Source organism: Kosakonia radicincitans DSM 16656, assembly GCF_000280495.2.
GTDB lineage: Bacteria > Pseudomonadota > Gammaproteobacteria > Enterobacterales > Enterobacteriaceae > Kosakonia > Kosakonia radicincitans.
This window is the reverse complement of the sequence record NZ_CP018016.1, coordinates 2869131-2926801: the sequence shown is the minus strand read 5'-3', so window position 1 is coordinate 2926801 and position 57671 is coordinate 2869131. Positions and strand designations below refer to the sequence as shown.

The 57671-nt window shown below is 56.9% G+C and carries 40 protein-coding genes and 1 pseudogene (1 of these 41 only partly in view); 14 read left to right on the top strand and 27 right to left on the bottom strand.

Annotated features, from left to right (window positions below):
• Window positions 1-147: 147 nt before the first annotated feature.
• The 5 genes from Y71_RS14015 to nifL all read right to left on the bottom strand — a co-directional run bounded on the left by Y71_RS14015 (window position 148) and on the right by nifL (window position 6724).
• Complete coding sequence (locus Y71_RS14015; RefSeq protein ID WP_007374955.1) at window positions 148-1386, bottom strand: EAL and HDOD domain-containing protein; 1239 nt, start codon at window positions 1384-1386, stop codon at window positions 148-150.
• A gap of 197 nt (window positions 1387-1583) precedes the next feature.
• A complete protein-coding gene (locus Y71_RS14010) occupies window positions 1584-2096 on the bottom strand; it encodes a nitrogen fixation protein NifQ (RefSeq protein ID WP_172825171.1) in 513 nt (170 codons plus the stop codon).
• Window positions 2093-3499, bottom strand: a complete 1407-nt coding sequence (gene nifB / locus Y71_RS14005) for a nitrogenase cofactor biosynthesis protein NifB (protein ID WP_007374957.1) — start codon at window positions 3497-3499, stop codon at window positions 2093-2095. Before nifB ends, Y71_RS14010 begins: the two co-directional genes overlap by 4 nt.
• A 166-nt stretch (window positions 3500-3665) precedes the next feature.
• Complete coding sequence (nifA, locus tag Y71_RS14000; protein WP_007374958.1) at window positions 3666-5240, bottom strand: nif-specific transcriptional activator NifA; 1575 nt, start codon at window positions 5238-5240, stop codon at window positions 3666-3668.
• Window positions 5237-6724 carry a nitrogen fixation negative regulator NifL gene (nifL, locus tag Y71_RS13995; RefSeq protein ID WP_007374959.1) on the bottom strand — a complete coding sequence of 496 codons (1488 nt, stop codon included), beginning with the start codon at window positions 6722-6724 and terminating at the stop codon, window positions 5237-5239. Before nifL ends, nifA begins: the two co-directional genes overlap by 4 nt.
• A gap of 356 nt (window positions 6725-7080) precedes the next feature.
• Between nifL and Y71_RS13990 the strand changes: the two genes are divergently transcribed.
• The gene (locus Y71_RS13990) at window positions 7081-7611 is read left to right on the top strand and encodes a flavodoxin (protein WP_007374960.1); all 531 of its coding nucleotides are present in this window, start codon (window positions 7081-7083) and stop codon (window positions 7609-7611) included.
• A gap of 142 nt (window positions 7612-7753) precedes the next feature.
• Here the strand turns inward: Y71_RS13990 and nifM are convergent, their stop codons facing one another.
• The 14 genes from nifM to nifH all read right to left on the bottom strand — a co-directional run bounded on the left by nifM (window position 7754) and on the right by nifH (window position 20944).
• Window positions 7754-8548, bottom strand: coding sequence for a nitrogen fixation protein NifM (nifM, locus tag Y71_RS13985; protein WP_007374961.1), 795 nt, complete (start codon window positions 8546-8548; stop codon window positions 7754-7756).
• Window positions 8545-8988: a nitrogen fixation protein NifZ gene (locus Y71_RS13980; protein WP_007374962.1), complete on the bottom strand. Its 444-nt coding sequence runs from the start codon at window positions 8986-8988 to the stop codon at window positions 8545-8547. The genes nifM and Y71_RS13980 overlap by 4 nt, the downstream gene beginning before the upstream one ends.
• Window positions 8985-9242 carry a nitrogenase-stabilizing/protective protein NifW gene (locus Y71_RS13975; protein WP_007374963.1) on the bottom strand — a complete coding sequence of 86 codons (258 nt, stop codon included), beginning with the start codon at window positions 9240-9242 and terminating at the stop codon, window positions 8985-8987. Before Y71_RS13975 ends, Y71_RS13980 begins: the two co-directional genes overlap by 4 nt.
• 2 nt (window positions 9243-9244) lie before the next feature.
• Complete coding sequence (gene nifV, locus Y71_RS13970) at window positions 9245-10384, bottom strand: homocitrate synthase (RefSeq protein ID WP_035943433.1); 1140 nt, start codon at window positions 10382-10384, stop codon at window positions 9245-9247.
• 10 nt (window positions 10385-10394) lie between these two features.
• Window positions 10395-11597 carry a cysteine desulfurase NifS gene (nifS, locus tag Y71_RS13965; protein WP_007374965.1) on the bottom strand — a complete coding sequence of 401 codons (1203 nt, stop codon included), beginning with the start codon at window positions 11595-11597 and terminating at the stop codon, window positions 10395-10397.
• 14 nt (window positions 11598-11611) lie between these two features.
• A complete protein-coding gene (nifU, locus tag Y71_RS13960; protein WP_007374966.1) occupies window positions 11612-12451 on the bottom strand; it encodes a Fe-S cluster assembly protein NifU in 840 nt (279 codons plus the stop codon).
• A gap of 207 nt (window positions 12452-12658) precedes the next feature.
• Window positions 12659-13123, bottom strand: a complete 465-nt coding sequence (locus Y71_RS13955) for a NifB/NifX family molybdenum-iron cluster-binding protein (protein WP_007374967.1) — start codon at window positions 13121-13123, stop codon at window positions 12659-12661.
• Window positions 13110-14495 (bottom strand): nitrogenase iron-molybdenum cofactor biosynthesis protein NifN, encoded by a 1386-nt coding sequence (gene nifN / locus Y71_RS13950; RefSeq protein WP_007374968.1) that lies wholly within the window; start codon window positions 14493-14495, stop codon window positions 13110-13112. The genes Y71_RS13955 and nifN overlap by 14 nt, the downstream gene beginning before the upstream one ends.
• Window positions 14496-14505: 10 nt before the next feature.
• Window positions 14506-15879 (bottom strand): nitrogenase iron-molybdenum cofactor biosynthesis protein NifE, encoded by a 1374-nt coding sequence (gene nifE / locus Y71_RS13945; protein ID WP_007374969.1) that lies wholly within the window; start codon window positions 15877-15879, stop codon window positions 14506-14508.
• Window positions 15880-16035: 156 nt separating this feature from the next.
• Window positions 16036-16698: a NifB/NifX family molybdenum-iron cluster-binding protein gene (locus Y71_RS13940; protein ID WP_007374970.1), complete on the bottom strand. Its 663-nt coding sequence runs from the start codon at window positions 16696-16698 to the stop codon at window positions 16036-16038.
• An 11-nt stretch (window positions 16699-16709) separates the two neighbouring features.
• Window positions 16710-16928, bottom strand: a complete 219-nt coding sequence (gene nifT / locus Y71_RS13935; protein ID WP_007374971.1) for a putative nitrogen fixation protein NifT — start codon at window positions 16926-16928, stop codon at window positions 16710-16712.
• Window positions 16929-16968: 40 nt separating this feature from the next.
• Window positions 16969-18531, bottom strand: coding sequence for a nitrogenase molybdenum-iron protein subunit beta (gene nifK / locus Y71_RS13930; protein WP_007374972.1), 1563 nt, complete (start codon window positions 18529-18531; stop codon window positions 16969-16971).
• A gap of 55 nt (window positions 18532-18586) precedes the next feature.
• Window positions 18587-20035: a nitrogenase molybdenum-iron protein alpha chain gene (gene nifD, locus Y71_RS13925; RefSeq protein WP_007374973.1), complete on the bottom strand. Its 1449-nt coding sequence runs from the start codon at window positions 20033-20035 to the stop codon at window positions 18587-18589.
• 27 nt (window positions 20036-20062) lie between these two features.
• Window positions 20063-20944, bottom strand: a complete 882-nt coding sequence (nifH, locus tag Y71_RS13920; protein ID WP_035885754.1) for a nitrogenase iron protein — start codon at window positions 20942-20944, stop codon at window positions 20063-20065.
• 386 nt (window positions 20945-21330) lie between these two features.
• On the opposite strand from nifH, the gene nifJ reads away from it, so the two are divergent.
• Together nifJ and Y71_RS13905 are read left to right on the top strand one after the other, a co-directional pair.
• Complete coding sequence (gene nifJ / locus Y71_RS13915; RefSeq protein WP_007374976.1) at window positions 21331-24843, top strand: pyruvate:ferredoxin (flavodoxin) oxidoreductase; 3513 nt, start codon at window positions 21331-21333, stop codon at window positions 24841-24843.
• A 301-nt stretch (window positions 24844-25144) separates the two neighbouring features.
• Window positions 25145-25987, top strand: a complete 843-nt coding sequence (locus Y71_RS13905; protein WP_007374978.1) for an HAD family hydrolase — start codon at window positions 25145-25147, stop codon at window positions 25985-25987.
• A gap of 131 nt (window positions 25988-26118) precedes the next feature.
• On the opposite strand, the gene Y71_RS13900 is transcribed toward Y71_RS13905, so the two are convergent.
• Entirely contained in the window at window positions 26119-27591 is a 1473-nt protein-coding gene (locus Y71_RS13900; protein ID WP_007374979.1) for an amidase, read from the bottom strand.
• A gap of 14 nt (window positions 27592-27605) precedes the next feature.
• Complete coding sequence (locus Y71_RS13895) at window positions 27606-28925, bottom strand: MFS transporter (RefSeq protein WP_007374980.1); 1320 nt, start codon at window positions 28923-28925, stop codon at window positions 27606-27608.
• 496 nt (window positions 28926-29421) lie between these two features.
• On the opposite strand from Y71_RS13895, the gene Y71_RS13890 reads away from it, so the two are divergent.
• The gene (locus Y71_RS13890; protein ID WP_007374981.1) at window positions 29422-30333 is read left to right on the top strand and encodes a LysR family transcriptional regulator; all 912 of its coding nucleotides are present in this window, start codon (window positions 29422-29424) and stop codon (window positions 30331-30333) included.
• 27 nt (window positions 30334-30360) lie between these two features.
• A complete protein-coding gene (locus Y71_RS13885) occupies window positions 30361-30858 on the top strand; it encodes a cupin domain-containing protein (RefSeq protein ID WP_007374982.1) in 498 nt (165 codons plus the stop codon).
• 58 nt (window positions 30859-30916) lie between these two features.
• Here Y71_RS13885 and Y71_RS13880 read toward each other — a convergent pair whose 3' ends face one another.
• On the bottom strand, window positions 30917-31957 hold the full coding sequence (locus tag Y71_RS13880; RefSeq protein ID WP_007374983.1) for a 3-oxoacyl-ACP synthase III family protein: 1041 nt from the start codon (window positions 31955-31957) through the stop codon (window positions 30917-30919).
• Between the two features lie 399 nt (window positions 31958-32356).
• Here Y71_RS13880 and Y71_RS13875 point away from each other — a divergent pair, with 399 nt between their 5' ends.
• The gene (locus Y71_RS13875; protein ID WP_007374984.1) at window positions 32357-33520 is read left to right on the top strand and encodes a DUF4365 domain-containing protein; all 1164 of its coding nucleotides are present in this window, start codon (window positions 32357-32359) and stop codon (window positions 33518-33520) included.
• 33 nt (window positions 33521-33553) lie between these two features.
• On the opposite strand, the gene Y71_RS13870 is transcribed toward Y71_RS13875, so the two are convergent.
• Complete coding sequence (locus tag Y71_RS13870) at window positions 33554-34282, bottom strand: metallophosphoesterase (protein ID WP_007374985.1); 729 nt, start codon at window positions 34280-34282, stop codon at window positions 33554-33556.
• A 275-nt stretch (window positions 34283-34557) separates the two neighbouring features.
• On the opposite strand from Y71_RS13870, the gene Y71_RS13865 reads away from it, so the two are divergent.
• Window positions 34558-35094, top strand: coding sequence for a hypothetical protein (locus Y71_RS13865; protein WP_007374986.1), 537 nt, complete (start codon window positions 34558-34560; stop codon window positions 35092-35094).
• A gap of 13 nt (window positions 35095-35107) precedes the next feature.
• Here the strand turns inward: Y71_RS13865 and Y71_RS13860 are convergent, their stop codons facing one another.
• Window positions 35108-35998, bottom strand: coding sequence for a LysR family transcriptional regulator (locus tag Y71_RS13860; RefSeq protein ID WP_007374987.1), 891 nt, complete (start codon window positions 35996-35998; stop codon window positions 35108-35110).
• Between the two features lie 97 nt (window positions 35999-36095).
• Here Y71_RS13860 and Y71_RS13855 point away from each other — a divergent pair, with 97 nt between their 5' ends.
• Entirely contained in the window at window positions 36096-36920 is an 825-nt protein-coding gene (locus tag Y71_RS13855) for an SDR family oxidoreductase (RefSeq protein WP_007374988.1), read from the top strand.
• Window position 36921: 1 nt separating this feature from the next.
• On the opposite strand, the gene Y71_RS13850 is transcribed toward Y71_RS13855, so the two are convergent.
• Window positions 36922-37866: a zinc-dependent alcohol dehydrogenase family protein gene (locus Y71_RS13850; RefSeq protein ID WP_007374989.1), complete on the bottom strand. Its 945-nt coding sequence runs from the start codon at window positions 37864-37866 to the stop codon at window positions 36922-36924.
• Window positions 37867-37910: 44 nt separating this feature from the next.
• On the opposite strand from Y71_RS13850, the gene bla reads away from it, so the two are divergent.
• The 5 genes and pseudogenes from bla (at window position 37911) to glgX (ending at window position 45408) form a co-directional block, all read left to right on the top strand.
• Entirely contained in the window at window positions 37911-38780 is an 870-nt protein-coding gene (gene bla, locus Y71_RS13845) for a class A beta-lactamase (protein ID WP_007374990.1), read from the top strand.
• 17 nt (window positions 38781-38797) lie between these two features.
• Window positions 38798-38881, top strand: a pseudogene (locus Y71_RS13840) (formate dehydrogenase cytochrome b556 subunit); the annotation flags it as partial.
• A 117-nt stretch (window positions 38882-38998) separates the two neighbouring features.
• Complete coding sequence (treZ, locus tag Y71_RS13835) at window positions 38999-40780, top strand: malto-oligosyltrehalose trehalohydrolase (RefSeq protein WP_007374991.1); 1782 nt, start codon at window positions 38999-39001, stop codon at window positions 40778-40780.
• On the top strand, window positions 40777-43287 hold the full coding sequence (treY, locus tag Y71_RS13830) for a malto-oligosyltrehalose synthase (RefSeq protein WP_007374992.1): 2511 nt from the start codon (window positions 40777-40779) through the stop codon (window positions 43285-43287). The genes treZ and treY overlap by 4 nt, the downstream gene beginning before the upstream one ends.
• 54 nt (window positions 43288-43341) lie before the next feature.
• Window positions 43342-45408: a glycogen debranching protein GlgX gene (glgX, locus tag Y71_RS13825; protein ID WP_007374993.1), complete on the top strand. Its 2067-nt coding sequence runs from the start codon at window positions 43342-43344 to the stop codon at window positions 45406-45408.
• Between the two features lie 42 nt (window positions 45409-45450).
• Here glgX and tehA read toward each other — a convergent pair whose 3' ends face one another.
• Window positions 45451-46404 (bottom strand): dicarboxylate transporter/tellurite-resistance protein TehA, encoded by a 954-nt coding sequence (gene tehA, locus Y71_RS13820; RefSeq protein WP_007374994.1) that lies wholly within the window; start codon window positions 46402-46404, stop codon window positions 45451-45453.
• 219 nt (window positions 46405-46623) lie between these two features.
• Between tehA and yahO the strand changes: the two genes are divergently transcribed.
• Window positions 46624-46899 (top strand): DUF1471 family periplasmic protein YahO, encoded by a 276-nt coding sequence (gene yahO / locus Y71_RS13815; RefSeq protein WP_007374995.1) that lies wholly within the window; start codon window positions 46624-46626, stop codon window positions 46897-46899.
• 126 nt (window positions 46900-47025) lie between these two features.
• On the opposite strand, the gene Y71_RS13810 is transcribed toward yahO, so the two are convergent.
• Window positions 47026-57671: the 3' portion of a LysM peptidoglycan-binding domain-containing protein gene (locus Y71_RS13810; RefSeq protein WP_007374996.1), read on the bottom strand. It continues 2359 nt past the right edge of the window; the window shows 10646 of its 13005 coding nt (coding positions 2360-13005); the start codon falls outside the window, past its right edge; its stop codon occupies window positions 47026-47028.

The window sequence follows — 57671 nt, the reverse complement described above, 5'->3', positions numbered from 1 at the left end:
ACATCGCAACGCGTAATTTAGGATAAAACCATTTTGGCTGTTAATAATGTAAATGATTTGTATTTGTGAGGATTGAAATAATGTTTTACATGCGCTAATTGTGCAGAAAGAGATTATTTTCCGCACACTGAAAAATGGGGGTAAAAATTAATGCGACAGGCTTAATGGCAGTTCATCTGCCCATTTTGTCGCCTGGTTCATTAACTCTGCGACGGCGGAATTGGGCAGGCCGATTTCGTGGCTGATATCGCTGGCTTCTTCCCATCTTCTCAGCTCGAAAAGACGCGCGAGCTGCACAAACGGATAGAGCCTACCGCTCTCATTTTCCAGCGCGGTTGCAACCTCCGGTGACACGGCGATTTGCCCCATTAACTCTTCGAGCGGCAGGCCGAGGATCACATCCAGCAATGAAAACAGACCGACCATAAAGGCATCATTGCTGAGACTGGCGGCGGAAGTCCGTTCTGCAACCAGTTCGCAGAATTTAGCGCGAATCAGACTCAGATAATAAATCTCCGTATTGGTCACGTTGTCGAAGGAGGTCAGACAGGCCATCAATACAAAGCGGCGCATTTCATTAATGCCAAGATAAACAACAATATCGCGCAGCGACTGGCTACGAAAACCGCTCACGCCACGGGTGTTATAAAGGATATTTTGCGCATAGCGCATAATTTTAAACGACAACGTGACATCGCGTTTTAACAGCTCTTCAATTTTATTAAGATTTGGCGATTCAACGTTCACTTCCTGCATTAATTTCAGGGCAAATGCCTGGTTCTGTACCAGTTTATTCCGTTTGGTGACCACCGGCTTGCTGAAAAAATAACCCTGAAAAAGATGAAAGCCCAATTTTTTATAGGATTCAAACTCATCATAGGTTTCAACTTTCTCTGCCAGTAATACGGCATGACGCAACGATTCGCGGTTAGTGCGAATATAGTGACCGATTTCCTCGCGCGGGCTTCTCCTTATATCAAATTTAATCACGTCGATATACGGAATAAAGGCATCCCATTCGTTACCGGGAATGAAGTCATCCAGCGCGATGCGAAAGCCCAGGGTGTGCATACGTTTTACCACTTCCAGCAATGAGCGATCCGGGTCGGCATCTTCGAGTATTTCAATCACCACGCGGTTCTTTGGCAGGGTTTCCGCCAGCCCCTGAACCAGTAACTGATAGGGGAAATTGACATATACGGTGCTGTTGTCGTTTTTACGCCCCAGCGGAGCGCTAAGAAATTGCTCTTCAATCAACTGGGTAGTGGCCTGCTCGGCGGAAACATCCGGGAATCGGTTATCCATACTGTCCCTGAAGAGCAGTTCGTAACCAACAGTATTCAATTGGTTATCAAAAATCGCCTGTCTGGCTACAAAAGAGTACATTTGCCACCTCGCGCGCCTGCGTACTTCTTATCTTCGTTATGCACTATATAAGTAACAGTAACATCACGGCTACATGATCCCTGTGATTGTTGCGGGATATTTCACCTTCAATGTTAAAAAATATAGGGCAACAAATAAGAAATGCACGGCAGCAGTGGCCCGTTTCACTTAAGGTTAGCGGGCCGCGTGAAATATTTTCAGGAAGGGGCAAAACAGAATGCGCGTTCGCAGCAGGCGTCGCAACTTGGGGAACGACAAATAAGCTCGCCAGCAGAATGCAGGCAGCGCTGACGATAAAAAAACTTTTTCCAGCGCATATTTTCGCTGTTCATTTCTACCAGCAGAGGAAAACAGTCACTCATTAATTCGCGCAATTCCTGACGCGAGCTTAGCCCCAGATCCTGCCACAGGTGGTTAAACGCCAGCGAAACACTGGCGATAATGTTGTGCATCGGCGCCGCGCCTGGCGCCATATAGCCCGCCAGCCACTGCGCCAGTTGTTGCTGTTCGTCGCTGCGGGTGGCATTCAGCTCGCTCATCAGCTTTTGCCGCAGCAAACAATCGGCAGGCATCGGCTGCGTGGGAGGATCGAACTGCGCCTGCAGGGCATCCCATTCGGTCGCCCGCAAGCCCATCATCAGCGGATAACAGCCTTCTCCGTGTGCATAGAGCCACAGCAAACGCCGCAGCCAATCGTGAACAGGCATCATGCCACCCCCCGTGACGCAGGATCGGACTGCGCATTTTTCCGCCACTGCTGCCACCAGCCGGTCAGCGCCTCGTTAACCGGTTGCCAGGCGTGATCGACGCAGGGTTGAATGCCGCGCGCTTCCAGTTTTTGCCACGGAGCGTAGCCGATACGGGCGCAAAACACCGCTTTCACATCGGCCAGCAGATCGAGAACTGCGGCCATCCGCGCGTCGCTGTCCTGCGGTTCGCAGTTGTCGCTTCCCTGACAAAATTTCGGCGTAAAGCGCTCATTGACCAGCACCGCGCCCGCCGCCGACAGGCTGTAAATGCGAAAGCGATCGGCATGACCAAAGTGGCAATCAATCGCATCGCCACGCGTGGAGGCGACCGCCACCAGGCAGGCATCCGGCTCTTCCGATTCACCGCGCGTGGCAATGCTGGCATGCAACTGCGCCCGGCGGTAAAGCGTTGGCAACCATGGCTGCGGAGACTCTTCAACCGGCGTCAGGGCAAACTGCTGGCTGCGATCTTCACCGAGCATGCCAATCGCATCAGCGCGGCACTGCTGGCAGTGCGTCATCTGCGGCATCAGCTCGCCGCAACGCTCGCGCACCTGGGCTATCATCTGCGCATCCGGCTCCGGCTGCCCGTTCAGGCCGAACACCGTACCGTGCTCCGGGCGGGCAATCAGCGGCATAATATTATGAATAAAGGCTCCGCTGGCGCGCAGTTCGCGGCTGACATCGCTGAGGACGCCATCGTTGATGCCAGGGATCAATACCGAGTTGATCTTCACCAGTACGCCTTTCGCCGTCAGGCGACGCACGCCTTCAAGCTGGCGGGCAATCAGGATCTCACCGGCTTCACGTCCGCTGTAGCGTTCACCGTCGAGCCACAGCCAGGCGTAGATTTGCGCCGCGATATCGGCATCCAGCGTATTGATCGTCACCGTGACATGGTCAACGCCAACATTTACCAGTCTCTCTACCGCATCCGGTAGCATCAGCCCGTTGGTTGAGAGGCAAAGTTTCAGGTCGGGGAGCTGTTCGCGCACCATTTCCAGAGTGGTGAATGTGCGTTGAATGTTGGCCAGCGGGTCGCCAGGCCCGGCGATACCAACCACGGACAATTGCGGGATCGCGGCGGCTACATGGCGTACTTTGGCTACCGCCTGTTCCGGCGTCAGCAGGGATGACGAGACACCGGGGCGCGATTCATTACTGCAATCAAATTTGCGGTTGCAGTAGTTACATTGCAGGTTACAGGCAGGCGCGACCGGCAGATGCATACGGGCATAGCGGTGATGACCGTTTTGCGAGTAGCAGGGGTGCGACGCCACCTTACCGGCAACGACATCAGATAAAGGTTCGCGCTGCCCGGAGTGACAGCGTGAACCACCAGCGGCGGATAAGCAGGAAGTCATGGGCGTACCTTGGTTGTGTGGTCATAACCTCCTGCTGCAAAACCTGTACCGCTTGTTGTTAATGTAACTTACTGAAAATTAATGTTTTAAATTCACCGTGTCGTCGTTTGTTTGTCGAGTTTGTGGCGTTTGGCTGACAATGTGCCGAATGTCACAAAAACCTGCGCTACATTCTCGGCATGGTAATATCCATCGTCTGAATACGATAGGCCACCTGGCGTGGGGTCATTCCCAGCAGGCGCGCGGCTTTTGCCTGTACCCAACCGGCTTTCTCCAGCGCGGCAATCAATCTTTGTCGCTCATCGAGGTTCTGATCGAGCCAGCTCTCTTCGCGCGGTGCGCTGGGCTGCGGCGGTTTTGGCAGATTTTCCCGGTGGTGAAACAAAATCACGTCGCGATCGATTAGCCCGCTTTCCGACATGACTGCCGAGCGCTCAAGGCAGTTTTCCAGTTCACGCACGTTTCCAGGCCAGCTATAGCTCATCAACAAACGGATCGCTCCATCGCTGATGCGCAGCGTGCGGTTCTGGTTTTGCGCGATTTTGCGCACCAGAAAATGCGCCAGCTCGGCAATATCCTCCTGGCGCTCGCGGAGCGGGGGCAGGGAGATGGGCATCACATTGAGGCGATAGTAGAGATCTTCGCGAAAATTCCCCAGCCGCACTTCCTCTTCCAGATTACGGTTAGTGGCGGCAATGATCCGTACATTCACCAGCAGCGTTTCGTCTCCGCCGACGCGTTCCATTTCGCCTTCCTGCAAGATACGCAGCAATTTCGCCTGAAACGAGGCGCTACTTTCGCCGATCTCATCAAGAAACAGCGTACCGCCATCTGCCAGTTCGAAGCGGCCTTTACGCTGGCGCACCGCACCGGTAAACGCACCTTTTTCATGGCCGAAGAGTTCACTCTCCAGCAGCGTATCGGGCAGCGCTGCGCAGTTGAATTTGACAAACGGCGCGGCGGCGCGCGGTGAATTGTGGTGGATAGCATTGGCTATCAGCTCCTTACCGGTTCCGCTTTCGCCACGCACCAGCACCGTGGTGTCCCAGCGTGATACCTGGCGAATAATTTCCAGCGTCTGACGCATGGCCGCGCTTTTACCGACCATGTTTTCAAAGCCAAACGCTCGCGACGACGCGCATCCGCGCTGGCTGGCAATCTGCGCGGCAGCAGCACGAGGTGAGGGCGCGACGCTGGGCGGCGTCATCAGGCGAACGGTTTGCGCCACCAGATTGGCGACGGTTTCCAGAAAACGCGTGCAGGCGGGTAGCCGCTCCTCGTAGCGGGCCATCGGCTGGGCGGCCAGCACGCCGATAGGCTGCGAGTTTGGTCCCATCAGTGGCACGGCGATAAACGGCAGGCTGTAATCATACAATCCCAGGCGATCGAGAAAACGCTGATCGTCGGAAACACAGGGCAGCACCAGCGATTGTCCCTGTGACAGCACCGTGCCCACCAGCCCTTCGCCTGGACGGTAGCGAATCTGCGAACTGCCGGGAATTAACTGCTGATCGGCCTCCTGCAAGGCTTCAATGGTAAGGATCGCTTGCTGGCTGTCGTACAGACAGATCATCCCGTGCTGCATAAAGGCATCGTTGTGCAGCACGCACAGCACTTCCTGTAGCGTCTGCCCGACCTCCGTCGCCCGGCTTAACACCACGCTGATACGCTGCATGGCGGTGAACTGCTGGGAGAGGTCAAAGCGCCAGACGGTTGTACCCGACTCGGTTCGCTGAGTCATAGTGAGCCTCCGGTCAGTGAGTGAAATAACGGGAAACGCAGGGTCAGGCAGGTGCCTCCCTGAGGGCGGGAGGTCAGTTCTATTGCGCCGCGATGGTGGGCGACCAGCGTCTGGATCAGCCGCAGCTCCATGCCTTTACCGGGCGCATTGAGCGCATCGGGGGAATGGGTATAGCGCACCTGAATCAGCGGCACATTGTCGTTTAAATAGAACGACAGCCAGCCGCTCTCTTCGCGGGCGTAAAGCTGAGTCTGTACCGTGAAATCACGTAGCTCAGCGGCAATATCCAGGGTTCTGTCGAGCCACAGGCTCAGGCAGGCAAGCAGTTGTGTTCGCTGGCCAAAGCCCACCAGATCGGGGGATTCCAGCTCAATTTGCAGGTTTTCGCCCTGGTTATATCGGGTGTGATACAGGGCGCGCAGATCGTCAAGGAACGGCTGGAGCGGCCAGACTCCCGGGCTTTCCAGCTCCAGCGACGGACGGCAGCGTTGCAGCCGCGCCATCGCTTCTTCACCTTCACGCCAGGCGGCATCCAGCGCCAGATTGCTGTGATCGTCGCCATTTAAGCGACGTGCGGCGGCCAGCATATTAATTGGACAATTGAGTTGCACCAGCGCGGCGTCCAGCGATTCGCGGATCGCCGCCAGCAATTTACCGCTGGTTATCTGCTGCTTCAGACGATCAAGACGCCCCTGTTCCTGTTGTTGCTGCTGCTGGGTATTGTCGGTGATCACCACCAGCGTGCGCGGCACGGCGCTATCAATAAAGTAGCGGCCTGCTTCTTCACTGACGCCCGGCAGCGCCCAGCAGGTAACGGACAACCAGCGCACGGTGCCGCGCAGCGCTACCGGCAGCACCAGGCCCTGCGCCAGCTCCGCCTTATGGGCGGAAAAATTGAGTTCGGTGAGCAATTCTTTACCGCCGCAATCGGCGCAAAAGGTTTTGTAGGCGAGGTTATCCATCACCACCTGATCGCGTTCATCCACCACCACAACCGCCGCCGGAATGTTATTCAAGACGGCTTCGGTCAGCGTCATATGATTGCGCAGCCGTTGTTCCAGCGCGTAGCTGGTGCTGATGTCGCGCTGCATGGCCAGGTAATGTTCGAGTTTGCCGAACGCATTAAACAGTGGGGTAATGTCGATCTCCACCAGAAACAGGCTACCGTCGCGGCGACGATTGATCAGCTGCCCGCGCCACGGACGATGTTGCAGCAGGGTGTGCCACATATCCTGGTAGATTTCACGCGGCGTCTGCTTACTGGCAAGCAGGCGCGGGTTTTGCTGCAACAACTCTTCCAGTTCATACCCCGACTGGCGGCAAAACGCGGGGTTGGCGTAGAGAATGTGGGCATCGGCATCGGTCAGTGAAATCGCGACGGGCGCCTGTTCAACCATGGTGAAAAACAACCCGGGATGCTGTTGTGAGAGCGCCCCGGCGATCTCGGCGGGCGCGGCGGCGTCCATCATCATATTCAGGGTCATCACAAACTCCTGTGGTCAACATGGGAATGTCGCAGTTATGACAATTTGTGCCACCTGTCGACTTTCGTCCGAACATAAACGGACGCTCATTAACCATGCAAAGGGTGCGCCTTTGGCCCGTATTACTCGCCGTAAGATTGATCCAGATCCCTGTTTGCCGCCGATTTTTAGCCTTTTGCCCTCTGGCTGTGCGCGGCGCCGTATAATCGGGCGGATAAAGAAGCGCCGCCCTGGTGCATAACTGACCAATACGGTGCAGTTATTGCACGGCAAAAAACTGGCACAGCCTTCGCAATATCTCCGGTGATAGCCGCCTGTTCAGGGCGGATTCATACTTTTTCTCACAGGAGCACGCTATGGCTAACATTGGAATTTTTTTCGGTACCGATACGGGCAAAACCCGCAAGATTGCCAAAATGATCCACCAAAAACTGGGTGCGGCGGCCGATGCGCCGGTGAATATCAACCGTACCGATCTCGACACGTTTCTCTCTTATCCGGTACTGCTGCTGGGGACGCCGACGCTCGGCGACGGGCAACTGCCAGGGCTGGATGCGGGCTGTGAGGAGGCGTCATGGGGAGAGTTTGTCGCCCAGCTTGATAGCAACAGCCTGAGCGGTAAAACCGTGGCGCTGTTTGGTCTTGGCGATCAGGTGGGCTACCCGGATAACTTTGTCAGCGGCCTGCGCCCGCTGTATGACGCGCTGAAAAACAGCGGTGCGCAGATTGTCGGCCACTGGCCGAATGAAGGCTATGAATTCAATGCCTCGTCGGCGCTGGAAGCGGATAAATTTGTCGGCTTAGTGATCGATCAGGACAATCAGTATGACCTGACCGACGAGCGCCTGGATGCCTGGCTGGAAACGCTTAAGCCGGTGTTTTTGTAAGTGATATGGCCGGGTAACACTGTGTTTACCCGGCCAAATGCCTGATGGCACTTACGTTTATCAGGCCTGGAACCCTGTTGGCACAATCGTTGGCCGGAATAAGGCACAGCCGCCATCCGGCATTGCTGTACTAAAGGTGAAATTAATCCGCCATCACGCTGCGGGTTAACGCTGCCAGCCACTGGCGCTGGTACTGCTGTTGGTTTTGACGAACCAAATAGCTTCGTGCTTTTTCCAGCGCTTCCGCCTGCGGCATTGGCGCGGCGTCACGGATCGCTTCGCACCATAACAGATGCCAGCCGAGGCGGGTTTCGATAGGCGCGCTGAGGCCATTTTCCGCCAGCGCAAACAGCGCAGCGTCGAGTTCGGGATAGAGCAACCCCTGGCTTATCCAGCCAAGACGTCCGCCTTCCAGCGCGCTGGGGCAGTGGGAGTGGCGCTGTGCCAGCCGGGCAAAGTGCTGGCGCGAGACGCTAATGTCCTGATGAAAACGGCGGATCTGGCGCTGCACTGCGGCATCGTCGTTATCGACCGTCAGCAACAGGTGAGATGTCAGCCGCTGCGGCGGGCGCATAAACTGCGCCTGATGTTGCTGATACCAGGCCAGCACCTGTAAATCGTCCGGCAGCGGGGCGCGCCCGGCAATCTCGGCGAACTGCCACTCCATGCGGGCATGATGCCGGACCACCGTCTGCCGTTCGTCAGCAGAAAAATGCCCGCCATCCAGCCAGCTTGCCAGCGAGGTTGCGACACTCTGCAGCACGCTATCCGGCAGGGGGGCACTGGCGGCAACTTCCACCACCGCCTGTTCCAGTTGACACTGGCGGGTGAAGGCATCGTCAAACGCGCTTTGTTGATCGGCAGGAATGTGTTCCGGTTCGCACTGCCAGCGCGTTATCGCCAGCCGCCGTCGGGCGAAGCGTTGCCACGGCGTCATGCGTCAGCCTCCAGCAGGATCATGGCGCTGGCGGGCACCTGGAACCAGCGTCCGGAAAACGTGACGGTGTAACTCTCTCCGCCTTCGCCCTGGTCTGTTCCTTCAATACGGCCATGCTCTCCGGCGGCGACCACCACTTCGCCATTTACCGACAGCGCGTGGCGGCAGGCAACCCGATCGCCATACTGAAACTGCCCGGCGTGCCACGGCACAGAAAGCGGCAGTAGCTCCTGCTCGCGGCAGCCAACCACCAAATCATCATCGAGAAAATGTACCTGATAGATAATCTGATCCATCAAAAATGTGCCCCATTCACGGACAAAACCGGTACTGCCGCGACGAACCAGCAGGTCGCCGCGCGCAAAGCCGCGCATGGTGCCGTCATTGCGAATGGCGCGAGTAACGCGCACCTCTTCGCCAAAATCGAATTTTTGTCTCATGGGGTACGCTCCGGAAGGTAGTGCTGATAGCTCTCCGTCAGCAACCGGCGCGCCAGCAGCCACGGGGCGCGGGGCGCCTCTTCAAGCATATTGCGCAGCGGTACGTTTTGCCGCAGCCGCTGGTGAAACTCCCGCAGCACCGGCAGACAGCAGTGGCGCAGCACCAGCGGATCATACGGCACGCTGAAGAATTCAAAAAAAGACTCGGCGGTATCGAGCTCATCCACGCCGGGGATTTGATAAAACCACTCCATCGTCAGCCCCTCGCAAAGTGTGCGGATTCCCCGCACAGCGCATCGTAAATTGCCACCAGCTCATCCTCTTTCGGCGTGCGTTTCCAGCGCTCGGCAAAGCGGCGGATCGCCGGCAGCAGCAGATCGATTTGTAGGGTATCGAGGTGATACCCCATGCGGGCGAAGACGCCATCCACCGCCTGGCGACCGGAGTGTTTGCCCAGCACCAGCCGGTACTCGCGCCCCATTAGCGCCGGATCAATCGCCTGATAGCTTTCGCGATCGCGCAGCAGCGCGGCGACATGAACGCCGGATTCATGGGTGAACACCTGCGCACCGACCAGCGGTTGCTGCGGGTCAATCGCCCGCTGTGTCGCGTCGGCCACGGTCTGGCACAGGGACGGCAGGCGCGTAAAATCAACGCCGCAATCCCGTTGCAGACAGCGGCTCAGGCTCAGCGCAACGGTTTCCAGCGCGGCATTGCCTGCGCGTTCGCCCAGCCCCAGCACGGTTGTGTTGACGCTGGTGGCTCCGGCGCGTACCGCCGCCAGCGTATTGGCGGTCGCCAGCCCCAGATCGTTGTGGGCGTGCATTTCGATTTCGCCCGGCCAGTATTCGCCAAGCGCCTGAATGCGGGTGGTGGTGGTAAAGGGATCGAGCAGGCCGAGAGTGTCAGCGAAACGCAGCCGTTTCGCGCCCGCCTCGCGGGCGATATCGGCAATCTGGTTCAGCGTCTGATCGCTGGCGCGTGAGGCATCCTCACAGCCGACACAGACCTGCATGCCCAGCGTCCGCGCTTGTGCAATCAGCGAGCCCAGTTTATCGAGCAACTGCGGCAGCGGTTCGCGAAGCTTGTACTGGCGCAGCTTATCCGAAGCGGGCAGGGAGATATCCACCCAGTCCATACCGAGATCCGCGCTCTGGTGGATCTCGTCGCGGTTCATCCGACACCAGGACATCAGCGTTGCCGCGGGCAAATGCCGGCGCACCTGCAAAATGCGCTGGCGCTCCTCGTCGCCCATCGCTGGCGTGCCGACTTCAAGCGCGGTAATGCCCGCCGCAAACAGCGCCTCGGCGATGGCGATTTTCTCGCTGGCGAGAAACGCGACGCCCGGGCTCTGTTCGCCGTCGCGCAGGGTGGTGTCGTTGATAAGCACATTCATGCTCGCCGCCTTAGCCGTATAACGGCGCAAATGCCGATTCAGCCGCCCCGGGTTTTCCCTCCTGCCAGTAGGGCGAGAGCATCCGCAGGCGGGCAATAATCGTTGGCAGGGTGTCGATCACGTAGTCGATCTCTTTTTCACGCGTGTAGCGTGACAGCGAGAAACGAATACTGCCGTGCGCGGCGGTGTAAGGAATGTTCATCGCTCGCATGACATGCGAAGGCTCCAGCGAACCGGAGGTACAGGCGCTGCCGCTCGACGCCGCAATTCCCGCCTGGTTCAGCAGCAATAAAATGGCTTCCCCTTCGATAAACTCAAACGCCAGATTGGTGGTGCCGGGTACGCGCGGCTGGTTGCCGCCCATCACCATCACGGAAGGCACCTGCGCGATAAGCCCTTCCTGCAGTCGATCGCGCAGTTGCGCCAGCGAGGCGGCACCGGGCAGATGGATCTGCGCCAGTTCGCAGGCTGTGCCCATGCCGACAATCCCGGCGATGTTTTCCGTCCCTGCGCGGCGTCCGCGCTCCTGATGGCCTCCGCGCAACAGCGGACGAAAACGCGTTCCGCGCCGCAGATAGAGGCAGCCGACACCTTTCGGTCCGTGCAGTTTGTGCGCCGAGCAGGAGAGCATATCGATCTGCGTGCGGCCAATATCCAACGGAATTTTACCGACTACCTGTACCGCATCGCAGTGGAACAGCGCGCCGTGTTCCTGCGCCATGGCCGCCATTTCAATCACCGGAAACAGTACGCCGGTTTCGTTGTTCGCCCACATCACGCTGACCACCGCCACCCGGGAGCTGAGCGCCTGGCGGTACTGCTCCATATCCAGCGCGCCGTCGCTATTCACACCAATGCGGTGGATCAGGTAACCCTGGCGCTCCAGGTGTTCGCAAACGGCGAGCGTGGCCGGGTGCTCGACCGCGGTGGTGATGATTTCCCGGCGCTCCGGCATCAGTTCCACGCAGGCGTGCAGCGCGGTTGACGTGGCTTCGGTCGCGCAGGAGGTGAAAATAATCTCGCTGGCATGATCGGCGCCAAGCAGGGCAGCAACCTGCTGGTGCGCGCGCTCAAGGGCCGCACGGGAAGGCGTGCCGAAATCATGAATCGAAGAGGGGTTGCCATAATGCTCGGTCAGAAAGGGCATCATCGCTTCCAGCACCATTGGATCGATTCGCGTGGTGGCGTTGTTATCCAGATAAACCTGTTTCATGTTTTTCCCCTCTGTTAATACGCTGCGGCTTCAGCGGCCACGACTTCCATATAACAGCCGGTGCGTTCCATCAGTTTTTGCTGTAACCAGGCGAGCGTCATGTCGGTCATCATGCAGCCGCTACAACTGCCGGAGAGGCTGACCGTGACTTTATGATTTGCCACGCTGAGCAGCGCCATATCGCCGCCATCGGCCTGAATATGCGGGCGCAGTTCAGTGATGGCATCAACCACTTCCTGCCAGTGCGGATCTTTGGTTGTCGCAACCGGCGCGGCGACCTGCGGGTGCTGCGCGAGAATATCCGCCAGCGCCAGTTCGATTTTTTCATGACACGAAGTACAGCCGCCGCCTGCTTTGGTGTAGTTGATCACCTCTTCCAGCGTGGTCAACCCGTTACTCAGCACCGCGCGGCGAATCTGTCCTTCATCCACGCCAAAGCACTTACAAATCAATGCGCCTTCTTCGTGGTCATCTTCCAGCGTTTCGCCGCGGTAGTTGGCGATGGCAGCGCGCAGCGCTTCCTGGCCCATGACCGAGCAGTGCATTTTTTGCGGCGGTAAACCGTCAAGATAATCGGCAATTTGTTGGTTGGTGACCTGTTCGGCCTGCGCCAGTGTGCGGCCGATAATCAGTTCCGTTAAGGCGGAAGAAGAGGCAATTGCGCTGCCGCAGCCAAAGGTCTGAAACCCGGCCTCAAGAATGGTTTCATCTTGCGGATCCACTCGCAGCATCAGCCGTAACGCATCGCCACAGCTTAACGATCCCACATCACCCACGGCGTTGGCGTTTTCCACCACCCGGGCGTTACGGGGATTAAAAAAATGATCTTTCACTTTCTCGGAGTAATTCCACATGCTTTTGGCTCCCAGTATGTATGACGGAACGCGCCGGAGCGCATTACACCGCGTCAATCAACAGCGGGTAATATCGTTGAAGCAAAAGCAGTACCAGAAGATTAAGTCGTTATATTTCAATGAGATGATTTTGACGCCTGACATAAAACCGCGAACTATGTCGCAGTTTTATGTTGGCTTTGTCACAGAGCTGACACAGAAAAGGCATCAGCGCTCATCCTCTTCCTGCCACTCATCTTCCAGCAGCAGCCCTGCGAAGCGATCGGTATTACGGCTGCGCGCGCTTCTTCGCTGCTCTTTGTCGTACCAGTAGTGTTGGATTTCCTGCAACAGCCCGACAATCGTTGTATCTGCCGGAACGCGCACCGCGCGCACGCCGACCTGTAAAAGCTGGCGAAAAACCGCCTCGCCGATCGCCACGCAGTAGAGCGTCACGCAATCCTCCAGCGCGTTAATCCGGCTGGTCAGTTTCTCCTGCTGATGGCCGGGCAGTACCGAGAAATCCACCACCCGCAGCAGGGTGACGTCATCCTCTTTGACACCGTACACCACCAGCCGCGGCGTGGCGCCGAAATGCTGATCGACATGGTGGTAATCGGAACTGGCAAAGGCCACTCTCATCGACCATTCACTGTCGCAAATGGTGCTGAATTGTCGGCTAACATGTTGCATAGTCACCTCCCGAAGATGCGGGTTCGTAAAAACGCTGGCGCAGCGGCGAGTGATAAGCGGCAAGATGATGGTGGCGATCGCGCAGCGCATTCGCCAGCTCAAACAAGGTGTCGCGCATCCCGGCGTAACCCTGGCGCACGCGGCGAAATTCGCCCAGACGGTCAAACAGGGGGAAACCGGCGCGCACCAGCGGAATGTTGAACTGGCTGGCCAAATCAACGGCATGAGAATTGGACACCAGCAGCGATGCAGGCGTTTCGCACAGCAGATCCTGCATATCCTCCAGATCGCCGATGATCACTTTTTCGACCGGCAGATCCTGCAACCCTTTCTGGCTCACCGGCGCCACCACCGGGCCGGGAACCATGCCCATATCGCGGGCGAAATCGCACCAGGCGGCGAGCAGATCGCCCTCGGCGGCCAGCGCGACAGGCGCGCCCTGTAACCACATATGGCAATCGATCATCGCATCCTGCAATTGCCCGCGCTGGCGCTCGATCCACGCCGGAACATCGCGCCCGGAGAGGCGCTTCAGTTGATGAATAAACGTATCGCACTGGCTCATGGTCATCAGGTGCGGCAACGTCACGACCTCCGCATGGCTGCGCTGCGCCAGTAACTGTGCGGCGCGGGAGAGGGAAACGCCAATAGCGAAGGTGCCAAGGCTCTGTCCCATCTGTTCAATCAGCCGCAGGCTGCTGCCGCCCTGGGTAATCGGCGAGAAATCCCCGCTGGCGAGATGGCCGTCCAGCGACTGGGAGAGATCCGGTACAATCACCGGTTGCAGGCCAAATGCCTCGACATAACTGCGCAGCAGCTCGACGTCGCCCGGCGTCAGCAAATGGCTGAGCAGCAGGTTCACGCGGCGATTGCGCACGCCCGGCTGCGGTTTTTCCGGCACCCACTGTTCAACCATGCTCTCCAGCACCGCGCTGTAGCCGTTTTCCAGGCTGCCGTAAAAATCCGGCGTGTTAACGGTCAGCAGCGCCACCCCTTTATGGCGCGGGAATTCATCGCGGAACTGGCGCACCACGCGCGAAATATCGCTACCCTGCGCCTCAGAAAGGCCGGTGCTCAGCAGAACAATCGCTTTCGGGTTGTTGCGCGAGCACAACACATTCAGCGCGGTAAAGATGTTCTCATCGGCGCCCATAATGGTGGAGGTTGGGTCCATTGCCGTCGATTGCAGCGGGATCGGATCGTGAAAATGCTGGATAAAAAAGACCTTCGCGAAGGCGCTGCACCCCTGAGCGCCATGAACCAGCGGAATGCTCTGTTCAAAGCCCATGCTCGCCAGAATCGCGCCCAGCGGCTGGCCGCTTTTTACCGGACTGACGGCCAGCGGCTTTTTACTACGGATAATTTCTGCCATTGCGGGCTCCTTATTGCCACGGTGCGCGGGAATGGGTTTGCGGCCAGACCGGGCTTTCCATGGTCAGGCAGAGCTGTTCGGCCAGCGTGACAATGCCGCGGTAACCGGCAAAGGCGTGCTCGCGCTCCTGATTGATATCGAGGAACGGCAGCCGCGCTTTGTAGGCGGTATACATATTGCGTCCCCCGGCGATCATCATGTCCGCCTGGTAGCGGTAAACCACGTCCAGCAGCGAGCGGGCGTTGCCTTCATCAAGCATCAGCGCGTCGGTCCCCATCAGTTCGCGGATGCGCTGTTTATCCTCTTCGGTGGATTTGCGCGTACCGGTCGCCACCACTTCCATGCCCAGATCCTGAAGCGCCGAGACCACCGACCAGGATTTCACGCCGCCGGTATAGAGCAGCGCTTTGCGCCCGCGCAGGCGTTCACGCAGCGGGGCCAGCGCCTGCTCTGTTCGTTGTTCTTCACGGGCAATAAGCTGTTCGGTACGCTGCATCAGATCGCGGTCTCCGGTCAGCGCCGCCAGTTGACGTAGGGCGTCGGACGTGGCGCGAACACCATAAAAGCTGCCTTCAAACCACGGCGTGCCGTAGCGCTGCTCCAGCGAGCGGGCGACATTGATCAGCGCCCTGGAGCAGACCAGCATATTGACCTGCGCCCGGTGTAGCGTCTGGATCTCACTGAAGCGCCCGTCGCCGGAGAGGCTGCCGAGCACGCGAATGCCCAACTCATCAAGCAGCGGCTGGATGTGCCAGAACTCCCCGGCAATATTGAATTCGCCAATCAGCCCGATATCGTGGCGATGCGCCGGGGCAAACGGCGTATCTTCCGGCCACGGCGCAGGTTCACGCCCGCCAATGACCTTTTTCACCATCACTTCACCGGCCAGCCGGTTGCCGAGATTTTTGCTGCCGTAAAACCCGGCGACATCAACGGCAATCACCGGTACGCCGGTGGCGGTTTCTGCCGCCTGGCAGACGGCTTCGATATCGTCGCCCTCCATCGCCGGTACGCAGGTGTTATAGATAAAGACGGCGGCCGGATGGTAGCGGTTGACGATATGGCGCACGGCATGGAACAGGCGGCGTTCGCCGCGCCCCATGATTACATCCTGTTCGCTCAGATCGGTGGTAAAACCCAGCCGGTTGATCGTCGGGCCAGAACTGAAGCTGCCACGGTTATCCCATGAGCTACCGGTACAACCAATGGGGCCGTGCACCAGGTGGGCAACATCGGAGAGTGGCAGCAGGGTGATCTGCGCACCGTCAAAGGCGCAACCGCCCGCCGTCGCGCCGGGTTTCGGCGCACTGCAGCCGGATTTCTGTTTGTGGTTGTGCTCGCAGGCAGGTTCATCGAGCAAAGCCAGGATCTCGTTCCCCTTCATCTTCACCTCATCATCTGGTTGGGTTGTAGCAGAAGGTGCAATTCGCGAGCCAGTAATGAGTGATTGATTTTTAAGAGAAAAAAAGTGTCGGTTTTGCAACAAAGCAGACAATTGGCGCAATGTTCACGCAAAAAAAATCCCCCGAAGGGGATTGATTCAGAACACCCGTTCTTCCAGTGGGTTGGCGCGCTCAAGGCGTTTTGCCAGCCACGGCGGCAGTTGCCCGTTGAGTAGCGTTTTAATGGCGTCGCACTGCGAGGTAATGGTCTGGCCTGGGGTGACTTTCATCGGATGGATATTGTGGCGGATCAGGCGGGCAGCGGCGGGGCCGCCAATCGCTTCGCAAAACAGCAGATGGCAATCGCCGAGCAGTTGCGCGCGGCTCTCGTTGGGCTCTTTGTCCTGCGGGCTGGCGGCGTAACGACGTAAGTCATACAGCCAGCCACCCTGATCATCAAAGGCATAAATAAAAAACAGCCGCCCCTGGCCGAAATGACCGTTGATTGCCAGCCCATCCTGCGAGCAGAAGGCGACAATCAGCTGCGGGCGACGCGCCGTGTGGTCGAGCACGCGCAAGTGGGTGGGCAGATCGCCTTTCAGGCACGCGTTTACCCGTGCCCAGCGCCCGGCGGACATTAATGCGTCCTCGTGAGGAAAGCGCTGCTCCAGATGGCGTTGATCCAGCGAGGCCAACAGCTCCGGCGTCAGCGCCTCATCGCAGTCGCCGGTCAGCCACGCCATGATTTGCGCGGGTTGCAGTTCCGGCAGCGCCTGGAACAGCGCCAGCATTCGCCAGAAAAGGGTATCGTTGTCGGACATAGCGCATCTCCTTATACCAGGGCGTCGCGGGTGGCGCGCAGGCTAATGGGAAATGAGGGCCGTCCCGGTTGCAGATTGACGTAATAGCGGCGACCGCCCTCAAGAGAAATCGCACCGCCCCAGCGTTCCGGGGTGTCGTGCTCAACGTCCAGGATTTTCGCTTCCAGATCCTGTTTGGCGATATAGCAGTAGAGATCCGCGCCGCGCTGGCGAATAGTAACGACCGGCATAGTGCCTCCCTGAGCCCCGCGCAAGGCGGGGCTGTGATGGTTAACGGATAAGATCGAAGCTGTAGTCGGTTTTGCCGAGCTTGATAGTCTCTCTGTCGACTTTCTCCAGCACCGCATTAACCAGCGTGGTGAGGATACTCATAGCCCCTTCGTAACCCCAGGTGGTCTGGCGGTGCAGATGGTGGCGATCGAACAGCGGGAACCCGAGGCGGATCAGCGGCACTTCAAACTGCTCACCCTTCGCCAGCGTATCGCGCTGGATAAACTTGGCGTAGGAGTTGCCGATCATAAAGTCCGGCTGACGGGTAAACATCAGCGAGCGGAAATGCCACAGATCGCAGTTGATAAAGACTTCGCTCTCTTTACCGTACGGCGAGGCTTCAAGCATTTTCTTCATCGCTTTCTGCCAGCGTTTGCTGCCGTTATGGCACAGAATCACCGTCGGTTCGCAGCCCAGTTCCAGCAGGAAGCGGGTCAGCCCCATGACAAAATCCGGGTCGCCGAACAGGCCGAATTTCTTGCCGTGTAGCCAGGTGTGGGAGTCGAGCATCATGTCCACCAGCCGACCGCGTTCCAGCGCTAAGCTATCCGGAATGGCTTTGCCGGTTAACTGGCTTACCGTCATCAGCAGCTCGTCGGTTCCGGCCAGCCCCATCGGGATTTGCACTTCGGTCGCGGGCTGGTTCCAGCTTTCCTGCACCACTTTTTTGGTTTTCACCAGTTGCCAGGGTTGCAGCAGCAGGGTGTCGATAGCGTCAGGCGCTTCGCGCATCTCCTGCTGTGTCGTGCCGCCAGCGTACATGTGGTAATGCCCGTCTGCCGGGGTATCCAGCACTTCGGAGGGATCGGAGAGCAGACTACATGGCACCTCCATTTGCTCCATCATGCGTTTCAGCACGCGGAAATTGCCGAGATAGGTTTCAAATCCGCTGACCAGATTGATACGCGGTAACTTGCCCGGTTGCCCGCTGTAATCGGCGGTAAAGGTACGGGCAAAGCCCTCAAACATATTGTCCCAGCCGGTGACATGGCTGCCGATAAAGCTTGGCGTATGCGCGTAAGGCACCGGGATCGCCGCGTCGATAAAGCCGTCTTTTTTGGCGTTAGCAATAAACGCCTGCAGGTCGTCGCCGATGACCTCCGCCATACAGGTGGTGGAGACGGCAATGATTTCCGGCTTGTAAAGAGCGCTGGCGTTCTGCAACCCGGTGTTCAGGTTGTTGTTGCCGCCGAATACTGCCGCATCTTCCGTCATCGAGTCAGAAACACAGGCAATCGGCTCTTTAAAGTGACGGTTAAAATAGGTGCGGAAATAGGCCACGCACCCCTGGGAGCCGTGAACATACGGCAGGGTATTGGCAAAGCCCAGCGAGCACAGTACCGCGCCCAGCGGCTGGCAGGCCTTGGCCGGATCGATGGTCAGCGCTTCGCGTTGAAAGTTAAGCGCTTCATACTCTGCGGTGGTGGTCCATTGAAAGACCTCCTGCACGCGCGCCGGATCGTGGGCCTCTTCCAGTTGCCGTTTATCTTTAAACAGCATCTGGTACGCATCCTGTTCAAACAGCGGATGACAGTTTTGAATTTTCTCAGCACTTTGGCTCATGGTGTTCTCCTCCCGCGCCACAAATCGGTGAACAGACGGGATAGCAGGATTAAAATCAGGCGGATTTCAGCCACGGCGCGGTCAACTGGCCCCACGCGGGGTTGTTGATCGTCATATCCATATCGCGGGCGAAGATGGCAAAGCCGTCATAACCGTGATAGGGGCCGGAGTAATCCCAGGAGTGCATCTGACGAAACGGCACGCCCATTTTCTGGAAGATGTACTTCTCTTTAATACCGGAGCCGATCAGATCCGGCTTCAGCGCTTTAACAAAGGCTTCCAGTTCATAACTGCTGGCATCGTCGAACAGCAAGGTGCCTTCTTTCAGATCCGGCAGGGTGCGGTCGTAGTCATCGTTGTGGGCGAATTCATAACCCGCAGCGATAATTTCCATCCCCAGATCTTCATAAGCGCCAATCACATGGCGAGGACGTAAACCGCCCATATACAGCAGCACTTTGCGGCCTTCCAGGCGCGGACGGTATTTGGCGATGATGGCGTCGTTCTGCGCCTGATATTTGGCGATCACCGCTTCAGCGTTGGCGCGAATGGTGTCATCAAACATATCGGCGATTTTGCGCAACGACTCGGCGACTTTGGTCGGGCCGAAGAAGTTGTACTCCATCCACGGAATACCGTGTTTCTCCTCCATATGGCGGGAGATGTAGTTCATCGAGCGGTAGCAGTGCACAAGGTTGAGTTTGACGAACGGCGTGTTCTCCATCTCAACCAGCGTGCCGTCGCCGGACCACTGCGCTACCACGCGCAGGCCCATCTCTTCGAGCAAAATGCGCGAAGCCCAGGCATCGCCGCCGATGTTGTAATCGCCGATGATCGCCACGTCATAAGGACCGGCCTCAAACGGCTTGCCTTCGCGGTTATCCAGTACCCAGTCGCGGATCACGTCGTTGGCAATGTGGTGACCGAGTGACTGGGAAACGCCGCGAAAGCCTTCGCAGCGCACCGGAATGACCGGTTTATTGATGGCTTTGCGGCTGGCGTTGGCAACGGCTTCAATGTCGTCGCCAATCAGGCCGACCGGGCATTCGGACTGAATGGAGATCCCTTTGGTCAGCGGGAACAGCGTCTCCATCTCTTCAATCAGTTTGGCCAGCTTTTTATCGCCGCCAAACACGATATCGCGCTCCTGAAAATCGGAGGTGAAGTTGAGCGTACCGAAGCTATCCACACCGCTGACGCCGGTGTAGTAGTTACGCCGCCCGGCGCGGGAATACTGACCGCAGCCGATCGGGCCGTGGGAGATATGGGCCATATCTTTGATCGGCCCGAATACCACCCCTTTAGAACCGGCGTAAGAGCAACCGCGCACGGTCATCACGCCGGGCTGCGACTTACGGTTGGAGATGATGCATTTCCCGACGCTTTCCATCTCCGGGTCGCTCACCATCATGTGCTTTCTGCGTTCTTTGCGCGTTTTTTCCGGAAAGATCTCCAGCACTTCCTGGATGATCTCCAGATTACGTTCGCCTGTTGCATTGCTCATAGTTGTCTTCCTGTTGGCGGGCGTGCATCAAACCGCGTTTTCTTCTGCGGCGGTTTTACCGATAATGCTGGCGTCTTCCACATCCATAATGCCGAACTCCATCAACAACTCTTCCAGTTCGTCCATGGTGATGGGCGTTGGCACCACCATTTTGGTGTTGTTGACGATCTTGTTCGCCAGCGAGCGGTATTCGTTGGCCTGGTTGCACTTCGGATCGTACTCAATCACCGTCATACGGCGGATTTCAGCGCGCTGTACAATGTTGTCGCGCGGAACGAAGTGGATCATCTGGGTGCCGAGTTTTTCTGCCAGCGCCATGATCAGCTCATCTTCACGGTCTGTCTGACGGGAGTTACAGATCAGCCCGCCAAGGCGCACTTTGCCGGATTTGGCGTATTTCACGATGCCTTTAGAGATGTTGTTGGCAGCGTACATCGCCATCATTTCGCCGGAGCAGACGATGTAGATCTCCTGCGCTTTGTTTTCGCGAATCGGCATGGCGAACCCACCGCACACCACGTCGCCCAGCACGTCGTAAAAGACGAAATCGAGGTCGGGAACATAGGCGCCTTCTTCTTCCAGGAAGTTGATAGCGGTAATCACCCCGCGACCGGCACAGCCAACGCCTGGTTCCGGGCCGCCGGATTCTGCGCAACGCACGTCGCCGTAACCGATTTGCAGCACATCTTCCAGTTCCAGGTCTTCCACGGAGCCGACTTCAGCCGCCATCTCCATAATGGTGTTCTGCGCTTTCGCGTGCAGGATCAGACGGGTGGAGTCTGCTTTCGGGTCGCAGCCGACGATCATTACTTTCTTGCCCATCTCCGCCAGAGCGGCGACCAGGTTTTGCGTGGTGGTGGATTTACCGATACCACCTTTGCCGTAAATGGCGCATTGACGCATGGTCATGGTGTTTCTCCTGTTGGTTGTGTGAGTGGCGATTGCCTCACTCTGTTGTGCAGGGAACATACCAGCCGTGCCATTTCATTTAATTTATTGATTTTAAAAGCATTGATGTTTTCGCTGTCGCAAGAGGAGGGACAAAGAGTAAACAATCGCCTTACCAATTGTTCGAAACAGAACAATTCCGCACATCGTTTCTGTACGTCGGGGTACAACCCACGGCGTGCGACACTTTGTCGGCAGTTCAACAGGATGTCGCGTCCACTGTCTTGTTTCATGCAACCATTTTGTTGCGGTTAGCTTTAATACATTGTTTATAAAGGGATAAATGAGCTGGCACAGGCTGTGCAACGGCGTCAGGGAGATGACCTCTTACAGTCGAGGAATGAGCAATGTCCGGAAAGATGAAAACAATGGATGGCAACGCGGCAGCGGCATGGATTTCGTATGCCTTTACTGATGTCGCCGCGATTTACCCCATTACCCCCTCAACGCCGATGGCGGAAAACGTCGATCAGTGGGCGGCTGACGGCAAGAAAAACCTGTTTGGCCAGCCGGTGCGTTTAATGGAGATGCAGTCAGAAGCGGGTGCGGCCGGTGCCGTACACGGTGCGTTGCAGGCCGGGGCGCTGACCACCACCTATACCGCTTCGCAGGGGCTGCTGTTAATGATCCCCAATCTGTACAAAATCGCCGGTGAGCTGCTGCCCGGCGTGTTTCACGTCAGCGCCCGCGCGCTGGCAACCAACTCGCTGAACATTTTCGGCGATCATCAGGATGTGATGGCGGTTCGCCAGAGCGGCTGCGCGATGCTGGCGGAGAGCAACGTTCAGCAGGTGATGGATCTCTCGGCGGTAGCGCACCTCTCCGCCATTAAAGGCCGCGTACCTTTTATTAACTTCTTTGATGGTTTTCGTACTTCTCACGAGATCCAGAAAATTGAAGTGCTGGAGTATGACGATCTGGCGCCGTTGCTGGATACCGACGCGCTGAACCGCTTTCGCCGTAACGCCCTGAACCCGGATCATCCGGTGATTCGCGGTACCGCGCAAAACCCCGATATCTATTTTCAGGAGCGGGAAGCCGCCAACCGCTACTACGATGCGCTGCCGGAAATCGTCGAAAACTATATGGCGGAGATCTATCGCCTGACCGGTCGTGAATACCACCTGTTTGATTACTACGGTGCAGACGATGCCGAACAGATCATTGTGGCGATGGGGTCGGTATGCGACACCATTTCCGAAGTGGTGGATGCGCTAATCGACAGCGGTGAAAAAGTGGGCCTGGTAACGGTGCATCTGTTCCGGCCTTTTTCGCTGTCGCACTTCTTTGCCAAAATCCCGAAAAGCGTCAAACGCATCGCGGTGCTCGATCGCACCAAAGAGCCGGGCGCGCAGGCGGAACCGCTGTGCCTGGATGTGAAAAATGCGTTTTATCACCAGCATGACGCGCCGCTGATTGTCGGCGGGCGCTATGCGCTGGGTGGTAAAGATGTGCTGCCGGGGCATATTGTCTCGGTGTTTGAGAACCTGAAAAAACCGCTGCCGAAAGATGGTTTTACAGTGGGGATTTTCGACGATGTCACGCACACGTCGCTGCCGGTGCCTTCTCATGAGGTCCACGTTTCCCGCGAGGGGATCACCGCCTGTAAATTCTGGGGGCTGGGTTCCGACGGTACGGTCAGCGCCAACAAGAGCGCCATCAAGATCATCGGTGATAAAACGCCGATGTATGCGCAGGCCTACTTTGCCTACGATTCGAAAAAATCCGGCGGCATTACCGTTTCGCACCTGCGTTTTGGCGAACGGCCGATTACCTCGCCATACCTGATCCACCGCGCGGATTTTATCGCCTGCTCGCAGCAATCCTACGTCGACAAGTACGATCTGCTGGAGGGGCTGAACCCTGGCGGCACATTCCTGCTGAACTGTACCTGGTTTGGTGAGGAGCTGGAAGCGCGGCTACCAAACAGTATGAAGCGTTATATCGCCCGTCAGGGGATCCGTTTTTACACCCTCAATGCGGTGGATATTGCCCGTAAACTGGGGCTGGGCGGGCGCTTTAACATGCTGATGCAGTCGGCATTCTTCAAACTGGCGGGGATTATTGATCCGCAAGCGGCGTCCGATTATCTGAAGCAGGCAGTCGAGAAATCCTACGGCAGTAAAGGGCAAAAAGTGGTGGATATGAACAATGCCGCCATTGATCTGGGGATGGAAGCCATCCAGGAAGTGATGGTGCCGGAACGCTGGGCGACGCTGGAAGATGACGCGGTGGAAGAGACGCGGATGATGCCGGATTTTATCCGCGACATTCTGGAACCGATGAACCGGCAGAATGGCGACAAACTGCCAGTCAGCGCCTTTGTCGGTATGGAGGACGGGACATTCCCGACGGGAACCGCAGCGTGGGAGAAACGCGGCATTGCTTTGCAGGTGCCGGTGTGGAACCCCGAAGGCTGTACCCAGTGCAATCAGTGCGCCTTTATCTGCCCGCATGCCGCCGTTCGTCCGGCGCTGCTGAATCAGGAAGAGCGCGATGCGGCGCCGGTAGCGTTGTTGAGTAAAGCGGCGCAGGGGGCGAAGGATTACGACTATCATCTGGCCATTTCGCCGCTCGATTGTTCCGGCTGCGGCAACTGTGCCGATATCTGCCCGGCGAAGGGGAAAGCCCTTACGATGCAGCCGCTGGAGAGCCAGTTAGCGATGCAACCGGTGTGGGATTATGCGCTGGCGCTCTCGCCGAAAAGCAATCCGTTCAACAAAACCACGGTCAAAGGCAGCCAGTTTGAAACCCCGCTGCTGGAGTTTTCCGGTGCCTGCGCAGGCTGCGGCGAAACCCCGTATGCGCGGCTGGTGACGCAGTTGTTCGGCGATCGCATGATGATCGCGAATGCCACGGGGTGTTCGTCGATCTGGGGGGCCAGCGCGCCGTCAATTCCGTGGACCACCAACCATAAAGGGCAAGGCCCGGCGTGGGCTAACTCGTTGTTTGAAGATAACGCCGAGTTTGGCCTGGGGATGATGCTTGGCGGGCGCGCGGTACGTGAACAACTCGCCAGTGATGCGATGGATGCACTGGCTGCGCCGCACAGTGAGGCATTACAGCAGGCGTTACGCCAGTGGCTGGAGAGCAAAGATCGCGGTGAAGGCACGCGCGAGCGCGGAGAGCAACTGAGCGCGCTGCTGGCGCAGGAGAAGGGCGACGATCCGCTGCTGAACCGCATGTACCAGAACCGCGACTATTTCGCTAAACGTTCGCAGTGGATTTTTGGCGGCGACGGTTGGGCGTATGACATTGGTTTTGGCGGCCTCGATCATGTGCTGGCCTCCGGCGAGGATGTGAATATCCTGGTGTTTGATACCGAGGTGTACTCCAACACCGGTGGTCAGTCGTCGAAATCGACGCCGGTTGCGGCGATTGCCAAGTTTGCCGCCGAAGGCAAGCGGACGCGCAAAAAGGATCTCGGCATGATGGCGGTGAGCTACGGCAATGTGTATGTCGCGCAGGTGGCGATGGGTGCAGATAAAGCCCAGACGCTACGGGCCATTGCCGAAGCGGAGGCATGGCCTGGCCCGTCGCTGGTTATCGCTTATGCGGCCTGTATCAACCACGGTCTGAAGGCCGGGATGGGATGCAGTATGCGCGAAGCAAAACGCGCGGTGGATTCCGGTTACTGGCATCTGTGGCGTTATAACCCGCAACTGATGGCGAAGGGCAAGAATCCGTTTATTCTCGACTCCGACGAACCCGAAGAGAGCTTCCGCGACTTCCTGATGGGCGAAGTGCGTTACGCCTCGCTGGGCCGCACCGCGCCGGAACTGGCGGATCAACTCTTCGAGCAAACCGAGCAGGACGCGAAGCAGCGTTTCGCGCAGTATCAGCGAATGGCGGGGGAGTAAACGGTAAATTTTACCCGGTAATGTTGCGTTTACCGGGTATTCGGACCACGGAGAGACGCCATGCGTATTCGCGCATGGCGTTATTTTTTTTGTTCCGGTATATCTGCACCATGACGAGAATATTAAAACTAATCATCCGCTGCTATTCTGTAGTCCACAATTATGCTTTGTTCTATGGTTATCAGATATTATTTTGTGTCCTGAATTGCCTTAAATCTCTTTTCCCGCCGGAGTTTAAAGACCCTCAGGATGAGGCAAAAATAGATAAACTGTACTTTCATTGGGTTATAAGGAATATATTATGAAATGTGCATTGGTTTATGACTTTGATGGCACTTTGGCTGACGGAGATTGTGCGCAACACGGTCTTATGCCTGCTTTAGGGATCAATGATGTTGGCGCGTTCTGGCAGGAGGTAAAACAACGCGCAGCAGAAAATGATGGCGATGAAATTCTTTCTTATCTTGGGTTGTTAGTTGAAAAAGCATCACAGACAAATCCACAAGAGCTGAGCGTCAATAATCTCAAAAAACATGGTAAATCCATTCCGCTATATCCTGGGGTTGCTGATTGGTTTGACCGGATTAACAAATATGCGGATGACAATGGGCTGGAACTCTGCCATTACATTATCTCCAGCGGACTTGATGCGATGATTCGCGGAACGGCAATAGGTGACAAATTTCGCATGATTTTCGCCTGTAAATATCACTATTCCGCCAATGGCACTGTAGCTATCTGGCCCGCTCAGGCGATTAATTACACGACAAAAACACAGTTTCTTTTTCGCATAAACAAAGGGATTGATAATTCCTGGGATAATGAAGCGGTAAACAGATTTATCGAGCCTGAACTGCGAGAGATACCGTTTCAGCGAATGATTTATTTTGGCGATGGCGATACGGATATTCCGTCAATGAAAATGGTCCGCTATCAGGGCGGTGTCTCACTTGCCGTTTTTGACCCGGATAAATGGAAGACAACAAAAACGCAGGGAAAAGTTGAAAAATTGATAGCAGAGGAACGCGCCAATTATGTCGTGCCTGCCATTTATGAAGAGGGTAGCCAGTTAGATGTCACGGTGAAAGGGCTGCTGCAATTGTTTAAGCGTAAATACGCTAGCAAAGAGTCGTTGAGTAAATAATCAATTTAATGCGCGCTGCGCCGTCAGGGCGTTCTGAACCAGTTCCAGACCTGAGGCTGGTTGCAATATTTGTCGGCCCGGTAAGCGTCACGCTACCGGGCATGAGTGATGGTCAATCGGCCAGGCCTTTTTCACCGGCTTACATGCACCTGCGGCACATTGTTGCGGATAAAGCTGCCGCCGAGCGCGCGTTCAATTTGGGCGGCGAGCTGTAGCAACTGGCCATCGTTGGCCTGGCGGGTTTGAAAATGCATGCCCAGCGGAATGCCGGATTGCTGCCAGGCGAGCGGGATCGAGATCCCGGCGGTGCCGGTCAGGCTGGCGAGCGGGGTGTAAGAGAAGATATCCCACAGGTTGTAGAACCAGTCCATCACATCCGGGTTATCGCTCAGCGTCAGGTATTTTTTCTCGCCCATCAGCGGCGTCGGTTTGGAGAACGTTGGCGTCAGGATCATGTCCCACTGCTGGAAAAAACGCCCCAGATCGCGCGATACGGTGTTAAAGGCATCCTGCATTTTCCAGCGTTCGCTGTAGGACATATCAATGCCTTTCTGCCAGAGACGAATGTTGATCGGCTCCACCAGATCCTCCGGCGGCGAACTCAGCCCTTTTTTCTCCAGCAGACGCTGAATAAACTGCGCAAAGTTACTGATATAGCAGGTGGTTTGCGCCTCAAACGCCTGCGCGAAATCAACCTGCGGCGTCACCCATTCAACGTGGTGGCCCAGTTCTTCCAGCAAACGCACGGTGCGCTCCAGTTCGCTGACAAAATGCGCATCGGAACGGTAGTTGCCCCACTCGTGGGAGACGGCAATACGCAGCGGTGCAGGATCATGCTTAATCATCTCGCTGTAGGGCTGTTTGCTTTCCCAGTAGGGCATAAACTCGCCCGGTGCGCCGCCACGGCAACTGTCGATAAACCGCGCCGTGTCGCGAACGCTGCGGCTGACGCAGCCCTGCGTGGAAACAAAGCCGGTAATATCGGAAAGCGCCGGGGCGATGGATAACACGCCGCGCGAACTTTTTAATCCAATCAACCCGTGGGAACCCGCCGGGATGCGAATCGAGCCGCCGCCGTCCGTGGCATGCGCCAGCGGTACGATTCCCGCCGCGACTGAGGCGCAAGAACCGGCCGACGATCCGAAGGTGGTATAGGCCGGATCCCAGGGATTGCGGGTCACATAAACTTCCGGGTTTTCCACCGAGCCGCAAACGCCAAACTCCGGCGTAGTGGTGCGGCCCATAATGTTCAACCCTGCGGCGCGGATTTGCGTGGTGAGAAACGCATCTTCCGCCGGACGGTTGCCCTGCATAAATTTCGAGCCTTGCTCCTGTAGGCGGTTTTTCACGCCGGGGCCGAGATCTTTCATCAGAAACGGCACGCCGCGAAATGGGCCGTCGAGCCGCGTGCCGTCGGTCTGTGGCGCGGCGATCGCATCATCAAACAGTTCCACCACGGAACCGATTTGCGGGTTGATCAGGCTGACGGCGGCCTGCGCCTGCTGCGCCAGTTCGGTAGCGCTGATCTCACCTTGCTGCACCCGTTCTGCCAGCGCAGTGGCATCGTGCGCTGCCCATTCTTGCCAGTTCATGACGGTTTTCATGGCTTCCTCCTTGATTACTGAACGGTGGTGCGACGGCGCGCCAGCAAAGGCTGCGGAGCTTTACGCTCTTTCAGCATGACGGTGGCGGCCAGACAGAGAATATTGGCGGCAATCAGGTAGTAACCAGGAGAAACCGGGTTGCCGGTCACTTTGATCAGCCATGAAAAGACAATCTGCGCGGTGCCGCCAAACAGCGTAATGCCAAAGGCAAAGGCGATAGAAAAACCGGTGGAACGCACATATTTCGGGAAGTTTTCGCACAGCACGACGAGCACGCCGGAACCGCTGATACATTGCAGGGCGGCAAAGACGGTGATCACGCTATAAAACACCATTTCGCTGCGCCAGGTGTTGATGATCTCAAGCCCCGGCAGTAACAACAGCAGCAGGATCAGACGTGGAGCAATGATGGTCATCTTTCTGCCAACGCGATCCGCCATCCAGCCGCCGACCAGCGAAAAGACCACCACGCAGACGCCTATCAGAATCGTGGACGCCATGGCGCTGCCCGGCGTAAACGCCAGTTCGTTGAGCGCGTAAGTGGTCATATAGTTGAGAAAATATTGGGTGATGGTGCTGCCGGAGAGGATAAAAATCCCGGTCAGCACCAGCCCGCGATAGTTCTTCACCACTTCACCGAGCAGACTGCCGGTGGAGTGGCTGGCTTCGCTGTTGTCAGACTGATAAGTCTCGCGCAGATTGCGGCGCAGATAGATGGCGATAGGCAGGATCAACAGTCCGAAGGCGAACGGCACGCGCCAGCCCCAGGCGGCGAGGTCGTGCGGTGACAGCAATACGGTGAGCGTATAGCCAATCACCCCCGCGCTGATGCCTGCCAGACCCTGGGCGACAATCTGCCAACTGGTATAGAAGGCACGTTTGCCGGCGGGCGCGGCTTCCATAATAAACGTAGTTGCCGGGCCAGCTTCGCCGCCCCAGGCCAGCCCCTGCAACATGCGCACCAGTACCAGTAAAACCGGTGCGGCCATGCCAATGGTTTCATATCCCGGCAGGAAGACTAAGCCGCCGGTGCCGATGGTCATAAATACCATGGTTAATAACATTGCCGGTTTGCGCCCAACGCGATCGGCGTAACTGCCTATAAAAATGGCGCCCAGCGGCCGGACAATAAAGCCGATGCCAAATACTGAAACGGACAATAACAAACTGGTAAATGGATTATCCGAAGGAAAGAAAACATGGCCGATCATCACTGCAAAGGTGGCGTAAGCGCTGAAATCAAAAAATTCGACGGCGGCGCCCAGGACAACGGCGATCACTTCTTTACGCGTCGCTTTTGGCGGCGTGGCTGCGGGATTTATTTCGTTTGCCATAAACAGTCTTCCTCAGGGGTTGAGACGAATTAACAACATGGCTGAGATATAACAAGCGCAGATAATGTTCACTATCACAATTGTGCAGGAGCAGTGCGTAAAAAATGTGCTCACTGGAGGGCGGGGAATATAAATAAGAAAATAGTATTGCTTTCCCTAATTTTTTGAATTATCTGATATTTTTGTTTTTATCCGGCGATCTGTATTGACTGGCAGAAAATAACTTTCCTGGCTCTGCACTTAAACTGTGCTTTCATTTCGTTAGCAGTGCGTAAATATTTTTCGCAAAAGATATATCATCATGATGATTATTAAACGGTTTTTTCTCCCTGCAAGATAAAAACCAATCCTGTTTTTGCACGATAATTGTTCGTCGTGCCTGTTTACAGTGCAGCAGCGAGGAAAAATAAAGGATTGCCCCGCTGATTTGTCAATCTGAACACCGGCGTAATAAGGTGACAAAAGGGGTAATAACGGCAATACAGGGTGGAGAAATATGCAATTACGCGCGCTGCGCTATTTTAGCCAGGTAGCGAAATCCAGTTCGTTGCGTGATGCCGCCGATAAATTGTTTGTCGCGCCGGGCGCCGTCACGCGGCAAATCGATATTCTGGAACACCATTATGGCGCGCCGCTGATCGAGCGCACGCCGCGCGGTATCAAACTGACGAGGGAAGGGGAGTTTCTCGCCCAGGCCGTGGATGCCACCTTACGCGAACTGGATGCGGTAAAAGAGCGCATCTCCAGTACGCAAAGTGTGGTGTCCGGCACGGTGCGTATCTGCGCGGCAGAGAGCCTGATCGCCGCCTTTATCGCGCCGGTTATCTGTACTTTTCGCCAGCGTTACCCTGCGGTTTCGTTTGAAATCGATATTGGCAGTGCGCCGCATGTCGCCGAACATTTAATCAGCGGTCATGCCGATGTGGCGCTGGCGTTTTATATGCCGGTCAGCGCGGAGCTGCAGGTGACGCACTACTGCGCGTTGCAGCACAAAGTGTTGATGGCGGCACATCATCCGCTGGCGAAGAAAAGCCTGCTGACGCTCACCGATCTTGCCCGTCATCCGCTGGCTATTCCACCTGCCAACTATGCGGTGCGGCAACTGCTCGAATCCGCCGCCCGGCGCGAGAATCTGCATTTTGATTTGTGTTATATCGCCAGTTCGCTGGAAGTACAGAAAGCGCTGGCGCGGCAAGGGCTGGCGCTGTTGATCCTGCCGCAACTGAACGTTAATGACACCACCGGGCACGAGGATTTTGTCGCCGTGCCGCTGGCGGACCCGCTGATGGGCACAGTGAAAGTGGATCTCTGCCTGCCGCGCCAGCGCACACTGTCGATGGCGACACGTATCTTCCATCAAATGCTGGCTGAACAAATTGACAGGCAGAATGGGTCGTTCCAATACTGAGATGTCACGTTATTTCAGGAACTGCTTATGAGTGCGAAGACCGCCATACCGTTTGTCATCCGCAACTTTAATACCCTTGAGATGGAGCATTTTGTTCGCCCGCCGCTGTATGAATCCCTGGGCGGTTCGCTGACCAAAGGCACCGCCGCCAGCAAGCTCGGCGCGTCAATCGATACGTTGCCGCCGGGTAAACGCTGCTGCCCGTTTCATCTGCATCATGCGCAGGAAGAGATGTTTATCGTGCTGAACGGGCGTGGAACACTGCGCATTGGCGATGAGGAGCGGGCGATTGAAGAGGGCGATATGATCTGTATTCCACCGGGAAAGGCATGGCCGCATCAGATTATCAACACGTCCGATCAACCTTTACGCTATATCTCGATCAGCACCATGGAAAGCCCGGAAATTTGTGAATACCCCGACGCTGATAAATTCCTTGCCAGAGCGCGCATCAACGGCAAGGAAGATTTTCGCCGGGTTGATTTTCGCGGTGAGGGCGTGGATTACTGGGAAGGGGAAAAGTAAAACGAACGCCGGAGGTTTTGCCCCGGCGCGCGATTTAACGGCACTTCTGTGTATTCGATTATCCCCAGATTAGCCCCATATGGCTGCCAACAATTCCGCTGCCGCCACCGACGAGAACCAGTTTGTCACCCGGTTTAAGCTGCTGGCGCTCTGCCAGTATGTGCAGCCCAACGGTTGCGTTGCCGCTGATCAGGTTGCCCATGGTGCTGATGGTTTCCACAAACAGGGCCGGGTCCACATCCATATAACCGGCCATTCTCTGGATTTGCGAGGTCGAGGCCTGGTGTGAAACGCAGGCTTTAATGTCGTTGCGGCTCCAGCCGAGGTGATCCATAAACGCCGGAAACATCGCTTCGCCCATGCTGATGGCTTCGTCCACCAGCGGCGTCATCCACACCTTTAATAAATGATCGGAACAGGCCGGGCCGCTGGTGCTGTAGTGATAATAGTGCGAGCGGGATTCTTTCATAAATCCCATAAAGCCGACATGCGGATCTTTTTTCGCCCCGACGATCATTGCCGCACCGCAATCACCGACATTTAACCCTGCGCAAAGCTCCATAAAAAGTTCGCGGTCCGTGGTTTGTTGCAACCTGTTTATTGCTTCATGCCGCATGCGATAGCTGGTTTCACCGGTGACAATTAAGCCGTATTTAACCTGGCCCGCCGCAATGAGCGCATCCATAATATGCAGAGCATCTTCAAAACTGTGACAGGCATTACTGACATCAAACGCGGTGGGAATATTTGCGCCCAGTTTATGCGCCACAATATGTGCGGTTGCCGGTTCGTGGAAATCGCGAAATACACCGGCAAAAATCAACGCGTCAATATCGGCTAATTTGATTTCGGCATGCGCCAGCGCATCACGCGCGGCACGTACGGCCAGATCGGAGGGTTGCAGATGATCATCGGCGACGCAGCGCTCCCGCACGCCGGTCAGCCGCGCCAGCCAGTTGCGATTCAGGCCGAAGCGCTGTGGTGAATCGAGTTGTTCCATCAGCTCCCGGGAACTTATCCGGCCTTCCGGGAGATAAACACCGGTACTGATAATACGTGTGTGACCGGGTGAGCAGGTATATTTTGGATGGTTGCTCATTAAATTATTCCTCCGTAGGGTAAAGATGAACGGGATATTTATTCCTTTATCCCGCCAGTAATTAAAGTAATCGTAAAGTGGCGCTTTTCTTTTTATAATATTTCAGTGGTAATGCAATATATTATTTCCTGAAAAAATCCTAAAAAGATTATTGGCATGGTGAGTAACAAAATGGCAAAGGCGTATACGTCAACAAATAACGGCGCTTTCTCATCAGTATTTTCGCAACGGTAATATTTGCAAGTGTGTCAATAACAGGGCTACAGAATCTGATAGATGTATGCGGCGACGGGAAGGCGTAAGCTGTCAAACATAAAATGTCCGTAAAATTAAATGAGGTTCAGCATGGAACTACCGAAGGTCCCACCCACTGACGAAACCGGAGAACGGGGTGTTCTTATGGTCAGAGAAAAGGTGCTCAAGCTGGGGCATATATTTCGGGAAACCACCGCGCGTGATTATGGTATTGATGGCCAGATAGAAATCGTGACGTCAGAAAATGGCGTAAAGTATGCGTCAGGTAAGCTGCTGGCCGTGCAAATCAAGTGCGGTCCTTCTCATTTCAGATTCCCCAATGACGATGGCTGGGCTTTTTACTGTAAAGCCCCGCACATCAATTATTGGCGGGAACACTCGTTGCCGGTGATTCTGATTCTGTGCGATCCCGAAACAAACCAATGCTACTGGGAATGGATAACCCAACAGGCCACTCGTCCGACGTCAAATGGGGCGTATATCCAGGTACTGAAGAGTAAAACGCTGGATAACACTGGCGGCGAGCTTGAAAAGATTGCCCGACAAAGGAGCATGGACGTCAAAAGCACTGACACGTTTATCCTGCCGTTAAACGATAGCTACGCCATCGATCTGCCGGATGACGAGATTGCCGTTTTATGTTCAGAAATTTCGCTCGCTTACAGCCGCAAACGTGATGTTCATATCGATATCGGTTTTACCGTCGAAGATTTTTGCCTGAATGAACTCAATGGACTTTACGACAGCGGCAATCTGACGGTTGAACAGCGGCAGAAGCGCAATGAGTATGAACAGGCGATGGACTGGTTCACCATGCAGCGAGAGGCGTTATCGTCCGGGATTGAGCTGCTATTTACCGAAGGGTTAACCCGGCTGGGTTTTATCAGTTCAGGTCACTGGGAGCCGGTAGCAACAGCGTTGAAAGCTTTTGTTGATTACCATATTTATCAACGACTTGGGCGTCATCGCCCGGCTGGCATGGCGCTGGATGCTTATCCGGGTAATGGCGTCAACACGCCGGTCGCGCGGATCTATCTCGATGCGGATCAGGAGCTGGCGCTTTATAAAAAATTCTCGCCCGTTCGCAACGCGCCAGCTTCAGCGGAAAAAGTGACGTTGCCGGACAACCCCTTTTGGTTTTATGGCGCGATACTGGCGGAAATGGGGCACGATCTCACATACCAACGCGTTCTCCCGGCAGTGATCTCAGCGCTGGTGAGTCATTTCCGCAACAACGCTATCAGCCCGGAAACCTTCTTTTCCTCAGCGGCAGGCGATTTGCAGGGATGGCAGGTGGGGCTGGCCTGACCGCTGTCGGTTTGCGGAGACGGCGGTCAGGCGCTAAACGCTAACAAAATGGCTTACCAGGCGGCGCTCGCAGATCTGATGGATCATCAGTGCCGGCGGATCGCCCACTGGCGGCAGGCGTTGCGCATCCAGCATCAGCGGGTTTGCCGGGCAGATGGAGCCGCAAATATAAGCCGGAATCCCGGCAAAGGTAGCGCTCATCGGGCGGTGAACGTGCCCGCTGCACAGCGCCAGCGGCGGGAACGGCAGGGTGTGAAGCAACTGGCGCAGTTCCTCTGCGCCATCGCACATCGCGCCATCAAGCGGTGCGATGCCGCTGGGGAACAGGTGCTGATGCAAAAACAGCAGCGCCGGTTGCGGGCTGGCGGCGAGAGCGCTTTTCAGCCACGGCAGATGCGGGCGGATATCGCCCCGGATTTCGCCCGCGACGGTCACATCCAGGCCAATGACCGCCACGCCGTCAAGCTGCTGGCAAAAGTGCATTGCGTCAGCGGCGTGATGATGGATAAAGGCGGGCAGGCTGGCGCACATCACCGCTTTATCGTCGGCATTGCCGGGGATAATGTGTGTGCGGCAGTACAACCGTTGCAGTTCTGCGGCAATCGCCAGATAGCCTTCGTGCCAGCCATCATCGGTTAAATCCCCGCTCACCACCAGCAAATCAGGTTGCAGGGCGAGCAGCCAGTCAATGGCATTATGCAGTCGCGCGAGGTTATCGTTATCGGGCGCGGCGTGAATATCACTGAGCTGAGCAATCAGCATCTCTCCTCCGGTGTGGTTCTGTGCAGCCCGAAGTATGGCAGGCAGGCGCGGGTAAACGCACGAAATTTGCGAATACAGGTGTAGCAGATGCACCCGGAGAGCGATGCTTAGCGATCTTTTTTATTTTAATAAGAGAGATAACGCATCTTCCGGCGTCTTAATATTATTAACGCCTTGCCCGGTTTTGCTCCCCATTGCTAGTATTTGCTCAGAATATACTTAAGGTTGCAGATCTGGTTGCAACGCCTTTAACAATGGAATGTACCGAGGTTTATATGTATTTGATTGAGTTAAATGATGACGATCTGGAGAGTATTATTTCAGATTCGGAGTACTTTACCGCCAGCGAAGACGAGTATTTTACTGCCGATGAAAACAATGCTGAATCAATGTCGAGTTTTTCGCATTCAGTATATACAGCGCCGTCATCTTCGCGACAATCCTCATTATCCGGCTCTGTTAAATATTACCGAAAACATGTCAGTAAATCAGATACGATCAGTGAAATTAAAAAATGGATAGTTGATGAAACGGAGCCAAGGAACAAATACCGTCTCAACAAGCATATTCACGTTGAGCCGCTGTATATGAAAAACTATTATATGTGGCGACGGCTTATTCGTGCCGGAAACCATCCGCGAGATGCCGCTAAATTGATGGGCAGTAAATTTTGTTATAAACAGGTCAAACAGAAAAAAAGTATCCAGCTCTTCAGTATCCGCTTAAGTGACGAAGACCGTGTTTTTTTTATGATTCAGGAAAAAGAGCGGATTGTGAAAATACTCAATATTGGTGGACACTCCTTCGGTTAATTCAAAAAAGCGATTACGCCACGGCACGTATTGCGGCTATAAACGCCCTGAGCGTCGCCGGAACGTGCCGGTGGCTGGCGTAGTAAAGGCACAACCCCGCAATCGGCGGGCACCACGCTTCAAGAACCTGCACCGCCAGCCCGTCGTTGAGCGCCTGGCGGGCATACGGTTCCGGCACATAGGCGATGCCCAGTCCCAGCACGACCGCTTCCACCATCAGCGCACTGTTGTCCAGACACAGCGTGCCGGGCACATTCAGCGTTAGCGGCTTATCGTCGCGCATAAATTCCCAACGATAGCGTTTGCCGCCCGGCAGACGCTGCGCGATGCAGCGGTGCTGCAATAACGCTTCCGGCGTTTGCGGCGTTCCTGCCTGTTCAAGGTAACCGGGCGCAGCAATGGTGATAAAGCGGATGTCGCCGCCAAACGGCACGGCAATCATGTCGCGCGGCACCGCTTCCGCCAGCCGGACTCCGGCGTCGAAACCGGCGGCAACGATATCCACCAGACGGCCATCGGTGACCAGATCCAGCTCCACCTGCGGATGCGCGCGTAAAAAATCCCTCACCACATGCTGTAACAGCCAGCGCGCGCCGCCTTCATTGGCGTTGATGCGCAGCGTACCGTGCAGCTCCTGCGGCTGAAAACGGGTGCTGTCGAGCACATCGTCCAGCGCATTCAGCAACGGATCGAGCCGTTGCAGAAAAGCCGCGCCTTGCTGGGTCAGCGACACGCTGCGGGTCGTGCGGTGCAACAAGCGGACGCCCAGCCGGGTTTCCAGCGCGCGCATGGCATGGCTGAGCGCCGAGCGTGAAACGCCCAGCTCGCCCGCTGCCTGCTGAAAACTCTGCAAACGGGCCACAAGGAGAAACGCTTTCAAATCGCTAAGGCTGACATTTTTCATTGTTGAATTTTTTGCACCACTTCATGTCGATTGGTGAGTCTTATTCTAGCACTGACGACGGGGTAGGCTACAGATTCACTCACTTCAGGAGGTCACTATGTTGACATGGCTGATTACCGGCGCGTCTTCCGGGCTGGGTTTATCGATGACGCAAAAATTACTGGCGCGCGGAGACCGCGTTGTGGCCTGCGTTCGTCGTGCTGATGCGCTGAGCGATCTTCAGGCGCAGTATGGCGGGCAGTTGCATCTTTGCCGTTTTGACATGACAGATACCGCCGCGATGCGCGGGGAAATCGAGCGCGCCTTCAGCACGCTCGGCAGAATTGAACGGGTGGTGAGCAATGCCGGTTACGGGTTGTTTGGCGCGGCGGAAGAGGTCAGCGATGCGCAGATCGAACGGCAAATCGCCACCAATCTGACCGGCTCAATTCAGCTGGTGCGCGCGGTGCTGCCGTGGCTGCGGGCGCAGGGCGGCGGGCGAATTGTGCAGGTTTCATCAGAAGGCGGGCAGGTGGCCTATCCCAATTTCAGCCTCTATCACGCCAGTAAATGGGGCATTGAAGGGTTTCTTGAGTCGCTGGCGCAGGAGGTTAAACCTTTTGCGATTGATGTGGTGATTGCCGAACCCGGCCCGACGCAAACCGGTTTTGGCGGTGGCCTCGATCATGCCCGGCCGCTGGCGATTTATGATGCCACACCCGCAGGCGATGTGCGGCGCGGCATTGCCAACGGTGATTTCGCCATTACCGGCGATGCGGATCGTACGGTAGAGGCGATTATCGCCGTCGCCGACCAGCAAAACCCGCCGCTGCGGGTGCCGCTCGGCAGTATTGCTTACGATCATTTAGTGGCGACGCTGGGCGCACGGCTGCGTGAAATTGAAGGCCAGCGTGCGCTGGCGTACTCCGCAGATCGCACATAAATCAGCGCATCGACAACAGCGGTTTCGTTATCCGGCCCGGCTGGTGATAAAACGCGATTGCCTGTTGCCAGTCGGCAAACGGGAACAGCGTGACATCAGCGGGCGGATTTTTGCGCAGCCGCGTCCAGATATCGCTAAACGTCTGCTGCCACGCGCTGGCGGAAAGCGAGTCGAGATGGTTACGGATGTGAAACCAGTGCACCACCGGCAGGCGGCGCTGGATGCCGAACGGTTGCCCGGAGAGCAGGCCGTAGCTGATAAACTGCGCGTCGGTCGGCAACGCCTGCAATAACAGCCCGGCCAAATCGCCGCCGGTGGCGTCATACACTACACCCGCTTTCGCCGCCGCCTGGCGAATGGCGGCGCTGTCCGTTTCAGAAAGCGGGATCACGCCGCCTGCGGCCAGCCTGCTGGCGTGAATGGCGGAGCGATAAATCCCGGTCACGCTTTTCGCTCCACTTTGTCTGGCCCACTGCGCGAGGTAGCCTGCGCATTCGGAACCGGCGGCGGTCACTATCACATGCTGGCCTTGCGGTGGGTAGTGCGTCAGCATCATCTGCGCGGCCAGTGGATTAATATACGCGCGGGCGGCAAGGGCATCGTCGATATCATCGGGAACCGGCACGGCCAGTTCCGCCGGGCAGTCAACATACTGCTGCCAGGTGCCCTGGCCGAGTAAGGGCAGCACGCGTTTTCCCTGTAAATGCGCGGTTTCTGGCGTGGTTTCGCTGACCACGCCGACGCCTTCATACCCGGCAATCGCGGGCAGGATAATGCGGTGGCTGTAGGCTCCGGTAATCGGGATCAGATCCGAGGCATTGACCGGCGCCAGTAACATTCTGACGCGAAGCATGCCCGGCGCGCAGGGCTGTAGCGGGGTGGTTTCGGCGTACAGCGTGGTTAAGGGTTCTCCGAACGCGCGGTAGCGTAATGCTGTATTATTCATCTCTTCATTCAATGTATCGCTTCGCATAGTCAGGGATTATATCTATGTTTTTCTCACCGAAATCAATTTGTTCTCTGCTGTTGGTTTGCTTGCCGTCGGTGCATGCCGCTGCCATGGACTCTGCCCGGCTGGCTGAGGTTGTACGTTTGCAGGAGCAGCAGCTTGGCGCGCGCATCGGCGTGGCCGTGGTGGATACCACCAGCGGCAAAACGGCGAGCTACCGTGGAGATGAGCGTTTTCCACTGAACAGCACTTACAAAGCGTTGCTGTGCGGCACATTACTCAGCAAGGTGGATAACGGCGAGCTGGCGCTGACGGACACCACGCAATTCCCGCGTTCGGCGCTGGTGGCGTACTCGCCGGTGACGGAGAAGTTTGTCGCCCCGGCACGCATCAACTGGCAGCAACTGTGCAGCGCGGCGGTCAGCTACAGCGACAACACGGCGGCGAATCTGCTGGCGCAAAAGCTCGGCGGCCCGGCGTCCATCACCCGTTATCTGCAAACGTTAGGTGACAGTGTCACGCGGCTGGACCGTTTTGAACCTGAACTGAACAGTGCGATACCTGGCGATTTACGCGATACCACTACGCCGCTGGCCGTCAGCCGCACGCTGCAAAAACTGACGCTGGGAACGGCATTGAAGCCCGGTTCACGCGCGCAGTTAATTCAGTGGATGCGTGAGGATAAGGTCGCCGATACGTTATTGCGTTCAACGCTGCCTGCCGGGTGGACCATTGCCGATAAAACCGGTGCCGGGGATTTTGGTTCGCGTTCTATTATCAGCGTGGTGTGGCCGGAAAATAACACTCCCCGTATCGTAGTTATTTATATAACAAACACAAAGGCAACGTTAAAACAGAGTAATGCAGCCATTGCCAGCCTCGGAAAAGCGATATTTTCCGCGATCAAATAATCCGCCGACAGCGGAATAAAGTGAGCCGTCGCTGGGCGAAGAAACATCACCCGCGCTGGTATCGCGAAGTAGAGGCCGCTGAGAGGAAACCACAGCCGTAATCCCGCCTGGCCGGAGGTAATCCGTTCTCCGGCCACACTCTCCCTGACCGCCGCTCCGCTGGCTTTTCCGAATATCGTCTATGATTGTTTCTCGTGACATCGTGGAGAGGAGAAGGCATGGAGTCGAAATCTTTTGCGAAAAGCTGGGGCGCCGACGACATCGGCGAAGGCACGGTGCGCTTCCGTTTGTGGGCAACAGGCCAGCAGAGTATCACGCTGCGGCTTCCTGCTAACGATATCGCGATGCAGTCAGTCGGCAAAGGCTGGTTTGAAACCACAGTTCCCGGTCTTGCGCCCGGAACACCTTATCAATATGTGCTGGAAGACGGCAGAGCCATCCCCGATCCCGCCTCGCGTGCGCAGCAGGGGGATGTGAATGGCCCGTCGCTGGTGATCGAGCCCGCCCACTACCGCTGGCAACATGCGCACTGGCAGGGTCGCCGCTGGGAAGAGGCGGTTTACTACGAACTGCATATCGGCACCTTCACCCCACAGGGCACCTTTCAGGCGGCCATTGAAAAACTGCCGTACCTGGCGGAGCTGGGCATCACGGTGATTGAAGTGATGCCGGTTGCGCAGTTTGGCGGCGATCGCGGCTGGGGTTATGACGGCGTCTTGCTCTACGCGCCGCATGCGGCCTACGGTTCGCCGGATGATTTCAAAGCGTTTGTCGATGCCGCGCACGGCTATGGCCTTGCGGTGGTGCTCGATATTGTGCTCAACCACTTCGGCCCGGAAGGCAACTATCTGCCGCTGCTGTCGCCGGATTTTTTCCACCCGGAACGCGAAACGCCATGGGGCGCGGGCATTGCCTATGAAGTGGACGCCGTAAGGCGCTATATCGCGGAAGCGCCGCTCTACTGGCTGACAGAGTTTCACCTCGATGGGCTGCGCTTTGATGCCATCGATCAAATCGAGGACAGCGCAGAGCAGCATCTGCTGGTGGATATTGCCGAACGCATTCGTGCAGCAATCCCGGATCGCGCCGTGCACCTCACCACCGAAGATTGCCGCAACATTATTGCCCTGCATCCGCGCGGCAGCGCGGGCGAGATTCCGCTGTTTAGCGGCGAGTGGAACGACGATGTGCATAACGTCGCCCATGTGTTAGCCACCGGCGAAACGCACGCTTACTATCAGGATTTTGCCGATCACCCCGAGCAACTGCTGGCGCGGGCGCTGACGGAAGGGTTCGCTTATCAGGGCGAAGTCTCGCCGCAGAGCGGAGAAGCGCGCGGTGTTGACAGCCGCGGGCAGCCACCTACGGCGTTTGTCGATTTTATTCAGAACCACGATCAGGTCGGCAACCGAGCACAGGGCGAAAGGCTGCTGAGCCTGGCGGGAGCGGATCGCACCCGCGCGCTGCTGGCGATGCTGCTGCTGTCGCCGCATATTCCGCTGCTGTTTATGGGCGAAGAGTATGGCGAAACGCAGCCGTTCCTCTTTTTCACTGATTTCCATGGCGATCTGGCGCAGGCCGTGCGCGAAGGCCGGGCAAAGGAGTTCGCGGGCCATGCCGGACACGGCGAAACGGTGCCCGATCCGAATGACCCGACAACGTTTGCCCGCTCGAAGCTGAACTGGCAAACAGTGCACAGCGCCGAGGGCAAAGCGTGGCTGGCGCTGACAAAGCAACTGCTGGCGCTGCGTCAGCAGCATATTGTGCCGCTGCTGGCAAAAGCGGGCGGCCATCAGGGGGAGGTGCTGGCTACCGCGCCCGGTTTTCTCGCCGTCTGCTGGCGTTTCCCGCAGGGAACGCTCTCGCTGGCGCTGAATCTGGGCGACACGCCGCAGCCGCAGCCAGCGATGCCCGGTAACACACTGTTTGCCTTGCCGCAGGCGCAATCTGAATTAGCGCCGAATGCCATTATCGTTCGTCTTGCAGGGAGAGAAGCATGAGCACGCCCACCGCAACGTACCGTATCCAGTTTCGTAATGGCATGACCTTTGACCGGGCGATGGCCCGCATTCCCTATCTTAAACGGCTGGGGATCAGCCATCTTTACGCTTCGCCGATTTTTACCGCCACCCGCGGTTCGACACACGGCTACGACGTGACCGACGCCAACGAGATCGATCCGGCGCTGGGCGGTCGCGATGCGTTTATGCGCATGGCGGCGGCGCTGAAGGGCGCCGGGATGGGGTTAATTCTCGATATTGTGCCCAATCATATGGCCGCCTCGCTGGAAAACCCGTGGTGGCGCGATGTCATCGCACAAGGGCAGAGCAGCCGGTACGCGCGCCATTTCGATATTGACTGGTCGCGGCCACTGACATTGCCTTTCCTCGGCGACGATTTCGCCACGGTAGTGGAAAAGGGCGAACTTACCGTTCAGGCCGATCCACAAACTGGTCATCCCGTTTTTGTCTATTTCGACAATGTTTACCCGCTGGTGGCGGAAAGCTGGCAGGGGCGCGAAACAGAAGTGCTGGCGCTTCGTGACAGCCGCGATCTGATTGCGCTGCATGAGCTTCAGCCGTGGCGCTTAACCTGCTGGCGCACGGCGGCAAGCGATCTGTCGTACCGGCGATTTTTTGAGATAACCGGGCTGGTTGGCGTGCGGGTTGAAGATGAGGCGGTATTTGACGACAGCCATCGTCTGATTCTCGAACTGGTGAACAGCGGTGTTGTTGACGGTTTGCGCGTCGATCACGTTGACGGGTTGGCCGATCCGCTGGGATATCTGCGCCGTTTGCGCCAGAAAACCGGGCCGGAGTGCTATATCACGGTGGAAAAAATTCTCGGTAAAGGGGAGCAACTGCCCGCCGACTGGCCGGTTTCCGGTACGACCGGCTATGAGTTTATCGCCGCGCTGTCGGATGTGCTGGTGGACAATGAGCAGCTCGACGATTTGCGTAAAGCCTGGCATCAGGTGACGGGCAAAGCCGTCGATATGCACGCGGAGTTACGGGCCGCAAAGCGGTTAATGGTCGATCGCAATTTCGCTGGCGAGTTCAACACGCTGGTGCGGCTGGCGGTAGAGATTGGTCACGCTGAAATTCCGGTGCCGCAGGCCAAAGCGGTACGCCAGGCGCTGCGGGAATTGCTGATCGCTTTTCCGGTTTATCGTACCTATGGCACTGCGCAAGGCTTGATGCCCGCCGACGCTGAGCGGCTGGCGAAAGTGGTCGCCTGGGTCAGGGGGAGCGAACATGCGCCGGACCCGGCCGCACTGGATTTTATCACCCGCATCCTGCATGGCGACGTGGCAAAAAGCATGCTGCATCAGGCGGCCCATTTTCGTACCCGTTTCCAGCAACTGACCGGGCCGCTGATGGCGAAAGCAGTGGAGGATACGCTGTTCTTTCGCCAGAACATGGATCTGGCGCTCAATGAAGTGGGCGCAGAACCGTTGCCGCGCACCTTCTCATTGCAGCGTTTTCACTGCGAGATGCAGACGCGGCTGGAACAGCAGCCGGATGCGCTGTCAGCCACCTCCACGCACGATACCAAACGCGGAGAAGATGCCCGCGCCCGGCTCTACACGCTGACCGAAGCGCCGCAGCAGTGGGCGGATTGCGTGACGCGCTGGCGTCATCTCAACCGCGAAAAAGTGGTGCTACTCGACGATGGCCCGGCACCAAGACCGGCAGTGGCCTGGATGATCTATCAGGCGCTGGCGGGCGTCTGGCCAGCGACATTACAGGCGGATGATGCGCAGGGGTTACAGGCGCTGGAGTCGCGGTTTATTGAGTTTCTGGAGAAAGCGCTGCGCGAAGCGAAGCAGCGCACTGACTGGATCGAAACCAACGACGCTTATGAAAACGCAGTGCTCGATTATGCCCGCCATCTGCTTTCCCCGGAAAATCAGGCGTTCTTGCAGGATTTCACCGCCGCTTTACAACCGTTTATTCGCGCCGGGCTGGTCAACAGCCTGACACAGACCTTAATTAAACTGGCCGCTCCGGGCGTGCCGGATATCTACCAGGGCAGCGAAGCGCTGAACTTCAGCCTGGTCGACCCGGATAACCGGCTGGAGCCGGACTATGCGGAGCTGGAACGGCTGCTGAGCGATGAAGAGCAGGCCGATCCGCACTCGCAGGAGAGCTGGAACAGCGGGCAACTGAAACAGTTTTTTATCGCCCGGTTGTTGCAGTTACGCCAGCAGAAACCCCGGCTTTTTCAGCGCGGCGACTATCTGCCGCTGACCACCTCCGGCCCGCAGGCGGACAACATCATTGCTTTTGCCCGCCAGGATAACGACGCAGCGTTAATTGTGCTGGCGCCGCGCCTGCTGTTCGGCGCGCTGGAGGGCAGCCTGAGCGGCGCGGTGGTGTCGCTGCCTGCGGGGCTGGCGAACCGTCGCTGGCGCGATCTTCTCAGCGGAGAAGAGTTCGCCCTGAGTGACAGCGTCCATCTGCGTTCTATTGGCGGCTACACATTCGCGGCGCTGGTGAGTGCGTAAAGCGGTATGCAGCATTGTGATATCAGGTAACACTGTTTAAACAGAGAGGGAACCATGTCTGATTTTTACATTACGGCAGGGCACGGCCAGCAACTGGGGGCAAATTTCGATGGCGAGGGGGTTAACTTCGCGCTTTTTTCGGCGCACGCCGAACGCGTAGAACTCTGTTTGTACGATGCCACTGGCAAGGAGGAGATTGCCAGGCTGACGCTACCGGAAAACACGCATGAGATCTGGCACGGTTATGTGCCCGGCCTGCAACCGGGCGCGCTGTATGGCTATCGCGTCTATGGCCCGTTCGATCCGGAAAATGGTCACCGTTTCAACCCGAATAAACTGCTGATTGATCCTTACGCGCGTGAGCTGGTCGGTAATATTGAGTGGAATGCGGCGCACTTTGCCTATGATCTCCACCATGAAGATAAAGATCTGACCTTCGACGAACAGGACAGCGCTCCCTTTACGCCAAAATGCCGGGTTATCGATACACAGGAATTTGACTGGCAGGATCAGAACCGCCCGACTATTGCCTGGCCGCGAACGGTGATCTACGAAACTCATGTCAAAGGCTTTACCCAGCTTAACCCGGCGCTGCCTGCGGAACTGCGCGGTACCTTTGAAGGTATGGGGCATAAGGCGACGGTTGATTATATCCGCAGCCTCGGCATTACCAGCGTTGAACTGCTGCCAGTGCACTGGTTCCCGGACGATCAGCATTTACTGGATAAAGGGTTGCGCAATTTCTGGGGCTACAACACGCTCGGTTTCTTTGCGCCAGCTTCGCGCTATTACGGCCCGCGTGGTATTCAGGGTTTCCGCGAGATGGTGCGGGCGTTTCACGATGCCGGGATCGAAGTGATCCTCGATGTGGTTTATAACCATACGGCAGAAGGCAACGAGCTTGGCCCGACGCTCTCTTTCAAAGGTATCGATAACTTCTCTTACTACCGCACGTTGCCCGATCAACACCGTTACTACATCAACGATACCGGTACCGGCAATACGGTGAATACCTCGCATCCGCGTGTATTGCAGATGGTGATGGATTCCCTGCGTTACTGGGCGGAATCGATGCATATCGACGGTTTTCGTTTCGATCTTGGCACTATTCTCGGTCGCGAGCCGGAAGGGTTCGATCAGCGCGGCGGATTTTTCGATGCCATGACGCAGGACCCGGTATTGTCGAAGCTGAAACTGATCGGCGAGCCGTGGGATATCGGCCCTGGCGGTTATCAGGTCGGCGGTTTCCCGCCGGGATGGGCGGAGTGGAACGACAAATACCGCGATACGCTGCGCGAATACTGGAAGGGCGATAATGTCTCGACGGATTTCGCCGCGCGTCTGCTCGGCTCCGGTGATTTGTACGATCAGCGTGGTCGTCGCCCATGGGCAAGCGTCAACTTTATTACTGCGCATGATGGTTTCACGCTGCGTGATTTGGTGTCGTATAACGACAAACACAATGAGGCCAACGGCGAAGACAATAACGACGGGCATAACGACAACCGGTCATACAATTATGGCGCGGAAGGGCCAACGGACGATGAAGGCATTCTTGCGGTGCGCGCCCGCCAGCAGCGGAACTTCCTCACCACGCTGCTGTTCTCGCACGGTACGCCAATGATCCTCGCGGGCGATGAGTTTGGCCGTACCCAGCAGGGGAATAACAATGGCTACTGCCAGGATAGCGAAATTTCCTGGATCCACTGGGATGAGATTCAGGGCGAGGGCGAGGCGCTGCGTGAATTTACCCGCCAGCTGATTGCGCTGCGCGCGTCACAGCCGCTGCTGCGGCGGGAAAACTGGCGCGACGGGATGGAGATTGCCTGGTTTAATGCCGGCGGTGGTTTCCAGCAACCGGAGCAGTGGGAAGAGGGAACGACGCTGGGCGTGCATATCGGACGCGCCGATTTGCAGGGCCAGGAAGGGATCTGGCACGACGTACTGATGCTCTTCAACCCGTTCGAAGGGACGGTGCCGTTTCGTATTCCGCAGTTTGGCGAAGGCGGCTGGGTGCTGGAGCTGTCAACCTCTGAGAAGGTCAAACCCGGTGTGGTGATCACGCGCGAGAAGGATTTTGAACTCGATGGCCGCAGCATTGTGCTGTTCCGGCGCCCTTAAACCTCAGGGCGTCAGCTGCATAACCGGCTGACGCCCAACCGTTTAGCTTCGAACGAGCAGTTTTCCTTGCAGCAGCAGGGAAAACGTTTTGACAATCAGCAGACCAATTACCAGATTGGCGGCAATAAACAGCGGGAATGACATCCAGTAGAGTGCGCCGCCGGGCGCGGCATGTCCCAGCCGGATAGAGGTGGTGGCAAGCGACGCCACGCCGAAGGAGAAACTCCAGAACGACGGATTAAACGGCTGGGCGCTGTACCAGGGGATCAGGCGGATCATAAACAGCATTTGCAGCAGCCCGTAACCGAACAGCAGTTTCGCGAACACATCCACCTGGCCGCCGTTGACGCTGAGCCAGGCGCTACAGGCGACAAACGCGGGCGCCATCTGAATGCCGAGCGAGGTACGCACCGCAGGGGACATCTCATCCAGGTTGCGCAGGCGGCTGAGGATCGCCGGTTCAAGGCTCAGCCAGGAGAAGAGCCCGGCGCCGAGAAACAGCATCCCGACATCGTTAAAACCGAGCGCACCGCAGGCCATGGCGCTGATAAAGTTATTGGCGACGGTTGGCAGATAAAGCCCCGGCGTGGTGGCTTCTTTCGGATGGGTGCCGCGCCATAATCCGGCCGTTTGCCAGGCGGCATAGGCAAGCTGGCAGGCGACGGCGGGCAGAAAAAGCGCCAGTGCCAGCGAGTAGCACCAGGGCGTCAGACCGATCGCCACCAGCATGGAGGTGGCGGGCAGCAGGCTGACAAAACTGCTTTTTAATGGATGGGTAACCTCTTCAAGCAGCGTGCCGGAGTGGTGCAACAGGCGGGTGAAAAACGCCAGCGTCAGCAGTACCCAGATAACAATAGCCAGAATAATCAGCGTATTTGCAGGCCACAGCGTGACTGGCCAAAGCGTGGCGGCAAAGCGCCAGGAAAAGCCCAGCCCGATAATACCGAGCACAATGCCAAAATAACCGGCGGGAAGGTTGAGGTGTGAATTTTTCATCACCAGGCTCCTGAAAATACCACGGAATAAATTGCGGGGTATTGTATATGATATTTGAGATGCATGTTTTATTTATTTACCTTGCTCAGTGGATTAAATACGTCCATTGAGTGGTTATATTGTAATCTTTTATTCTTCGACTACTGTTATAGAGTAAATGATCGACTGTGCTTTTCTGTTATTTACAACAATCTCATAAACGATCTGGAGAATGCGGTGATGAACAAAAAAAGTTTAGTGATTATTAGCGCGTTAACATTATTAGCCAGTAATGCCTGGGCCGCGAAACTGATGGAAAAGGCAGACTTTGACAAAGTTTCTTCGCAATATGAAAAGATTGGCGAAATTACCACCTCTGATGAGATGTCGCCAATGGACGCCCGTCATGCGCTGAGCAAACTGGCGGATGAAAAGGGCGGTGATATCTATATTGTCACGTCGGATCAGACCAGGAAAAAGATCCATGCCACCGCCGATGTGTACAAGAAGAAATAGCACATAATGTTTTGCTGAAATAATGTTTAAATAGCGATGGTGTATTTCTTTACCGTTGGCAAAACATTGCACAATAATAAGTCAATGCCGTTAGTTAAATTAACGGCATTTTTCGTTGGCTCTATTTCAGCTTGCCGGGTAGGTTTTATTCCTGATATCCAACAATGCGGTAAGTGCTTTCGCGTTTTGATCCTCCTGGTAACTGTAGATCAGAATATCGACAACCCAGCGCCCTGGCGCGCGCGGGGTCACCCCCAGCACCGCGGCCTGTTTTTGCATTTGTTGCGCCAGGCGGGAAATGTAGTGCCCCGTTTTCCAGTCGGAGGCCACGTCAAACGCATACAGCGGCGAGAGCGTTAACGGCGTGCTCACCCGTAGTGGTGTGGTCAATGGGTCCTGTGACGGATCGGCGCCAGACCACCAGCAGGCCGCGATACGCATCGCGCGATGCGATGCGCCGAGAATGGCCGCCTGGCCTGCGGTGAGCGTCTGAAACAGTGTGGCCAGCGCCTCTTCCAGTGTTTCTCCCGTCAGCGTTGTCACCGTGGTATCCGCCAGCAGCGGGGAGATGCGCGTCGGGAACATGGCCAGCGGCGTCTGGTAGATAAAGTCCGGGTTGATGCGCTTACCGGCCAGCAAGTTAGCATTGCGCGCAATCGACGTGCCTCCCCACGCATCCTGTAGCCCCATGATATTCAGACGATAGAAAACCATCGGCAGGGTAAGCAGATCGGTAATCGGCAGTCCTTCTTGCGGTAGATCGTAAATCAGTCGGTTCCCCATCTGATGGCTGACAAAACGCTGTCCTTCACCGGTATCAATTGCAGGCCACAGGATCTGTCGCGAAACCAGAATCGTCTCTTCGTCGGCTTTTCGCTGTAAGCGGAAGGTCTGCGGAGCCATCACAGTTTTGCCTCCGGCATAGCTCTGGGTAGCCTGCGGAGCGTAGATCATCCAGTCTGAACCCGGTGCTCCGACGGTGACATAACTCTCCGCGCCTGGGGGGAATCCGCACTCGGTCATGCGCGTCTCCAGCGCCGCCGGGATGAGCCGCTTATCCAGATCGGCCGCAAAAGCCGCAGAACAGGTGAAGAGGAAATCATCCGGTTCGCTGCCGAAATCGCTGCGTTGTTCAAGGCGTTCGAGGCTGATTGATGAGATCTCCGTTGGCGTATTGGGGGTCAGAATCGACAACAGATAAAGATAACGACGCGTCGGCAATCCTTTGAGATCGGGCGCAACGCTACGCAGATTGGCCCATGCGTCGCCAATTTTCTCAGCGAAACTGGCTAACCCATTCAGCGCATTAATTGCCGGAAGTGGAATGGATTGCTGGGTTGCATCCTTCAACTGTGCGAGGTCGGAAGCGATGACGTCCCACACGGTAGAAAAAGCGGCCAGCAGCGTAATGATCGGTTCATAGCGTGAATCGCGCACCAGCGGCGAACTTACCCCATCATCGGGCTGGTTAAACAGTATCTCGAAGGTGGCCTGATCCTGGGCGGCAAACTGGCGGGTCGCCGTGAATGCATAATCCCACTGCGCCAGCGTCGCGACGGCATTCTCTGCAGGCGTGGAGGCTGACGCGGTTTGTCTGGAAACCACAGCAGGCTGCGGATAACTGTTCAATGGCACCGGGATTTGCAACTGCCCAATCTGGCCATCAGTCTGGGTGACATTCTCCAGCGGAATAATAAATGATAACCAGCTGGAATCCTGGTAGCCGTGCACCCCCGCGATACCATGACGGTCAAACTCAAGCTGGTTAACCTGATACGCCAGCTGCAGGGTGACGTTACGCTGAACCATCGGATCTTTAACACCAAACGCGGTGGTTAACCGTGTAATGCCCTGCGCGAGAGCGACTTTCGCGGTCGACAGCGAGATTTGTGGAACCAGCGTCAGGCCACGCGGCGGCGCGCTGTCATTGAGCTGATAATGCCCGCTCAGACTGCCGGCATCCACGCTACCCAATTGCGTGGCGAAAGTCTCAACATCGCCAAAGAACAGCGCGATCTTTTCCAGGGTATCGCTGGCCGAGGGGGTAAATGACGTGTTGCCCAGGGTGAGGGTTGAACCGGCACTAAAAAAGTCTGTGCGTTGCTGGTTTGCCACAATCACATCCGCGATAGTGGTATTCGCCCAACTGGCTACGCTGGTCAGGGTGGTCAGCGTCTGTGGTGCGGCCGTCGGGGTGACGTTAATCGCCGTGTTATGCAAAAACAGAGGCTGCGGAGTGCCGAGGATTTTGCTGTTTCCGGCCAGTTCATAAAGTGGCAACTCCAGAGCCTGCGCAATGCTGCTGAGCGTATCGCTGGTGCTCGTCACACAGATTTTGTCGGGCTGATCTTTGCGGGCAATCGTCAAATCAGGCCGGATAATGTTGCGCGTCGTCGCGAGGATTGTCGCCAGATAGCGCGGTGATACCCCGGTCATTTCAGCAAGCGGCGCCAGCGGAGCATCGTTATTGGCGGCGATCTGTTGCGTGTTGACGATGTGGGTCGTTAATTTTCCGGAAAGCTGGGGCGCACTGGCAATATCGGCCATTGGCGGCGCGCCGTCGCCAGAGACATTGAGATCAAGCTGAATCAGCGACTGCACCGTTGATGCGCTGCTCAGGGCCACAAGTAATTGCTGCTCCATCGCATTAATCGCTTCCGTCTGCCCCTGATTATTACCGCTGATAATGGGCTGCACCCGCTGTGCCACGCCGTTGGCGATCTGCTGTTTCGCCGTGATGATCTGTTGGATCGCTGCGCGCGTTTTCGGGTGATTGGCACCCGCAACCGCATACTCTGGCGACAACACCAAATCAATGGCGGAGAACAACTGTTGTTGCCACTGCTCCGGATCTGCCGCGCGGAATGCGGTAGTGCCGGAACCCCACTCCAGCCCCTGTTGCGGGCTGTAGCTTACCTGTTGAGCGTTGCCGTTCCACGCAAGTGTGGTCAGCGGCGGCAGGGCGAAATAGCGGGCGCTTTGGGCATCAACCGCATAATTAACATAACTGCCGCGATCGGAAAAATTCACTACCCACAAGCTCTTATCTTTACTCTGCGTCGCGCCGCCATTGACCGCTGCCCGCATCGATGCCTGTTTCAGTAGCGCATTTCCCTGCGTCTGTTGCGGGCCGGTTGCCAGCTTCAGGCCGCGGAAGGCGTTTTCAAAATCAATGGCAAACTGCGTAAGAGATTGCAGATTGTCGCTGGCGGAGAAAGGCGCGGCGGTAATGGATGTGGTTGACGAAACCATCAGCGGCGCTGAATCGAACCCGGCGGCCATCATCGCCGGATCGCGTGAAACCGCGAGGCTGACGCCCAGATTCTGGATGGCCCGCTCAGCATAAGGTTGTACCTGCGCCGACAGTTGCAGGATCACTACGGGCGTAATGATCGCGCGCGCAGAGAGCGCCAGCCCCTGTGCAACAGCGGCAAATTCCGGGGTGGAGAGCGGAGGCTGGCGGCTGGAGAGGCGAGCTTCATTAATACGTGCGAGGAGTAACGCCAGGGTGTCATTTTCCCTGACGAGGTACGGCGCGCCATCGACCGTGATGCTTTGGCCCGCGGTTATCCAGCCGGGCAGGCAAGCATTGGCGGCAATCAGCGCTTCAGCCGTGCAGTTCAGCCGCAGCGCCACGGCTTTGATTGTCTCGCTTTCCCTCGATCGCACTGTAGGGGTGACGAGCAGAGCGCCGCTCCGCAGTGCTCCAGGGGCATCAGCAATCCTGTCGGCCAGTTCCCCGACGGTGATAGCAAGACCTCGGGCGATATCCTGCGGGGTATCGCTGAGCGCTGGCGTGACGGTGCCAATTGGGCTACCGGAGAAGAGCGCCGGCAGCGTCTCGTTAAGCGTGAGTAAATCACGGCTACTCATCGCCAGCGCACTGGCGAGAGCAGAGAGAGGCTGGCCGCTGGCGATCAGCAGACTGCCCGCCATCATCTCCTGATTGTCGCCGCTGAAGGGGATCAGCATGCTGGTTGCGCTGTTAAACGGCAGACGCAGGTTGTTGGCAATAATGCTTCCTGTTGATATTGCTGCCTGTTGCGCCAGTGATTCCAGCGTCTGGCCCTCCTCAATGATCAGCGCTGTATCCTGGATGTACAGGGCGGTGCTGACTGGCCAGACATTGGGCACATTCGCATTGGCGGCCATGAAGTTTGCGAGCGGATCGCTCTGGTTACCCTGTGGCGCACCAAAATCGGCCAACAGGCTGGCGATGGTATCGCCGGAATGGGCGATGACAGAGGCGATGTACAGCGTTTGCCCGCTGGCAAAAATGCCGTTTACAAATTGATTCTCAACGGCGACATCATCCACCGTAATGTTGACGTTTTCGCGCTGCTGGCTGGCTTTAACCTGCTGCGCGAACCACGCCGCCGCAGCAGCGAGTGAACGGTTTTCTCCGGCCTCTGGGCCATACTGCCAGCTATTGCCGCTAACCGGATCCGACCAGCTAAGCACCACATCTTTGCCCAGTGTCAGCAACTGGCAGGTCGCGGCCATACCGGAAATATTCCCCGCCGAGGTGGCAATCGCGCAACCGAAACTGAGCGCCAGCGCATTGAGCGATTGACCCGCCACATCCAGAACCACGCTGCGGGTGGCGGTGCTGAACACCGTGTCCAGGGCAACCGCGAGCTGCATGTTATTCCGGCCGAGAGTGGTTAAATCGATGGTATCTTCGAGGTGATCGATCACCGCCTGCGGGGTGTCGCCCGCTTTGGTCAGAACATTATGCGGAACGATAAGCGGCGTCGCCGCGCCAAACAGCAGATCCGCCCGCAGGTACTGATTGATTTTCGCCACCATTTCTCCGCTTGCCGGATAGTGGCTGAGCACATCAGCAAAATTTTTCAACGCGGTTTCCGGCCCGAGCGTAATCCGGGTTGGCTCTATCCCGGCGGCAATGCCGGTAAAGATCCAGGCTGAGTTTGCCAGGCCCAGCAGATCGTAGCGAAGCGCCAGGCTTAACGCTGCGTTATCGTCCAGTTCGCCAAGCGTTGTCGATAAGCGGGCGGTGATATCGGGCTGCTGGAGTTGCCAACTGGCCGTCTGGTATTGCAGGCGCGCCTGTTGCGCTCTGCTGGCGGCCGCAGTCACCAGTTGCCCGGAAGGAAGCCCGCCCCGCACAGGCACGGCAGAAGCATCCGGCAGGAAGGGCGTTGCAGAGAGCTGTGCGGTCACCGCCAGTGCGCCGCCGCCATTTCGTGGCTGGAACCGGTAAGTGGTATTCACGGATGGCCAGGCACCAGGACCGAGCAGTTCGTCGGTGTACCCCGTCGGGGAATGGGCAGCCGGAAGCGATGAGCCGACCGTACGGTTGCCGAGAATATCCTGTAAACAGAGCGCGATATCCGCCTGACCGCCCGCACTGACAGCGCGGTAGGGGCTTTGCGCGGCAGACGGCAGGGCGACATTTCCCTCGTTACTTTTGTTCCGGGCGAAGGCGATAAGCGACAGAATCTGGCGGTATTGCCAGAGACTTTCGTCAGTGTCATTGGTTGGCCCTGCCGGTAATCCTTCATTTGAGGCATTGAGCGTTGCATTCGCGGCCAGTTGGAACCCGGCCAGGTTATAGAGCGTCCCCAGTGCGGATGTCGTTGTTTCCGCCGCGCTCTCAACTTGCGGATTGCTACGTTGCAGCGTGAAACCCGCATGGCCTGGCGGCAGGCTGGCGCACAATTTGAGCGTATTGGCCGCGACGGTAATGACGGCGTCAGCGAGCAGGATCGGGTTTGTGGCATTCAGATCGCCGAGCAACGACAGATCCTGTTGTTTTGCCTGCGCAATGGAGAAAAAGGTATCTCCGGCCTGGAGGATATAGCGTTCCCCGCCTGGCAGGTTAAAGCTGGTGCCTGCTGCCAGAAGCGGCGTTCGGTGCGCATTCAGGGCAACCAATGCCGCAGGATCGAGAAAATCATACTCGCTGGCGATGCTCTCCAGCGTATCGCCGTTGTTCACTGGCTGAACGGGTTTTCCCGCCAGCATCACGAGGGCGCCGGTGCGTAACATCTCTGGCCGATCGACCAGCGCGGCGACAATCTCCGCGACCGTTTTTCCCGCACGCAGGGCAATCGAACTGATGCTGTCGGAGGGCAAAACCATCTGGCCTGCCACCTCGCATCCCGTGCGTAATACGCCCATGATGAGCTGATTGATTTCACCGAGCGACTGCCCGGAAAGCGCCAGTATGGGCGGTGCATTCACCGCAATGTGATTCAGCGTGTCGCCCTCCACGACAGTGTGTGTCGTGGCTTCAAAGAAGATACTGTTCGCACTTTGGTCAACGTTATCGCCAACAATCAGAATGTTGTTAAACGATCGGGCAATTCCGGTGTCCGCCGTCTGATTGCTCAGTAGCGCAATCAGCTGCAGCGAGGCCTGTTTGCCATCGCTAAACAGCGATCTAGGCAGCCCTGGCGTTCCATCTTCCTTCTGGTAGTAGAGGTAGTAACCGCCGTTTTTGACCACCGAGCACTCCCAGAGCAGCTGTAAAAAATTCCGGCTGTCTTCAGCGGTCAGGGTGGCCAGCGACGCATCAATCAGTCCGTCGTTCAGCATCACCGCAGAGTTTGTGCGCAGCAGTGTCTGGAACTCGCCGTGACTCTCTGTCGAAAGGTTGGTCTTCAGCAGGAAGCTGTTTGCCCGATCAAGCCGATCGCTGGTTTGCGTTCCATTACTGTTGCCGGCCTGCTGTTCGCGATAGGCCAGATACAGCGTTGCGCCCACGGCGTCGTTATTTTTCAGGTAAGTCCATAAGTTTAATACCCGCTGCAACCCGGCTTGATCGGTACCGGAGAGCAGATACATTCCGGGTCGGGAGGCATCGGGTTTCTCGATGGTGAAATCAATCGCTGTCGCGTAGCGCGCCGCCTGAAGCACCGTCGTGTCGATGTTGCCATCGGGCAATGGGGTGCCGAAGCAGCCCCGATAAGGCAGCCGACGGTCAGGGCTTTCAGCAATGGCGCGAATCAATGCGTCAGGCATGCTCCAGATCCGCGGCGTGCTCACCCGCTGCGAGGGTAACGTAATGCCTTCCGGCACCTCTTCGGTTGCCCATATCGCCGTGGCGGAGACGGTCTGCCGATCGGGCAACCAGCTATACAGCGGAATCGCCTGGCTGACGATGTTTGCGGTATCCAGCTCGGCCGTCGCCAGTTCGGCAATGCGTGCTATCTCTTCAGCGAGCAGGGGGATTGCCAGTTTCCCGCCAGGAATGTTGATCCAACAGGCATCGCTGCCCGTCAGTGTCAGGGTATATCCTTTTTGCGCATCTGGCGGTGCCAGCGGGTACTCCTGCCCAACCAGCGCATACAGCGGGTATGCCGCCGGGGTGTTTATCGCCAGGCTGCCTTGTTGCGGGAAGTCGGGGTCCGGCAGGCGTAAGCCATTGAGCATAAACCGCGTCGACATGTTAAGGACATTGGTGTAGTTGCCGGTTTGCGCCAGCACGCTGGCGAGCAGTGAGCGGCGGAACCCCGGAATCGCCTTGACGGAGAGGGTTTTCGCTTCATCGGCAAACAGGCCGCCGTGGGTGGCAATCCGCCCGGTGAGCTGTTCCAGCGACAAATTGTAGTTTTGCGCAATCTCTGCGAGCGTCTCGTTCGTGACGATCCGGTGTGTGACTTGTTCAGCCAGCAGGGACACATTTGCTGCCAGCAGGTTGCTGTCGCTTAACAGCGTGCTGCGGCGGCAAAGCTCCGCCAGGGTGATACCAAACTGGCGGCAAATGTTGCCCGGCGTGGTGAAGTACGGGATCACCACGAGGCTACCGGTGGCGAAGGGGCTTTCCGCCGCAATATTCCCGTTCCACTGCCGGATGCTGAGCAGTGCGGCAGCCTGGGCGGATGGCGAGGGCTCAAAGAACCGTTGCGCCAGCAGCAACGGAGTCTCGGCGCTGCCCGCCGTGTACTGAAGCAGGAAGCTATTACTGGCAATAACGACAATGTTTTTCAACTGCAGCGTCTGGCCCGTCGCCAGCGCAATCGCATTGTTGCTGGCGATCAGCACGTCAAGGGTGGTGCTATTCGCCAGCAGGAAATCCTGCACGCGCTCCTCATGCGCCAGGGTTACCCGTTTGTCGTTTTCGTTTAGCTGCGGAATGTTCAGGGTTTGCGGCGCGGCAAGCCGCAATGTGGGGTTGTCAGCCAGCAAATTTTGGGCGTTGAAATCGGTGTTACGCGCATACCAGTAGGCGATGACGCCATTCAGGCTGTCACCGTCTCTGCTGGTGCAGGTGAAATCGCCAAGCGGCAATTTTTGTGCGGCGCGCAGCAGCCCCAGCACATTCTGGTTGCTGGCAACCAGCGCTACATCGTTTGCGCCAAATCGTGCCGCGAGGCTGGCAAAGGTGTCGCCATTTTGGGTCAGAAAGGGAATATCGCCCAGCGGCAGCAGCATGCCCGCCCGCAGTTTGCCTGCTTTCTGCTGATTGCTTTCCGCAATGGCATACGGGCTTACGGTGAGGGGGATTAATAATAGGGTGCCGGGTTTTAGCGGGTTGAAATTCACCTGCGGATTGGCAGCGCGCAACGCCGGAAGCGAAAGACCGAAATCGGCAGCAATGGTCGCGGCCACTTCGCCGTCGAGCACTTTATGCAGAATGCGCATCGCCGGAATGGCAAGCTGAGTTCCGCCTGGCAGCGGGTGGAAATTCACCTGCGGGTTTGCCTGCTGGAGCTCATCCGGCTCCAGCGCAAAACAGGCTGCAAGACTTTCCAGCGTGTCCCCCGGCTGTGCAATGTAGCTGACGGCGGGCGCAGGAATGAACAGCGTATCGCCTGCGGCGGGCGCGGCACCCTCAACCTGTGGGTTGGCAGCTTCCAGCGCCTGCGGGGTTACGCTGAACCGGGCGGCGATAGCGGGAAAATTTTCCCCTGCGCGGACGGTATAATTGTTGTTGAAACGGTTGGCCAGCGTCTGAAGTGAGGCATGAGCGGCCTCTTTCTCCGATAACGGCCACTCGGCTTCGGCCATAAAACTTTTCGTTTGCTGTAGCAGACTGCGCGCCAGCATCAGGAAGTAGTAGCGGAAGATCAGTCGCGCCATACTGTCCGGTTGACTGGCGTCCTGGGTTTTATTGCTGTTCCAGCCCTGGCGTTCGGCAAACTGCGCGGCCAGATCGGCAAAATAGTCCTGAATCCGCTGCTCGTAACCCGCCGCAGGGATGCGATCGGTGAGGAAGTTAATCGTGTAGTCCGGCGTCTCCAGCGACAATTCCGGGATCATCGCCATCAGCGCCATCGGCAGTTCGCTGCCGTCGGCCTGCGCCTGCTGCGGGCGCGGTTGCAACGTGAACTGAATATGATGGTTGTCAAAAAGGTGTACCAGGTTGGTATAGCTAAAAATATCCGTTACGGCATCTGGCGCTTTGAGGGCATCAAGGATCTCATCGACGACAGCGGCGGAGAGCGTGGCATGTTCATCGCCAATCAGAGATGAAAGCCAGTCGGACATAAAGCTCAGTAACTGATTTGTGCCGCTGGCAGCGTCCGTGGAGGTTTCAATCCCCAGCAGGAGAGCCAGCACCGGGTTTTTCCCCGCAAAGGGAACCGTCGGCGCGCCGGAAAAGGCAAAATCATCGGCAATCGCCTGGGAGAATAAGGGAATCGCCGTGACATTAACGCACAGAGGCGCACCCGCGTTATTCCGATAGCGGGACAAGATATGGCGGGCCATCATCGTTCTCGCCGGTCGCAGGCGGAGTTGACCATACTGCGGCTGGCGAATGAACGGGCTTTTCGCCCGATAGAGGCTGCGTTGTACGCCGGTATTACTGGCGGGCGCGGAAAGTATCCACGGTGTCTGGCGGTTTGAACCAATCGGGAAAGTTTCGGTGATTGTTGCCGAGAAGCTGAAATTGATACGGATAAAGATAATTTTGATACTGACCTTAACGCGAACCCCGGCGCTGACACTCAGCAGGATCGCCCGATAACTTTCGACATCAATCGCCGCCGAGACGTAAATGGTGAGCGACACACTGGCCTGAATAATGCCGAAGTCAACGGTGGCATACACCTGGCCGATAACCGCCAGAGCACCGCGAAGGTGGAAATAGTTTTCGGGCACCAAAGCCTGATCGATGGGGTTGAACCATGAGAGCGTGCCTTGCAGCATGCCGCCGACGGTGATGCTGATGCCGCCGGAGAGAATGCCCAGCGACAGCGTTTTACCGACGCCGACCTGCAAGGCAAAACCAAATTCGATAACCGGGGTGAAATTGCCGTTAGAGATGCGCGGTATGGTTGTGGATGTTTCACCATTGAGAACGCCAAAGTAGAAACCGCCGTAGCCGATAAATGGAAAGACCTGTACCGAAAAACTGCGGGAAAAGTCGGTGAGCGACGGAGGGAATCCGGCGTCGATACGAAAATTGCCGTTGGTAAAGATATCAACAGTGACAATCGGCAGGGTAATGGAAACCTCGCCAAACTCCAGATGGCGCATGGTGTCGGGTAACGTTAGCTCAATATGGTATACGCCGACGTTGTCGCTGATTTTTCGATACAGGATCTCAAAACGCAGACCCGCCAGCGGGCCCGCGCGTGAACCGGCTAGCTGGATCAGCAGACCATACACGCGTGGATCGTTGAACACCATACTTAATGACACGGTCGACATGGCCGTAAAACGCGTGCCGATCATCCAGTCCGAACCGGCGTCATAGCTCAGTCCAGGAAGCTGATTCGCCGGGTTCCGGGTTGGATTCCCCACCGGAATCAGCGCGTTTTCCAGTCGTTTGATCACCCCATCCATGGTGGTGGGCATCT

What these genes read in the sequence shown, in the direction of transcription:
- Y71_RS14015 (WP_007374955.1), bottom strand. Translation starts at nt 1,386, where the DNA reads ATGTACTCTTTTGTAGCCAGACAGGCGATTTTTGATAACCAATTGAAT.
- Y71_RS14010 (WP_172825171.1), bottom strand. Translation starts at nt 2,096, where the DNA reads ATGATGCCTGTTCACGATTGGCTGCGGCGTTTGCTGTGGCTCTATGCA.
- nifB (WP_007374957.1), bottom strand. Translation starts at nt 3,499, where the DNA reads ATGACTTCCTGCTTATCCGCCGCTGGTGGTTCACGCTGTCACTCCGGG.
- nifA (WP_007374958.1), bottom strand. Translation starts at nt 5,240, where the DNA reads ATGACTCAGCGAACCGAGTCGGGTACAACCGTCTGGCGCTTTGACCTC.
- nifL (WP_007374959.1), bottom strand. Translation starts at nt 6,724, where the DNA reads ATGACCCTGAATATGATGATGGACGCCGCCGCGCCCGCCGAGATCGCC.
- Y71_RS13990 (WP_007374960.1), top strand. Translation starts at nt 7,081, where the DNA reads ATGGCTAACATTGGAATTTTTTTCGGTACCGATACGGGCAAAACCCGC.
- nifM (WP_007374961.1), bottom strand. Translation starts at nt 8,548, where the DNA reads ATGACGCCGTGGCAACGCTTCGCCCGACGGCGGCTGGCGATAACGCGC.
- Y71_RS13980 (WP_007374962.1), bottom strand. Translation starts at nt 8,988, where the DNA reads ATGAGACAAAAATTCGATTTTGGCGAAGAGGTGCGCGTTACTCGCGCC.
- Y71_RS13975 (WP_007374963.1), bottom strand. Translation starts at nt 9,242, where the DNA reads ATGGAGTGGTTTTATCAAATCCCCGGCGTGGATGAGCTCGATACCGCC.
- nifV (WP_035943433.1), bottom strand. Translation starts at nt 10,384, where the DNA reads ATGAATGTGCTTATCAACGACACCACCCTGCGCGACGGCGAACAGAGC.
- nifS (WP_007374965.1), bottom strand. Translation starts at nt 11,597, where the DNA reads ATGAAACAGGTTTATCTGGATAACAACGCCACCACGCGAATCGATCCA.
- nifU (WP_007374966.1), bottom strand. Translation starts at nt 12,451, where the DNA reads ATGTGGAATTACTCCGAGAAAGTGAAAGATCATTTTTTTAATCCCCGT.
- Y71_RS13955 (WP_007374967.1), bottom strand. Translation starts at nt 13,123, where the DNA reads ATGCAACATGTTAGCCGACAATTCAGCACCATTTGCGACAGTGAATGG.
- nifN (WP_007374968.1), bottom strand. Translation starts at nt 14,495, where the DNA reads ATGGCAGAAATTATCCGTAGTAAAAAGCCGCTGGCCGTCAGTCCGGTA.
- nifE (WP_007374969.1), bottom strand. Translation starts at nt 15,879, where the DNA reads ATGAAGGGGAACGAGATCCTGGCTTTGCTCGATGAACCTGCCTGCGAG.
- Y71_RS13940 (WP_007374970.1), bottom strand. Translation starts at nt 16,698, where the DNA reads ATGTCCGACAACGATACCCTTTTCTGGCGAATGCTGGCGCTGTTCCAG.
- nifT (WP_007374971.1), bottom strand. Translation starts at nt 16,928, where the DNA reads ATGCCGGTCGTTACTATTCGCCAGCGCGGCGCGGATCTCTACTGCTAT.
- nifK (WP_007374972.1), bottom strand. Translation starts at nt 18,531, where the DNA reads ATGAGCCAAAGTGCTGAGAAAATTCAAAACTGTCATCCGCTGTTTGAA.
- nifD (WP_007374973.1), bottom strand. Translation starts at nt 20,035, where the DNA reads ATGAGCAATGCAACAGGCGAACGTAATCTGGAGATCATCCAGGAAGTG.
- nifH (WP_035885754.1), bottom strand. Translation starts at nt 20,944, where the DNA reads ATGACCATGCGTCAATGCGCCATTTACGGCAAAGGTGGTATCGGTAAA.
- nifJ (WP_007374976.1), top strand. Translation starts at nt 21,331, where the DNA reads ATGTCCGGAAAGATGAAAACAATGGATGGCAACGCGGCAGCGGCATGG.
- Y71_RS13905 (WP_007374978.1), top strand. Translation starts at nt 25,145, where the DNA reads ATGAAATGTGCATTGGTTTATGACTTTGATGGCACTTTGGCTGACGGA.
- Y71_RS13900 (WP_007374979.1), bottom strand. Translation starts at nt 27,591, where the DNA reads ATGAAAACCGTCATGAACTGGCAAGAATGGGCAGCGCACGATGCCACT.
- Y71_RS13895 (WP_007374980.1), bottom strand. Translation starts at nt 28,925, where the DNA reads ATGGCAAACGAAATAAATCCCGCAGCCACGCCGCCAAAAGCGACGCGT.
- Y71_RS13890 (WP_007374981.1), top strand. Translation starts at nt 29,422, where the DNA reads ATGCAATTACGCGCGCTGCGCTATTTTAGCCAGGTAGCGAAATCCAGT.
- Y71_RS13885 (WP_007374982.1), top strand. Translation starts at nt 30,361, where the DNA reads ATGAGTGCGAAGACCGCCATACCGTTTGTCATCCGCAACTTTAATACC.
- Y71_RS13880 (WP_007374983.1), bottom strand. Translation starts at nt 31,957, where the DNA reads ATGAGCAACCATCCAAAATATACCTGCTCACCCGGTCACACACGTATT.
- Y71_RS13875 (WP_007374984.1), top strand. Translation starts at nt 32,357, where the DNA reads ATGGTCAGAGAAAAGGTGCTCAAGCTGGGGCATATATTTCGGGAAACC.
- Y71_RS13870 (WP_007374985.1), bottom strand. Translation starts at nt 34,282, where the DNA reads ATGCTGATTGCTCAGCTCAGTGATATTCACGCCGCGCCCGATAACGAT.
- Y71_RS13865 (WP_007374986.1), top strand. Translation starts at nt 34,558, where the DNA reads ATGTATTTGATTGAGTTAAATGATGACGATCTGGAGAGTATTATTTCA.
- Y71_RS13860 (WP_007374987.1), bottom strand. Translation starts at nt 35,998, where the DNA reads ATGAAAAATGTCAGCCTTAGCGATTTGAAAGCGTTTCTCCTTGTGGCC.
- Y71_RS13855 (WP_007374988.1), top strand. Translation starts at nt 36,096, where the DNA reads ATGTTGACATGGCTGATTACCGGCGCGTCTTCCGGGCTGGGTTTATCG.
- Y71_RS13850 (WP_007374989.1), bottom strand. Translation starts at nt 37,866, where the DNA reads ATGAATAATACAGCATTACGCTACCGCGCGTTCGGAGAACCCTTAACC.
- bla (WP_007374990.1), top strand. Translation starts at nt 37,911, where the DNA reads ATGTTTTTCTCACCGAAATCAATTTGTTCTCTGCTGTTGGTTTGCTTG.
- treZ (WP_007374991.1), top strand. Translation starts at nt 38,999, where the DNA reads ATGGAGTCGAAATCTTTTGCGAAAAGCTGGGGCGCCGACGACATCGGC.
- treY (WP_007374992.1), top strand. Translation starts at nt 40,777, where the DNA reads ATGAGCACGCCCACCGCAACGTACCGTATCCAGTTTCGTAATGGCATG.
- glgX (WP_007374993.1), top strand. Translation starts at nt 43,342, where the DNA reads ATGTCTGATTTTTACATTACGGCAGGGCACGGCCAGCAACTGGGGGCA.
- tehA (WP_007374994.1), bottom strand. Translation starts at nt 46,404, where the DNA reads ATGAAAAATTCACACCTCAACCTTCCCGCCGGTTATTTTGGCATTGTG.
- yahO (WP_007374995.1), top strand. Translation starts at nt 46,624, where the DNA reads ATGAACAAAAAAAGTTTAGTGATTATTAGCGCGTTAACATTATTAGCC.